The sequence below is a fragment of the Paracoccus sp. MKU1 genome, assembly GCF_001447385.1.
GTDB lineage: Bacteria > Pseudomonadota > Alphaproteobacteria > Rhodobacterales > Rhodobacteraceae > Paracoccus.
The window spans coordinates 222207-276990 of the sequence record NZ_LLWQ01000193.1 but is presented as its reverse complement, the minus strand read 5'-3'; the positions used below and the strand labels follow the sequence as shown (position 1 = coordinate 276990).

Genomic DNA, 54784 nt, shown 5'->3' with positions numbered 1-54784 from the left:
ATTCGGATCTGGCGCGGCTGAACCGCACCGGGCGGCTGCGCGTTCCCGCCGGTGGCATGGTCGAGCTGCTGGCCCTGTCCGATCGGCTGCACCGTGCCACCGGCGGCGCCTTCGACCCGACCGTGCAGCCGCTGTGGCTGGCGCGGGCGCGGGGCGAGGACGAGGCCGCGGCCCGCGCCCTGACCGGCTGGGATGCGGTCGCCTGGTCGCGGGCCGAGGTCCGGCTGACCCGTCCCGGCATGGCGCTGACTTTCAACGGTCTCGCGCAGGGCTGGGCTGCCGACCAACTGGCCGCCGCCGCCGCGCGCCACGACCTGGCCGAGTTGCTGATCGATGCGGGCGAGATCCGGGTCTTGGGGCGGCGGGACTGGCCCGTGGGCTTGGCCGATGCCGCGGGGCGCGAGCATCGCCGCATCCGGCTGGCCGACCGGGCGCTGGCGACTTCCTCGCCCGGCGGCACGCTGATCGGCCCGCGCAGCCTGCCGCATATCCTGGCGCCGGGCGGCGGGGCGCCGCTCTGGGACACGGTCTCGGTCAGCGCGGACAGCGCGGCGCTGGCGGACGGGCTTTCGACCGCACTTTGCCTGATGCCGCCCAAGACCGCCTGCGCCGCGCTGGCACGCCTGCCGGGCTGCCGGATCGAGCTGGCGATCGCCGCGCAGGACGCGGAGTTCCCGGACAAAATGCCCCGCTTTTGCTTCGCTTGACTTTCATCAATGAGCGACTCGCGCTTGCCGGACAGTGAGGTCTTATCGGAAATAACAGATAGGGGACCCGCGTCATGAGCGACATCATGACCAAGAACATGGCCCGGAACGTCTTCTACGGCGGGTCCATATTCTTCATTCTGATCTTTGGCGCGTTGACCGTGCACAGCCATATCTACGCCCGCACCAAGGCCGTGGACGAAAGCCAGCTCACCCCCTCGGTCGTCGAGGGCAAGCATATCTGGGAACGCAACGCCTGCATCGACTGCCACACGCTTCTGGGCGAGGGTGCCTATTTCGCCCCCGAGCTTGGCAATGTCATGAAGCGCTGGGGCGTGCAGGACGATCCCGAAACCGCCGTCGAGACGCTAAAGGGCTGGATGGAATCCATGCCCACCGGCATCGAGGGCCGCCGCCAGATGCCCCGCTTCGAACTGACGGACGAGGAGTTCCGGGCGCTGAGCGACTTCCTGCTGTGGACGGGCACGATCAACACCCAGAACTGGCCGCCGAACGACGCGGGCTGAGGGGGAAACACAGATGAGATACCATTCGCAACGCATCGCCTATGCCTATTTCCTGGTGGCCATGGTGCTTTTCGCCGTGCAGGTCACGCTCGGCCTGATCATGGGCTGGATCTATGTCAGCCCGAACTTCCTGTCCGAGCTCTTGCCCTTCAACATCGCCCGGATGCTGCACACCAACAGCCTGGTCGTCTGGCTGCTTTTGGGCTTTTTCGGCGCCACCTATTACATCCTGCCCGAGGAGGCCGAGCGCGAGATCCATTCGCCGCTGCTGGCCTGGATCCAGCTGGGCATCTTCGTGCTCGGCACGGCGGGCGTGGTCGTGACCTATCTGTTCGACCTGTTCCACGGCCATTGGCTTTTGGGCAAGGAGGGGCGCGAGTTCCTGGAACAGCCGAAATGGGTCAAGGTCGGCATCGCCGTCGCCGCGGTGATCTTCATGTACAACGTCAGCATGACCGCGCTGAAGGGCCGGCGCACGGCGGTCACCAACGTGCTGCTGATGGGCCTGTGGGGCTTGGTGCTGCTGTGGCTGTTCGCCTTCTACAACCCGGCGAACCTGGTGCTGGACAAGCAATACTGGTGGTGGGTGATCCACCTGTGGGTCGAGGGCGTGTGGGAGCTGATCATGGCCGCCATCCTCGCCTTCCTGATGCTCAAGCTGACCGGCGTGGACCGCGAGGTGGTCGAGAAATGGCTCTACGTCATCGTCGCCACGGCGCTGTTCTCGGGCATCCTGGGCACCGGCCACCATTACTACTGGATCGGCCTGCCGGCTTACTGGCAGTGGATCGGCTCGATCTTCTCGAGCTTCGAGATCGTGCCCTTCTTCGCCATGATGTCATTCGCCTTCGTCATGGTCTGGAAGGGCCGGCGCGACCATCCGAACAAGGCCGCGCTGGTCTGGAGCCTGGGCTGCACCGTGCTGGCCTTCTTCGGCGCCGGGGTCTGGGGCTTCCTGCACACGCTGCACGGGGTGAACTACTACACCCACGGCACGCAGATCACCGCCGCGCATGGCCACCTGGCCTTCTATGGCGCCTATGTCTGCCTGGTGCTGGCGCTGGTGACCTATTGCATGCCGCTGATGAAGAACCGCGATCCCTACAACCAGGTGCTGAACATGGCCTCGTTCTGGCTGATGTCCTCGGGCATGGTGTTCATGACGGTGACGCTGACCTTTGCCGGAACGGTGCAGACGCATCTGCAACGCGTCGAGGGTGGGTTCTTCATGGACGTGCAGGACGGGCTGGCGCTGTTCTACTGGATGCGCTTCGGCTCGGGCGTCGCCGTGGTTCTGGGCGCGCTGCTGTTCATCTATGCCGTGCTGTTCCCGCGCCGCGAAGTGGTGACGGCCGGCCCGGTGCAGGCCCACAAGGACGGCCATCTGGAGGCTGCGGAGTAAGCCATGAACGCGCATGTGAAAACCGAACGGAACGGGGCGGCCGACGCCCCCTTCTATCTGCCGCAGGGCGACGAGGTCGCGGTCTTCGAGGCCGCCGCTGCGAACGACCTGCCGGTGCTGCTGAAAGGCCCGACCGGCTGCGGCAAGACCCGCTTCGTCGCCCATATGGCGGCGCGGCTGGGCCGGCCGCTTTATACCGTGGCCTGCCATGACGACCTGTCGGCCGCCGACCTGATCGGGCGCTACCTGCTCAAGGGCGGCGAGACGGTCTGGACCGACGGTCCGCTGACCCGCGCCGTGCGCGAGGGCGCGATCTGCTATCTCGACGAGGTGGTCGAGGCGCGCAAGGACGTGACCGTGGTGCTGCACCCGCTGACCGACGACCGCCGCATCCTGCCCATCGACCGCACCGGCGAGGAGATCGAGGCGGCGCCGGGCTTCATGCTGGTGGCCTCCTACAACCCCGGCTACCAAAACATCCTCAAGACGCTGAAGCCTTCGACGCGGCAGCGTTTCGTGGCCATGGAGTTCGACTTTCCCGAACCCAGGCGCGAGGCCGAGATCGTGGCCCGCGAAAGCGGCCTCGACCACGATCGGACCCTGGGGCTGGTGCGGTTGGCGGGCAAGATCCGCGGCCTCAAGGGCCAGGATCTGGAGGAGGGCGTCTCGACCCGGCTGGTGGTCTATGCCGCCAGCCTGGTCGCGCGCGGCATGAGCCTGGACCGCGCCGTCGAGGCGGCGATGATCGAGCCCCTGACCGACGATGCCGAGGTCAAGCGTGGGCTGCGCGACCTGGTCGCGGCGATCTTCGGCTGAAAGGGGGCGCGGCATGGGTCTGGACCTGGAACCCTGGGAACCCGAGGAAACCGTCGGCAAGCTCTGGCACGTCTGGGCCAGCGGCTTCGGCGCACCGCAGGAGTTCGAGGATCAGGCGGTGGCGCTTTCCGAAGTCTCGGGGCGGCTCGCGGTGCTGTTCCGGGGACTGGGCGGCGGCGCGGCGGTCGAGATCCGGCCCGCCGCCGTCCAGGCGTCGCAGCATCGCATCGGCTGGCTGCGCCGGCTGGGCACGGTGGCCGAGACGGTGCCGCATGCCAGTTTCGATGGCGAGATCCTGCGCCTGCCGGAGCGGCTGTCGGTGCTGCCCTCGCGCCAGGCGAACGGCGCGCTTTTCCTGTGGCTCGCGGCTTGTGCGGCGCATGGCAGTATGGCGCCCGCGCAGGACGACCCGCTGCGCCGCGACCTGGCAAGGCTAGGTGCGGCGCAGCGGGCCGTCGAGGCCACGTTGCAGGATGCGCCGGGCCTGACCGGGCTTTACGACGACCTTGCCGAACTGGTGTTGTCGCTGCGCCCCACGGCCGCGCTGCCGCCGGCCGAGGCGGCGGTCGAGGCGCTGGTCTGCCATTTTCTTGGCGATCCGGCGCCCTTGCCGCCGCTGGCTCGCGACTGGCTGGCGGTGCTGGACGATCCGCAGGCGCAGGCGCCGCGCGGCTATCGCCCGATGCGGCCGGTGCCGCTCTGGCCCGATCTGGCCGCGCCCGGCACGACGCTGGCCGCCGCCCCGGGCGACGCACCCGACGGCATCGCCGCCGATCCGGCCAGCGCGCGCATGTTCCGTGCCCGCCGCCGGCAGAGCGACCAGCCGCAGCGCCGCGACAGCCTGATCCTGCACAAGTTCGAGGCTCTGCTGAGCTGGGCCGATCTGATGAATCTCAACCGGCATGTCGATGATGACGATCAGGACGACGCGAAGAAGGCGGCCGAGGACCAGGAAGAACTGGGCCTTGGCCAGGTGTCGAAGGCACCGGCGACCCGCCTGCGGCTGCATCTCGATCTTGCGCCCGAGGACGCGGATCTTGAGGCTGTCGCCGGCATCCGCACCTATCCCGAATGGGACGCGCGGCGCGGCCGCTACCTTGCCGGCCATGTGCGCGTGCTGGAAAACCGCGCGCCCGAGCATGACGAGGCGCTGACCCCGGACCCCCGCGCGCAAGCCCGCATCCGCGCCGTGCGCCGCCAGTTCGAGGCGCTGCGGCCCGGGCGCGTTACCACCACCGGCCACCGCGACGGGGATGAGCTGGATGCCGAGCTGACCGTCCGCGCCGCCGCCGACCTGCGCGCCACCGGCCAGGGCAGCGACCGCATCTGGCGCCAGTCCCGGCCCTTGGCGCGCAACCTTGCGGTGTCGATCCTGCTCGACGTGTCGCGCTCGACCGAAAGCGCGGTGACGGGGCGGGCGGTGATCGAGATCGAGCGCGAGGCGCTGGCGGCGCTGGCCTGGGGGCTGGATGCCTGCGGCGACCGTTTCGCGATCAATGCCTTTTCCTCGCTCAAGCGCGACCGGGTGTTCCTGAGCGCCTGCAAGGATTTCGACGAACCGATGGGCGCGGCGGTCGAGCGGCGCATCGCCGGGCTGCGGCCGCGTTTCTATACACGGCTGGGCGCCGGCATCCGCCATGCCTCGGCCGGGCTGGCGCAGCAGGCCAGCAGCCGGCGGCTTTTGCTGGTCATCACCGACGGCAAGCCCAACGATCTCGACCATTACGAGGGCCGCCACGGCATCGAGGACAGCGCCATGGCAGTGCGCGAGGCGCGGCGTGCCGGCCATGCCGTGCATGGCATCACCGTGGACCGCGATGCGAAAAGCTGGTTTCCCCGCATCTTCGGCCAGGGCGGCTTTTCGCTGATCCCGCATCCCGACCGGCTGCTGGCGGCGCTGCCGGTGATCTATCGGCAACTGGTGGCGTGATGCGGGTCCAGGATCTGCCGGGCGAGCCGATCATGTGGGTGCTCATCGCCTCCGAACTGCTGGTCTTTGCCGCCGGCATCACCGCCATGGCCGGGGTGCGGCTGACCGACCCGGCGGGATTTGCCGCGGCGCAGGCGCAGCTGCATGGCTGGATGGCGGCGCTGAACACCGCGATCCTGGTCACCTCGGGCCTTTTCGCCGCCCTGGCCGAGCGTGCCTGCCATCGCGGCGACCGGCGCCGGGCACGCCTCGGGCTGGCGCTGGCGGCGCTGGGGGGTGCGGCCTTCCTGGCGGTGAAGGTGGTGGAATATGCCGGCGACCTGCGCGCGGGCCTGGGCATGGAGAGCCACCCGTTCTTCACCTTCTACTACCTGCTGACCGGCTTTCACGCCGCGCATGTGCTGTTCGGCATCGGCGTGCTGGCGCTGGTGGCGATCCGGCTGCGCGCCGAGGAGGTGCAGGCCGGCGCCGCCTTCTGGCACATGGTCGATCTGGTCTGGGTGCTGATCCTGCCGCCGGTCTATCTGCTGGGGTAGGGGATGGAACTGACACGCATCTGGCTGATCCTGTTGGCCCTGACCGCCGCCACCACGGCGCTGGCCTTTGCCTCGGGGCCGGTCGCGGCGGCGGCGCTGCTGGGGCTGGCGCTGCTGAAGGCCCGCGCCATCCTGGCCGGCTTTCTGCATCTCGACCGGGCCGCGGGTTGGCGCGCCGCCTTCACCGTGCCGCTGGCGATCTGGCTGGCGCTGATCTGGGGGCTGCATCTCGTCTGAGGCGCGGGGCCCGGACCGTCAATCCATGGCCATCATGCGCAATTCGGCAATGTCGGCGATGATGGCCTTGTCGGCCTCGATCTCGACCCCGTGCTGGCGCAGCCGGGCGAAGGCGCGCGACAGGCTTTCCGGCTGCATGCCCAGATGGCCGGCGATCAGCCGCTTGTTATAGGGCAGCCGCACCTCGGTCGGGCCGGCCTCGGCATCGGAAAGGTCGGCCAGGAACTGCGCCACGCGCTGCACCCCGGTATGGGCCTTGAGCCTTTCGATCTGGTCCACCAGCCCTTGCAAATGCACGAAGGTCGAGGCCAGCAGACCGATGGCGAATTCCTGGTTCTCCAGCAGGAATTGCCGCAGCCGCGCGCCGTCGATCTGCAACAGCGTGCAATCCGAGATCGCCTCGGCCGAGACCGGATAGGGCGTGCCGCGCAGCGCCATCGCCTCGGCAAAGCTGCGGTTGCGGCCCAGGATCGCCACCACCGCCTCGGTCCCGTTCGGCGTCAGTCGCGACAGCTTGATGAAGCCGTTCAGCACGATGAACACCGCCCGCGCCGGATCGCCTTGCAGGAAGATGGTCTCGCCCTCGCGATAGCTGCGCCGCTGGGCGTCCTTCAGCAGCTTGTCGCGCATCTCGGGAGTCAGCCCGTTCAGCAGAACGGATTTCTTCACTGCCTCGGGCAGGGGGGCATTCATCGGAGCCTCGTCCATGGTTTCGCGCCGGTCCGAGTTTTGCACGCCCGGCCGGCGAGGGAAAGACCGCGCATTCCACTCGGCATTTCCCGGCGTTCAGGGCGACAGCCAGTGTTCGCGCAGGCTGAAATCCTCGGCCAGCAGCACCAGATCGGCCGGACGGCCGGGGGCCAGCGCGCCATATCGGTCCTGCAAGCCCAGCAGCGCCGCCGGGATGGCCGAGGCCATGCGCAGCGCGCGTTCGGGCGCGATGCCGACCTGATGGACCAGCACGGCGATGGCCTGCGGCAGCGTCAGGTCGGCCCCGGCCAGCGTGCCGTCGGCCAGGGTCAGCCGCCCGTCGCGGCGCAGCACCTTGCGGCCGCCCAGCTCCATCTCGGTCCGGTCGGTGCCGGCGAAGGCCATGCAGTCGCTGACCAGGAAGATGCCCTCGGGCCGCGCCCCCAGCGCCAGCCGCATCACCGCCGGATGCACGTGGATGCCGTCGGCGATCAGCCCGGCCCCGGCCTCGCCGGCCAGCACCGCGCCCGCCAGCCCCGGCGCGCGGTTGCCGATCTGGCTCATGGCGTTGAACAGATGCGTCGCGCAGCGGGCACCGGCGGCAAAGGCGGCCTGCGCCTCGTCATGGCTGCAATCGCTATGGCCCAGGCTGACCACCGCCCCGGCCCCGGCCAGCGCCGCGATCTGCTGCGGGCTTGCCGCCTCGGGCGCCAGCGTCACCATCAGCGCCGGCAGCCGGCGCGCGGCGTCGCAAAGCCGGGCCAGATCCTCGTCGCCCATCGGCCGGATCAGCGCCGGATCATGGGCGCCCTTGCGGCGCGGGTCGAGATGCGGCCCCTCCAGATGCAGGCCCAGGAAGCCCGGCACCCCTGCCTCGGCCGCGGCGATCCCCAGCGCGATGACATGGGCGGTGGCCTCGGGCGTGTCGGTGATCAGCGTCGGCAGCACCCCGGCGGTGCCAAGCGCCCGATGCGCGGCGCAGATGCGGTGCAGCCCCCCCAGATCGGTCGTGCCGTCCAGCATCAGCCCCCCGCCGCCGTTCACCTGCAAATCCAGGAAAGCCGGGGCGAGGATGCCCGACACCGCCCGCCGCCCCTCGGCCGGCGCCTCGGCCTCGGGCAGGATGGCGGCGATCTCGCCCGCCTCGATCACCAGCGCATGGCCGTCGAGGAAACGCGCGCCGTCGAAGATCCGCGCGCCGGTCAGGACCTCGCGCGCCATCACACCGTCTCCGTCACCTTGCGCAGATGCGGCGGCGTGTCGGGGTCGAAGCCGCGCCGCCGCGCCAGCCCCTCGATGAAGGCGTAGAAGCCGGCGATGGTCACCAGTGGCGCCACCAGCGGATGCAGGCCGGGGACCGAGGGCAGGGTGACGGCGCCGCCGACCTCGGTGCCGGTCACGAACACATCCGCGCCCTGGGCCGCCAGCCGCTCGGCCGTGGCCTTGAGCTGGGGCAGGGCGGCATCCTCGATCCCCAGCGCCAGCACCGGGAAGCCGGCCTGCACGATGGCGGCGGGGCCGTGCAGCACCTCGGCAGCCGAATAGGCCTCGGCATGGATGCCCGAGGTTTCCTTGAACTTCAGCGCCGATTCGCAGGCGATGGCGAAGCTGGGGCCGCGGCCAAGCACGAAGGCCGAGCTGGCCCGCGCCAGCCGCGCCGACAGCGGCGACCAGTCCAGCCCCACGGCCTGCCCGAACGCCTCGGGCAGGGCGGCGACGGCATCCTGCAGGGCGTGATCCTCGCGCCATTCCGCCAAGAGCGACAGGCCGGCCAGCACCGAGCAGACGAAGGTCTTGGTGGCGGCGACGCTTTTCTCCTCGCCCGCCTGCAAGGGCAGGCAATGGGCCGAGACCTGCGCCATCGGGCTGTCCTCGACATTGGTGATGGCGATCGACAGCGCGCCGCCCTGACCCGAGGCGCGCATCATCTCGACCCCGTCCGGGCTGCGGCCGGATTGCGAGATGCCGATGCAGGCCGCCTTGCCCAGCCGCAAGGGCCGGCGATAGATCGAGGCGATGGACGGCCCGACCGAAGCGACCGGCACCCCGGCCTCCAGCTCGATGGCGTATTTCAGATAGGTCGCGGCATGGTCCGACGACCCGCGCGCCACGGTGACCACCAGATCGGGGTCCTTGCGGCGCAGAGCTGCGGCGGCATCCGCGACCGCATCGCGCGAGCGTTCCAGGAAACGGGCCGCGGCTTCGGGGATCTCGGCCACTTCGCGCGCCATATGCGTCTGGCTCATCAGGGGTTCCTTTCGCCTTCCGGGGCAAGTTTCAGTTCCACGGCGAAGTCATAGGCATCGCCGCGATAGAGCGAGCGGGTGAACTCGACCACCTTGCCCGAGGGCAGGTAGGAGATGCGTTCGATGCGCAGCCCGGCCACGCCGGGGCTGACGCCCAGCAATTCCGCGTCCTTGGCGTTCAGGTTCGCGGCAGAGATGCGCTGCACCGCCCGCACCGGCCGCATGCCGCGCGCTTCCAGCACCGCGTAAAGCGAGGCATCGACGCCTTCGGGATCGGGCAGGATCGCCTGCGACAGCGAGGCGCGCTCGATGGCCAGCGGCACCCCGTCCGAGCTGCGCACCCGTTCCAGCCGCGCCACCTTCTCGCCGACGCCCAGCCCGAGCGCCATCACCTCCTCGGGCGCCGGGGCGTGCAGGCCGCGGGCGATCCAGCGGCTTTCGACGCTGCGGCCGCGCCGGGCCATGTCCTCGGTGAACGAGGTCAGCAGCGACAGCGCCTGTTCCAGCTTTTCGACCTTGGGCGCGACGAAGGTGCCCGAGCCGCGCCTTTGCACCAGCTGCCCCGAGCCGACCAGCTCCGCCACCCCCTTGCGTACGGTGACGCGCGACAGGCCAGTCATCGCCGCCAGCTCGCGTTCCGATGGCAGGCTGTCGCCCGGTTGCAGCCGCCCCGAGGCGATGGCCTCGGCGATCAGCCGGTGCAGTTGCAGGTAAAGCGGCCCGCCGCCGGTTTCCTCAAACGCTTCGGGGGTGAACAACTCGCCCATCACGCCTCCTGCCGGGCCAGATGCAGCGCCCCGTCGAGGCCCGAGCCCTTGGGCGCCTCGATGCGCCACAGCCCCTGCAAGCGGGCGGCGTAATGCGTGCCGAGCCCGCCCAGGAACACCACCGGCAGGTCGCGCTCGGCTTGCAGCCTGTCGATCATGGCGCGGATCTCGGCCACGGCGGCGGCAAAGATGCGCTCGCCCACCGGGTCGGTGCCGGCGACGATGCGCGGCGCGAATTGCGCGAATTCGGCCGGCCGGGCGCGGAAGCCGAAGGAGATCACCCCCTCGATCCCGCCCAGCTCGTCCAGCACCGCCTGGAGCAGCGGGGTCATCGGCGCGAAGCCGTCCTCGGCGCGCAGGGCCTCGGACAAGAGCGCCCGGCCCAGAACCGCGCCGCTGCCCTCGTCGCCCAGGACGAAGCCGCGCCCGCCATATTGCCGCATCTCGCCGCCGATCTGGACCGCGAAGACCGAGCCGGTGCCCATGGCGGCGACGATGCCGTCCCCGCCCCCCAGCGCGCCGGTGGCGGCGGTCACCGCGTCGGTGACGATGCGGGTGCGGCGAAAGGGCAGCATGGCCCGCAGGCTGCGGGCGGCGGCGGTGACATTGGCCCCGGCCAGGCCCAGCACCGCGGTCAGCTCGTCCAGATGGCCCTGTCCGGCGTCCTGAAGCGCGGCACGGGCGGCGGCGAGGATATTGGCGCAGGCCCCCTCGGTCTCGACCGAGATATTGGCCGGCCCGGCCGCGCCCTGGCCGATGATCCGGCCCGAGCCGTCCGCGATGGCCGCGCGGCAGCCGGTCCCCCCTCCGTCTATGCCCAGGAAATATGACATGGCGACTCCTTTGAGGTGACGATACCAAAACAATACCAAAAGGAAAGGGGTATTTTAATAATCCCGATAAAAGGCCGTTTTGTGCGGATTTTCAAGAAGGGCCTTTACAAGTGGTATTGTTTTGGCATTATCTGCGGAACAGGGGGAATCACATGACCGCATCCGGCACCGAGGCAAGGCATCCGGCATCCGCAGGACTTCACGCGCGTTCCGGCGGCGACGTCCTGCGCATCCTGCTTGAGGCGCAAATGGTGGCGCTTGGGGCGTTGGAGCCCGCTCTGCCGGCCCTGGAGCGCGCGGCCGAGGCTGCCAGCGCCGCGCTGCGCTCCGGCGGCAAGCTCGGCTATGCCGGCGCCGGTTCCTCGGGGCTGATGGCGCTGGCGGATTGCCTGGAGCTCGCCGGCACCTTCGGTATCGCGCCCGAACGCACGCCGATGATGTTCGCCGGCGGGGCAGAGGCGCTTTTGCATCTGAAGGGCAGCGTCGAGGACGATCCGGCGCTGGCCCTGGCCGATCTGGACCGCGCCGGGCTTGGGGCGGGGGATGTGCTCCTGTGCCTCTCGGCCTCGGGGCGGACGCCCTATGCGCTGGCGATCTGCGCGGCGGCGCAGGAGCGGGGCGTGACCGTGGCCGGCCTCGCCAATGTGGCGGGCTCGGCCCTGCTGGAACGCGCCGACATCCCGGTGCTGATCGAGACCGGGGCCGAGGTCGTCTCGGGATCGACCCGCATGGGGGCGGCCACGGCGCAGAAGGTGGCGCTGAACATGCTTTCGGTGCTGGTCGCGATCCGGCTGGGCCATGTCCATGACGGCTACATGGTCAACCTGGTGGCCGACAACATCAAGCTGGTGGACCGCGCCGCCCGCATCGTGGCCGCCGTGGCGGGCGTGACCCGCGACGAGGCCGAGGCGGCGCTGTCGCGCAGCGGCGGCGCGGTCAAGCCCGCCATCCTGGTCGCGCGCGGCATGGCGCCCGACGCGGCCGGGGCGCGGCTGGCCGAAACCGGGGGCCTGCTGGCCCCGCTGATCTGATTGCAACCAGAGGGTCCGCGAGAGACCCGATGCCGAAGGGAGAAGACCATGACCAAGACCATCCGCCTGGCGCTGCTGGCCAGCACCCTGCTGGGCAGCGCCGCCTGGGCCCAGGACGTCACGCTGACCATCGAGAGCTGGCGCAACGACGACCTCGCCATCTGGCAGGAAAAGATCATCCCGGCCTTCGAGGCGGCCAATCCCGGCATCAAGATCAATTTCGCGCCCTCGGCGCCGCCGGAATACAACGCGGTGCTGAATTCCAAGCTCGATGCGGGCTCGGCCGGCGACCTGATTACCTGCCGGCCCTTCGACGCCTCGCTGGAGCTGTTCAAGAAGGGCAAGCTGGCCGATCTGAGCGACCTGGCGGCGATGGCGAATTTCTCGGACGTGGCGAAATCGGCCTGGCAGACCGATGACGGCACCCAGACCTTCTGCGTGCCGATGGCCTCGGTCATCCACGGCTTCATCTACAACAAGACCGCCTTCGAGGAACTGGGCCTGACCCCGCCCAAGACCGAGGCGGAGTTCTTCGCGCTGCTCGACAAGATCAAGGAAGACGGCACCTATATCCCGATGGCCATGGGCACGGCCGACCAGTGGGAAGCGGCGACCATGGGCTACCAGAACATCGGCCCGACCTACTGGAAAGGCGAGGAGGGCCGCAAGGCGCTGATCGAGGGCACGCAGAAGCTGACGGATGAGCCTTGGGTCGCGCCCTTCCGCCAGCTGGCGAAGTGGAAGGACTATCTGGGCGACGGCTTCGAGGCGCAGACCTATCCCGACAGCCAGAACCTGTTCACGCTGGGCCGCGCCGCGATCTATCCGGCCGGGTCCTGGGAGATCGGCGTCTTCGGCCCGCAGATCGGCGGCGCCTTCGAGATGGGCGCCTTCCCGCCCCCGGTCCCGGCCGAGGGCGACACCTGCTATATCAGCGACCATACCGACATCGCCCTGGGCATGAACGCCGCGACCAAGCACCCGGAAGAGGCGCGGAAATTCCTGGAATGGGTCGGCTCGTCGGAATTCGCCTCGCTTTATGCGAATGCGCTGCCCGGCTTCTTCTCGCTGAACTCGGCCCCGGTCGAGATGGAGGACCCGCTGGCCAAGGAATTCGTCGGCTGGCGCGAGACCTGTGAGCCCACCATCCGCTCGACCTACCAGATCCTGTCGCGCGGCACGCCGAACCTGGAGAACGAGACCTGGACCGCCTCGGCCAATGTCATCACCGGCGCCGAGACGCCCGAGGCCGCGGCCGAGCGGCTGCAACAGGGTCTGGCCTCGTGGTACGCGCCGCAGCAACAGTGACGGCTTGCCGGGGCTGACGGCCCGGCGCGAATACTGACCGGGCCTGGCGGCCCGGCGATGGCGGGGGGCTTTCCGCCCCCCGCACCCCCCGAGGGTATTTTTCAACGGAGAAGGAGGGCGTCATGGCGCAGCGGAAAGCGTTTCGCTGGCATATCGCGGTGTTTCTTGCGCCCGCGGTGCTGGTCTATACCGCCATCATGATCGTTCCGCTGTTCGGGACGCTGAACCTATCGCTGTTCAATACCGGCGAGGGCGGGCGGGTCTTTGTGGGTCTGCGGAACTTCGCCACGCTGTTCGGCGATCCGCGCTGGTCGGCGAGCTTCTGGAACGCGCTTGGCAACAACGCCTGGTTCTTCCTGGTCCACATGCTGGTGCAGAACCCGGTCGGCGTGGCGCTGGCGGCGCTGCTGAGCTCGCCGCGGCTGCGGGGGGCGGCGTTTTATCGCACCGCGATCTTCATCCCGACCATCCTGTCTTTCGTCATCGTCGGCTTCGTCTGGAAGCTGATCCTGTCGCCGATCTGGGGCATCGCGCCCGGCATGCTGGACGCCGTCGGGCTGAAAAGCCTGTTCGCGCCCTGGCTGGGCCGCGAGGGCACGGCGCTGACCACGCTGGCGCTGATCTCGGTCTGGCAATTCGTCGGCATCCCGATGATGCTGATCTATGCCGCGCTGCTGTCGATCCCCGACGAGGTGATCGAGGCGGCCGAGATGGACGGCGTCACCGGCTGGTCGCAGTTCTGGAAGATCAAGCTGCCGCTGATCCTGCCCTCGATCGGCATCATCTCGATCCTGACCTTCGTCGGCAATTTCAACGCCTTCGACCTGATCTATGTCACGCAAGGGGCCTTAGCAGGGCCGAATTTCTCGACCGATATCCTGGGGACGTTCCTTTACCGCACCTTCTTCGGTTTCCAGTTGCAGATCGGCGATCCGCATATGGGCGCGACCATCGCCACCGCCATGTTCGGTATCATCCTGCTGGGCGTCAGCTTCTATCTGTTCGCCATCCAGCGCCGGCTGCGCCGCTATCAGTTCTGAGGGGAGACCATGAGCCAAGCCCGCCATTCCACCGCCCGCAGCCTGGCCGCCCATGCCGTGCTGATCCTTTACACGGTGATCGCGCTGTTCCCGGTCTTCGTCGTGGTCATCAACAGCTTCAAGAACCGCCGCGCGATCTTCGCCGATCCGCTGGCCGTGCCGACGCCGGAAAGCTTCGATCTGGTCGGCTATCGCACGGTGCTGGCGCAGGGGGATTTCGTCCTCTACTTCCAGAACTCGCTGATCGTGACCGTGGCCAGCCTGTTCTTCGTGCTGCTGTTCGGCGCGATGGCGGCATTCGCCCTGTCGGAATACCGCTTTCGCGGCAACATGCTGATGGGGCTGTATCTGGCGCTGGGGATCATGATCCCGATCCGGCTGGGCACCGTCGCCATATTGCAGATGATGGTGGCCTCGGGGCTGGTCAACACGCTGACGGCGCTGGTGCTGGTCTATACCGCCCAAGGGTTGCCGCTGGCGGTGTTCATCCTGTCGGAGTTCATGCGCGGCGTCTCGGACGACCTGAAGAATGCCGGCCGCATCGACGGGCTGTCGGAATACACCATCTTCTTCCGGCTGGTGCTGCCGCTGGTGCGTCCGGCCATGGCCACCGTCGCCGTCTTCACCATGATCCCGATCTGGAACGACCTGTGGTTCCCGCTGATCCTGGCGCCGAGCGAGGCGACCAAGACCGTGACCCTGGGCAGCCAAGTCTTCATCGGCCAGTTCGTCACCAACTGGAACGCGGTGCTGGCGGCGCTGAGCCTCGCCATCCTGCCGGTGCTGGTGCTTTACCTGATCTTCTCGCGCCAGCTGATCCGCGGCATCACCGCCGGCGCCGTCAAATGATCCGTCTTGCAGCAAGGAGACCCTGATGGGAGCCCTGACCCTGACCCAAGTCACCAAGTCCTTCGGCGCCACCGAGGTCATCAAGGGCGTGGACCTGAATGTCGAGAATGGCGAGTTCTGCGTCTTCGTCGGCCCCTCGGGCTGCGGCAAGTCCACGCTTCTGCGCATGATCGCCGGGCTGGAGGACGTGACCTCGGGCGACGTCGCCATCGACGGCGTGCGCGTCAACGACCTGGCCCCCGCCAAGCGCGAGATCGCCATGGTTTTCCAGAGCTATGCGCTCTATCCGCACCTGACCGTGCGCGACAATATGGGGTTGGCGCTGAAACAGGCCGGCACGCCCCGGGCGCAGATCGCCCAGGCGGCCGATAAGGCGGCGGAAATGCTGGCGCTGGCGCCTCTGATGGAGCGGCGCCCGGCCGAGCTGTCGGGCGGCCAGCGCCAGCGCGTCGCCATCGGTCGCGCCATCGTGCGGCGGCCCAAGCTGTTCCTGTTCGACGAGCCGCTGTCGAATCTCGACGCCGCGCTGCGCGTGCAGACCCGGATCGAGATCGCCCGGCTGCATCGCGAACTGGGCGCGACGATGATCTATGTCACCCATGACCAGGTCGAGGCGATGACGCTGGCCGACAAGATCGTCGTGCTGCGCGGTGGCGTGGTCGAGCAGGTGGGCCGGCCGATGGACCTGTATAACGACCCCGACAACACCTTCGTCGCCGGCTTCATCGGCAGCCCGCAGATGAATTTCCTTGATGCCGGCAAGCTGGGCCTGCGCTCGGCCAGGCTGGGCGTCCGTCCCGAGCATCTGGTGCCCGGCGGCGGCCAGGTCAGCGGCCGCGTCAGCCATGTCGAGAAGCTGGGCGGCGAGACGCTGGTCTATCTCGCCTCGGACGACCACGGGCTCTTGACCGTGCGGCTGTTCGGCGAACAGGACTATGCCGTGGACGAGGTGGTGGGCCTGGGCTTCGAGCCGAACCGCGCCTTTCATTTCGACGCCGAGGGCCGGCGGCTGCGCTAGATCACCACCACGCCGGAATGCTTGGCCTTGTGCTCGGGCTCGACATGGATGGTGATGAGCGCGCCGGGCAGCTTGCGCTTCAGCGCCTGTTCGATGCGGTCGCAGATGTCGTGGGCGGCATCGACCGTGGTCTGGCCGTCCACCACCAGGTGGAAGTCGATGAAGGTGCGCGGCCCGGCATGGCGGGTGCGCAGGTCATGCGCCTCGATGGCGCCGGTGGCGGCGTCCGAGATGGTGGCGCGGATATCGGCCAGCGTGTCCTCGGACACCGCCTCGTCCATCAGCCCCGACAGCGAACTGGCCATGACCTTCCAGCCCGACCACAGGATGTTCAGTGCCACCAGCGCTGCCAGCGCCGGGTCCAGCACCGCCCAGCCGGTGACGACCGCCAGCGCCACCCCGGCCACCACGCCGACCGAGGAGATCACGTCGGACAAGAGATGCCGCCCGTCGGCGACCAGCGCCGGCGATCTCAGCCGCCGGCCGCGGCTGATCAGCACCCAGCACCACAGCGCGTTGAGTATGCTGGCCGCGCCGTTGACCAGCAGCCCCTCGACCGGCGCGTCCAGCATGCGCGGGTTCTGGAAACCGTGCCAGGCCTCGCGCAGGATCAGCAGCGCGGCGACGATGATCATCACCCCCTCCAGCACGGCGCTGAAGAATTCCGCCTTGTGATGGCCATAGGGGTGGCTGCGGTCGGCGGGCTTGGCGGCGACCCGGATGGCGATCAGCGCGGCGACGGCGGTGGCGACGTTCACCGTGCTTTCCAGCGCATCCGAAAGCAGCGCGACCGAGCCGGTCAGCCACCAGGCAAGCGTCTTGAGCGCCAGGACGATCAGGCCGACAAGGATGCTGCCGAAGGCTAGTCTTTCGGTGGCGGACATGGGCGCTTTCCTTTCCGATTCCGTCACAGGGGCGCCTTTTAGCCCCTTCATCCGGCAAGGCCCAGAGCCTAGGATCGGAGGCACTCGTGCAGGAGGGGTTTTCAGGTCCCCCGATCCGAGTCCCGCGTTTACGCATGACTTCGCCCCCGGCAATGCCGCGCTTGCCGCCGAGGCAGGGCGCCTGCTGGCGGCGGCGCCGGCCAGGCTTGAACGGATCGGCTTTTACGGCGCCGAGAGTTGTCCCGGCCATGCGCGGCAGCTTTGTCGGGCATGGCCGAAGGCCGGCGCGACAAGACGCCTTGCGAAGGCGGGCACTGTCGTGCCGGCGTCCGCTCGTCCCCGTGGGGCCGCTGCGGGGACTGTCCACCCTGTGCCGCGCACGACTTCCGGCGCGATCCGGGCTGCAAGGGCCATCCGCCCGGTACCGCCCGCCGCAGCAACGATCTTCCCTTCGCCAGAAAGGGAACGGGGGCCCGAAGGCCCCCGATCCGCTTTATTCCGCCGGCACCGCCGCCAGATCCTCGACGGGGGCGATGGGATGCTTCAGATGCGGCAGCATCTCCCTGGGGCAGACTTGCAGGAAGTTGGCCTTTTCGTCCTCCCAGTTTTGCAGGATCTCCTCGGCCCGGCGCGAGCGGGTTTCCTCATGGTGCCGCTGGATCAGCGCGTGGAGCTGTTCCTCCCAATGCGCCTGGGTCACCGGGCACAGGACCAGCGTCTCGGCGTTGATATAGTCGCGCGCCAGGCCCTCGCGGTCGTAGAGATAGGCCATGCCCCCGGTCATGCCGGCGCCGAAATTGGCACCGATCCGGCCCAGGATGACGGCGACGCCGCCGGTCATGTATTCGCAGCCGTTCGAGCCGCAGCCTTCGATCACCACCTTGGCGCCGGAGTTCCTGACCGCGAACCGTTCGCCCGCGCGGCCGGCGGCGAACAGGTAGCCATCGGTCGCGCCGTAAAGCACGGTATTGCCGATGATGGTGTTCTCGGCCGCGTTCAGCGGGCTGCCCATCGGCGGCCGCACGACGATGGTGCCGCCCGACAGCCCCTTGCCGACATAGTCGTTGGCATCGCCCGAGACCTCGATCTTCAGCCCCGGCGCGGCAAAGGCGCCCAGCGACTGGCCGGCGCTGCCGGTCAGCCGCACGGTCAGGTGGTCGGGTTGCAGCTTGTTGCGCATGCCGAAGGTCTGCACGATCATCGACGAGGTGCGCGTGCCCACCGTCCGCTGCGTGTTCCTGACCGCATAGGAAAGCTGCATCTTCTCGCCATCCGAGAAGAAGCGGCCGGCATCGCGGATGATCTCGGCATCCAGCGTGTCGGGCACGGCGTTGCGCGGCTTGGAGCGGTCGTAGACGATCTTCTCCGAGCCATCGACGGTGATGAGCAGCGGGTTCAGGTCCAGGTCGTCCAGCGACTTGTCGCCCCGGCTGACCTGGGTCAGCAGGTCGGCGCGGCCGATGATCTCGTCCAGCGAACGCGCGCCGATGCTGGCCAGGATCTCGCGCACCTCGGTGGCGTAGAAGGTGATCAGGTTCACCACCTTGTCGGCCGAGCCGTTGAACATCGCCCGCAGCTTTTCGTCCTGGGTACAGACGCCCACCGGGCAGGTGTTCGACTGGCACTGGCGCACCATGATGCAGCCCATGGCGATCAGCGCGGCGGTGCCGATGCCGTATTCCTCGGCCCCCATCATCGCCGCCATGACGATGTCGCGGCCGGTGCGCAATCCGCCGTCGGTGCGCAGCGTCACCCGGTCGCGCAGCCGGTTCATCGCCAGGACCTGATGCGCCTCGGTCAGGCCCATCTCCCAGGGCAGGCCGGCGAACTTGATCGAGGTCGCCGGGCTCGCGCCAGTGCCGCCATTGTGCCCCGAGATCAGGATCACGTCGGCCTTGGCCTTGGCCACGCCCGCCGCGATGGTGCCGACCCCGGACGAGGCCACCAGCTTCACGGTGATCTTGGCGCGCGGGTTGATCTGCTTGAGGTCATAGATCAGCTGCGCCAGATCCTCGATCGAATAGATGTCGTGATGCGGCGGCGGCGAGATCAGCGTCACGCCCTTGGTCGAATGCCGCAGCCGGGCGATCAGGTCGGTGACCTTCATGCCGGGCAGCTGGCCGCCCTCGCCGGGTTTCGCACCCTGGGCGACCTTGATCTCCAACTCCTCGCAGGCGTTCAGGTATTCCGCGGTGACGCCGAAGCGGCCCGAGGCGACCTGCTTGATCTTGGCGCAGGGGTTGTCGCCATTGGGCAGCGGATGGCTGTGCGCCGGGTCCTCGCCGCCCTCGCCGGAATCGGACTTGGCGCCGATCCGGTTCATGGCGATGTTCAGCGTCATATGCGCCTCGGGCGACAGCGCCCCCAGCGACATGCCCGGCGTCACGAAGCGCTTGCGGATCGAGGTGATCGATTCCACCTCCTCCAGCGGCACCGGCTTGCCCAGCGGCTTGATGTCCAGCAGGTCGCGGATATGGATCGGCGGGTTCGCCCGCATGGTGGCGGTGAACTGCTTCCACACATCATAGGACGCCTTTTCGCAGGCCAGCTGCAACAGCCGCATGGTATTGGCTTCCCAGGCGTGCTTCTCGCCCGAGCGGCGCGCCTTGTAGAAGCCGCCCACCGGCAGCAGATCGACCAGCGGCGCGCGGAAGCCCTTGGCATGGGCTTCCTCCAGCTTGGCTTGCAGCCCGTGCAGGCCGATGCCCGAGATGCGCGACTGCATGCCGGGGAAATATTCCGCCACCATGGCGCGGGAAAGGCCCACCGCCTCGAAATTCAGCCCGCCGCGATAGGAGGACAGGACCGAGATCCCCATCTTGGCCATGATCTTCAGCAGGCCCGCGTCTATGGCCTCGCGATAGCGGGTCATGATATCGATCAGGTTGCCGTCCAGCAGGCCGCGCTCGATCCGCTCGGCCAGGGTGTCCTGTGCCAGATAGGGATTCACCGTGGTCGCGCCGCAGCCGATCAGCACCGCGAAATCATGCGGGTCCACGCATTCCGAGGCCCGGACGTTCAGCGAGCAGAAGGTCCGCAGCCCCTTGCGGGTCAGCCAGCTATGCACGGCGCTGGTCGCCAGGATCATCGGCACGCCGACGCGGCTGGCCGAGATGCCCTCGTCGGTCAGGATGATATGGCCGTTGCCGGAACGCACGGCATCCTCGGCCTCGGCGCGGATGCGCGCCAGCGCCTCGCCCAGGGCGTCCGGGCCGCCATCGACCGGGAAGGTGCAGTCGATCTGCGTCGCCTGCTCGCGGAACATGCGGGTCAGCTCCTCGAATTCGCCATTGGCGAGGAAGGGGCTCTCCAGCATGGTGATCTCGGCATGGGTCGAGCTTTCCTCAAGCACGTTCTTGAGGTTGCCGAAGCGGGTGCGCAGGCTCATCACCCGGCTTTCGCGCAAGCTGTCGATAGGCGGGTTCGTTACCTGGCTGAAGTTCTGCCGGAAGTAATGCGACAGCGGCCGGAACTGGCGCGACAGCACCGCCGGCGGCGTGTCGTCGCCCATCGAGGCCAGCGCCTCCTTGGCGTCCTCGGCCATCGGCACCAGCATCTGTTCGACCAGCTCGACCGTATAGCCGACGGCGATCTGGCGGCGGTGCAGGTCCTCGCCGGCATGCAGCGCGGTCTCGGGCAGCTTGGCCATCAGTTCCGAGGGCTGCACCACCTTTTCCACCCAGTCGCCGAAGGGCTGGCTGGCGGCCAGATGGTCCTTGATCTCGCGGTCGTGGTAAAGCTTGCCCTCGGCCATGTCGACGGCGATCATCTGGCCCGGCCCCAGCGCGCCCTTTTCGCGCACGGTGGTCTCGTTGATCGGGACCATGCCGGCCTCGGAGCCGGCGATCAGCAGGTTGTCGCCGGTCACGACATAGCGCAGCGGCCGCAGCCCGTTGCGGTCGAGCCCGCCGCAGACCCAGCGCCCGTCGGTCATCGCCAGCGCGGCGGGACCGTCCCAGGGCTCCATGATCGAGTTGCAATAGGCATACATGTCCGCCCAGGCCTTGGGCATGTCGGTGGTGGCCTTGGACCAGGCTTCCGGCACCAGGATGGTCTTGGTCATCGGCGCGTTGCGGCCAGAGCGCACCAGCACCTCGAACACCGCGTCCAGCGCCGCCGAGTCGGAGGAGCCGCCGGGGATGATCGGCTTGATATCCTCGGCCATCTCGCCGAAGGTCCGCGAGGCCATGCGGATCTCGTGGCTGCGCATCCAGTTCGAGTTGCCCTTGAGCGTGTTGATCTCGCCGTTATGGGCCAGCATGCGGAAGGGCTGCGCCAGCCACCATTGCGGGAAGGTGTTGGTGGAATAACGCTGGTGATAGATCGCGAAGGCGCTCTCGAAGCGTTCGTCCTTGAGGTCGGGATAGAATTCGGCCACCTGCTCGGCCAGCATCATGCCCTTGTAGATGATGCTGCGGCAGGACAGCGTGCAGATATACATGCCGGCGATCTGCGCCGCCACCGCCGCCTTCTCGATCCGGCGGCGGATGATGTAGAGCTCGCGCTCGAACTGCTCGTCGTCGATGTCCTTGTCGCAGCGGATCAGGATCTGCTCGATCTCGGGGCGGGTGGCATTGGCCTTTTCGCCCAGCACCGCGGTGTTCACCGGCACGTGGCGCCAACCATAGATGTAATGGCCCATGCGCAGCACTTCCGATTCCACGATGGTCCGGCAGCGTTCCTGCGCGGCGAAATCGGTGCGCGGCAGGAACACCTGGCCCACGGCGATCAGCTTGTCGTGGTCGGGCTCGTGCCCGGTGCGGCGCACCTGGTCGTAGAAGAAGGGTACCGGGATCTGCACATGGATGCCGGCGCCGTCGCCGGTCTTGCCGTCGGCGTCCACCGCGCCGCGATGCCAGATCGCCTTCAGCGCGTTGATGCCGCTTTCCACCACCTTGCGGCTGGACTTGCCGTCGATGCTGACCACCAGCCCGACGCCGCAGGACGAATGCTCGTCCTCGGCACGGTAGAGCGAATGTTCCGCCATCCAGTCGCGGCGGGCCTGTTCCTGCTGTTCCCAGCTCATCTGTTCACAGTCCTTCACGTCCGTGCCTCCTTCACAAGCTGCCACAGGATGCCGGCGCCTTCGCCGCCCACCATCTGTAGGTCGCAATCATATTCCGGCGTGGTCGAGCCGAAGCCGGGCTGCCCCGGGAACGAGAACGTCACCGGACTGTCGTTGGTCTGCTGCGCGGCGCCGGTCCAGTCCTCGGAGGTCTCGGCGCCGCCATAGAACCGCCCTTGCGCGCGGCTGATGAATTGCTGGCCCCGGCGCTGGATCAGCACCTGGCCGGTTTCGCCATAGGTGGTCAGTTCGAAGCGCGTGACCTCCAGCGTCACGCCGTCGATCTGCACCTTTTCGCCGGTCAGCTCGTCATGGCCGACATGGCGCAGCCGCTCGCCGCTGTTCGAGCGGGTCCAGAAATCGAAATCGTCCCGCCCGGTCGCCAGCAGGGTCGAGAACGAGGCATGGTCCTGCGCCTGATCCTCCAGCACGTCGGTCAGGCCGGTGCGCAGGTCGGTGCTTTCCATCCAGCGCGTCTCGCGGTCGATGCGCGACTGGAAGGTCGGGCCCTCGGGGGTGAAATAGGTCACCCACTGGTCGCCCGGCGCATCCGCGCCGCAGCGGTAATGCTGCGAGACGCTGCAACCGCGGTTCTGCACCGTCACCTCAAGCTTGCAGCCCGAGGGCGGGGTGAAATTCGCCGCCGCGGCGGGCAGCGCCGGAAGGGACAGCAAGGCTGCCATTCCTGCCGCCAGCGCCACGCCGCGCGCTGCGGGATTGATGCTTGGTCGAGATGCCATGGCCTTCCCCCCTATTCGGCGGCGACCCGGGCAGCGCCGGACAGATAGCCGGCGATGCTGTCGGCGGCCTCGCGGCCGTCGCGGATCGCCCAGACCACCAGCGAGGCGCCGCGCACGATGTCGCCCACGGCAAAGACGCCGGGCAGGCTGGTCTGATGCGTCTGGTAATCGGCCTTGATCGTGCCCCAGCGCGTCACCTCCAGCCCATCGACGCCCCAGAGGCGCGGCAGTTCCTCGGGCTCGAAACCCAGCGCCTTGATGACCAGCTCTGCCGGCTCGTCGTAATCGGCGCCCTCGATCAGTTCCGGCGACTGCCGGCCCGAGACATCGGGCTGGCCCAGGCGCATCTTCTGTACCCGCACGGCGCTGATGGTCGGGATGTCCCCGGTATCGTCCACATCGCGTTCCTGCGCGACCATCGCTTCGCCGGTGACATGGCCGGTAAAGGCGCCGGGGGCGGAGAGCCAGACGAATTCGACGCCTTCCTCCTCGGCATTCTGCACCTCGCGCTGGCTGCCTGGCATGTTGGCGCGGTCGCGGCGATACAGGCACTTCACCGATTGCGCGCCCTGGCGGATGGCGGTGCGCACGCAGTCCATGGCGGTGTCGCCGCCGCCGATGACCACGACGCGCTTGCCCCTGGCGTTCAGTTCGCCATCCTCGTAATCGGGGATCTCGTCGCCCAGATCGACCCGGTTCGAGGCGGTCAGGTAGTCCAGCGCCCGCACCACGCCCTTGGCGGCGGCATTGTCGATGTCCAGGTCGCGGGTCTTGTAGACGCCGGTGGCGATCAGCACCGCGTCATGCTTGCCGCGAATGGCGTCGAAGCTGATATCCTCGCCGACATTGACGTTCAGCACGAAATCCACGCCGCCCTCGACAAGCTGCCGGGTGCGGCGCTCGACCACGTCCTTTTCCAGCTTGAAGCCGGGGATGCCGTAGATCAGCAGCCCGCCGGCGCGGTCGTGGCGGTCATAGACCGTGACCTGGAAGCCCATGCGGCGCAGCCGGTCGGCGGCGGCAAGCCCGCCCGGCCCGGCGCCGATGATGCCGATGGATTCGGGGCGTTCCTGCGCGGGGGCGGCGGGGGTGACCCAGCCTTCCTCCCATGCGGTGTCGGTGATGTATTTCTCGATGGCGCCGATGGTGACGGTGCCGTGGCCGGATTGCTCGATGACGCAATTGCCCTCGCACAGCCGGTCCTGCGGGCAGATGCGGCCGCAGATCTCGGGGAAGGTGTTGGTCTCCTGGCTGCGCAGATAGGCTTCCTGGGTGCGGCCCTCGGCGGTCAGGCGCAACCAGTCGGGGATGTTGTTGTGCAGCGGGCAATGGCTCTGGCAATAGGGCACGCCGCATTGGCTGCACCGGCTGGCCTGTTCCTTGGCCTTGGCTTCGGCGAACTCGCGATAGATCTCGTGGAAATCTTCCGAGCGGGATGCCGCGTCACGTTTCTCGGGCATCTCGCGCCCGATGGTGACGAATTTGAGCATCTTCTGCGTGGCCATGGCTGCGCGTCCTTCGATGACGAGGGTGTTCACAGCCTGATAAGTCAGGCCGTCATCAAAGAAAAGTCAGCTATGTTGACCTAATTAACGATTTTCCGGTCTCCCCCGGATTTTTCATGCTGCAAATGCGAAAAAAAAGGTCAGCATTGTTTACCAACCTGCCTGCAAAGCCAGCAGAACCACGGCCCCGACCACGATTCGCCACCAGGCGAAGAAGCCGTAGCCATAGGTCGAGACATAGTTCAGCAGCCCGCGCACCACGACCACGGCCGCCAGGAAGGCGCAAACGAAGCCGATCACGATGTTCCCGGCCGCGGCCGCGTCCAGGATGTCGCGGTTCTTGTAGAGGTCATAGACGAAAGCGCCCAGCATCGTCGGCATGGACAGGAAGAAGCTGAATTCCGCGGCAGAACGCTTGTCCGCGCCCAGAAGCAGGGCACCGACGATGGTCGCGCCCGAGCGCGAGACGCCGGGAATCATCGCCAGGCACTGGATGAAGCCGATCTTCAGCGCCATGGGCAGCGGGAAATCCTCGGCCGAGAAATGGCGCGGCCGGTTCGCCATCCGGTCCACGAACAGCAGCACCACGCCGCCGACGATCAGCATGGTGGCGATCAGGGCCGGTGTCTCGAACAGCACTTCCTTGATGATGCGATGCGCCAGCACGCCGATCACCACCGCGGGCAGGAAGGCCAGCAGCACCGCCAGGATAAAGCGCCGCGCGCGCGGGTCATGCGGCGCGCTGGTGAAGATCCGCCACAGCCGCCCGGAATAGACGCCCAGGATGGCCATGATCGCGCCCAGCTGGATCAGCACCTCGAAGGCGCGCCCGGGCGAATCGAAGCCCAGGAAATGCCCCGCCAGAAGCACGTGGCCGGTCGAGGACACGGGAATGAACTCGGTCAGCCCCTCCAGCAGACCAAGGGCGACGGCAACGAGGGTATTGTGCTCCATCAGCTGTTGCGCAGGTTCTTCGCCGAGGCGGTGATCGCCTCGTATTGCCCCGCGGGACGGAAGCGCCACAGATAGCCCTCGATGACGGCGGAGGCGGCGGCCGGTTCGATGCCCAGGTCGGCGAAGGTCTTGACCTGGCCCGAGACCCGGTTCGGCCGGCGCAGCAGCCGCGCCTGATCCCGGGTCATGATGCGGTTGGTCAGCAGCCCGCCGGTGAGGGTCTGCACGATGTCCAGCGCCGATCCCATCACCCGCGCCAGCCAATGCGGCAGGCCGATGATGGCGCGGCGGCGGCCGGTGGCGGTCAGCACCTGCTGCGCCACCTCGCGCATGGTCAGCACGTCCGGCCCGCCCAGTTCGTAGATGCCCGGCTCGGCTTGGCCCGAGGCGGCCATGGCGGCGGCGCGGGCCACATCCTCGACATAGACCGGCTGCATCTGCGTCTTCGCGCCCGGAACCAGCAGGATCGGCCCCAGCCGCGTCATCGAGGCGATGCGGTTGTAGAAGTGGTCGTCCGGGCCGAACATGACCGAGGGCCGCAGGATCACCGCATCGGGGCGCTGCGCCAGAACCGCGGCCTCGCCCCGGCCTTTGGAGGCGGCATAGCGGCTGTCCGAATCCGGGTCCGCGCCGATGGCCGAGACATGCACGAACTGCTTTACCCCGGTCTCGGCGGCGATGCGGGCGATGCGGCCCGCGGCTTCCTCGTGGATGGCGTCGAAGGTGTTCTTGCCCTCGCGCACCATGATGCCGACGCAGTTGATGACCGCATCCGCATCTGCCATGCAGGCGGTCACCGACAGGTCGTCGCGGACGTTGCAGGGCACCGGCTCGACTTGGCCGGGCGCGCCATAGGTGCGCACCACCCCGGCCTCGTTCGGGCGGCGGACGGCGACGCGGATGCGCCAGCCCTGGGCGGCCATGATCCGGGCGATCTGCCGGCCGAGGAATCCAGACCCGCCATAGATGGTGACAAGCTTGGCTGCGGACATGCGGCGCTCCCTTCATGCGTGCTTGTCCGTTCAATACCCAAGGCTTCGGCCAGCGGCAAGCCGTGGCCGCCGGCCTGCGACGATCACGCCGCGCCACACCGCGCATCGGGCGTTCCGGCGCCGCAGCGTAAAGGTCCGAGGAACCGCCGATCATACCGACAAGGGCCTTCGGGTTGTGCCTTCAGCAGCCGCGGCCGGGCGCAGGCCCGCGGTTCCCCGCTCATTCCCGTGCCGATCGCGATGGCGTGGCCTGCGCGGGGCTCGGCATCGCCCGCGGGAAATCCGCTTATCGGAGCCTTGATGACCGATAGCCCCTGTAGAGGTTCCCGCTCCGGCCCACTTTCCCGCAGTCCCCGGACCGGAACGGTATTGTCCGCCTTGCTGGCCATCGCTCCGGTCGGCGGTCCTGCCGCGCCGGGAAATACGGGCCGGAACGAGGGTGGAAACGGCGGCGCGAAAAGGGGGCGGAAAAAGATTCGAGGCGGCGTGAAGATTTTTGCCGATCCCCCGTTGACACCCCTCGCGGCTGGGCTTAATCACCCGGCTCACGCGACCTGCCCAGGTGGCGGAATTGGTAGACGCGCACGGTTCAGGTCCGTGTGCCGCAAGGCGTGGAGGTTCGAGTCCTCTCCTGGGCACCATGAACAAAAGCCGCGCAAGCCCTTGGGTTTGCGCGGCTTTTGCTTTGACCGGCAACGCCCGGTCAGGCAGGTCTTGCTGCCGGTGGCGCGGTCGCGTGAGTATTTGGGAAACGGTGAAAGCATGCGCTCGAGCCGGGATATGGCCCTGGCCTTGCCGGCCGGGACGGATCCGCCATTCGGTTGCCATGAAGAAGGGAAGGGAGCAGGATGATACCGCGTTTCGGATCGCCGCCGGGGCGGCGGGCCTATCGCCTGCGCCGGGGCGCCTATGCCTTGCTGATCCGCGACGGCGCGGTGCTGCTGACCTTTCAGCAGGCGCCCGAGCCCGAGTTCCAGCTGCCCGGCGGCGGCATCGACCCCGGCGAATCGCCGCTGGCCGCCCTGCATCGCGAGGTACGCGAGGAGACGGGCTGGAGCATTGGCAATCCGCGCCGTTTCGGTGCCTATCGGCGGTTCTGCTATATGCCGGATTACGGGTTCTGGGCCGAAAAGCTCTGCACCGTCTGGCTGGCGCGTCCGGTGGCGCGGCTGGGCGCCCCCGCCGAGCCGGGGCATGAGGCGCATTGGGTGCCCTTGCCGCAGGTCGCGCGGTTGCTGCCCGATCCGGGCTTGCGCGCTTTCGTGCGGGCGGCGCTGCGCAGAATCTGAGTCGGGCCTCAGCCCCATGGACGGTCGCCGGCCCCCTGCCGCTCGATCAGCACGGCCGAGATGTCGTCGCTGCGCCGCCCGGCGGCATAATGCGCCGCAGACCAGCAGATCGATTCCAGCAGCGCATCGCCGCGCAGCGTGGCGTTGGTGCGCAGGATGGCGTGCAGCCCGTCTTCGCCCAGCGGCTCACCGCGGGCATTCTCGCTTTCCGTCAGCCCGTCCGAGCTGATGAACAGCCGGTCGCCGGGGGCAAGCACCAGCTGCACCTCGTCATAATCGGCATGGGGAAAGACCCCCACGGGCAGGCCGCCCCGCCCGATCCGCTCGATACGGCCGTCGGCGCGTTGCAGCACCGGATGAGGATGGCCCGCCTGCACCAGCCGCAGCTTTCCGGTCAGGAAATCCAGGTCGGCATAGACCATGGTGAAATAGGATTCGGTACGCAATTCCTCGATCATCAGCCTGTTCAGGTGGCTGAGGATCTCGGCCGGCGGACGGGCGTCGTAGAGGCCCAGCTCGGTGATGCGCAGCGCGATGTTCTGATCGGTCGCCCCCGAAAGCAGCGCCGCCAGCCGGGCGCTGAGCAGGGCGGCTGCCACGCCATGCCCCGCCACGTCCAGCGCGAACAACCCGACCCGGCGGGCATTGATCGGAAAGAACCCGACCAGGCCGCCGCCGATATGGCCGGCCGGGCGCATCAGCAGAGACAGGTCGAAATCGCCGTAGCGGCCATGGCGTTCGCGCACCAACCCCTGCTGGAGGCGCTGCGCCTCGCGCAGGTCGCGCTCGATCGCCGCCTGGGTCTCGCGCAGCTGGGTCAGCGTGGCGTTGAGCTGGGCATTGGCGTTGCGCAGGCTTTCCTCCATGCGCAGGATGCGTTCGCTGGCCGAAAGCCGGGCCAGCAGCTCGGCCCCCGAGACCGGCTTGGTCAGGAATTCGTCGGCGCCGGCCCGCAGTCCCGCGGCGATGTCCTTCTTGTCGTTGCGCGAGGTCAGCAGGATGAAGTAGCCATAGCGGTCCGACTGCATCTCGCGGAAGCGGCGGCAGAATTCCAGCCCGCTTTGCCCCGGCATCATCCAGTCCGAGATCACGATGTCGGGCCGCCGTTCCAGGCAGATGCGCATCGCCTCCTCGCCGCTGGCCGCCTCGACCACATGATAGCCGGCGCGGATCAGCTGCACCGCCAGCGTCCGCCTTTGCGCCCGGCTGTCATCGACAAGCAGGACCAGCCGCCAGCTATGGGGGATGGAATTTACGGCCTGGCTGTCGAGGATCATCATGCGCAAGGGTCTAGACCACCGGCCCTGAAGGTTCCGTTAATCCAGACAATTTTCGCGATTAACACGTTATGGATGAAATTTCTGCTATGAACGAGGCATGATTCTTCCGAGGGTTGTCCATGCTGGATTGGAACCGTATCAACGAACTGCGCGGAGAAGTCGGCGATGACGAATTCCAGCTGATCCTGGAGCTGTTTCTGGACGAGGTCGAAGGCGTCATCATGCGCCTGTCGCGCTGCGATGCGCTGCGGCTGGAAACAGACCTGCATTTCCTGAAAGGCTGCGCCTGGAACCTGGGCTTTGCCGAGTTCGGCACGCTCTGCGATACGGGCGAACGCAAGGCTGCCGGCGGCCGGCCGGCCGAGGTTGATCTGGAATCCCTGCTGGCCAGCTACTCCGCCTCGAAACAGGCATTGATGCGCCAGCTGGATGCGGCATTGCATCCCGACCGGCGGGCGCGCCGTGCCTAGCGGGTCAGATCAGGAACTCGGCCAGCACCGGGTCGCGGGTGATGTCGCGATAGCCGATACCCGCCACCTCCAGCCTTTCGCACAGCCGTTCCAGATTTTCCGGGGCGGTGGTCTCAATGCCGATCAGGACCGAACCGAAATTGCGCGCCGATTTCTTCAGATATTCGAACCGCGCGATATCGTCCTCGGGACCGAGCAGCGACAGGAAATCGCGCAGGGCGCCCGGCCGCTGCGGCATGCGCAGGATGAAATAGCGCTTGAGGCCCGAGAATCGCTGGGCGCGTTCCTTGACCTCGGGCAGGCGCTCGAAGTCGAAATTGCCACCCGAGCAGATGCAGACCACGCGTTTGCCGGCCAGGTCGGGCATGTCGCACAGCACGTCCACCGCCAGCGCCCCGGCAGGTTCCAGCACGATGCCCTCGATGTTCAGCATCTCCAGCATGGTGGCGCAGATGCGGTCCTCGGGCGCGGTATGGACCCGGCCGGCGCCGAAACCGGCCAGCGCGCGAAAGGGCAGGTCGCCGATCCGAGCCACGGCGGCGCCGTCCACGAAATTGTCCACGGCGGGCAGGGTCACGGGGTGGCCCGCCAGCAGCGCCTCGCGCAGGCTGGCGCCGCCTTCCGGCTCGGCGAATTCGGCGCGCGTGCCGGGGGCCAGTTCGGCCAGCAGCCGGGTGACGCCGGCGGCCAGCCCGCCGCCGCCGACCGGCAGCACGACGATGTCCGGGGCCGCTCCGCCAAGCTGGTCCAGCAGCTCCAGCCCGACCGTGGCCTGCCCCTCGATGATGTCGGCATCGTCGAAGGGCGACAGGAAGGTCGCGCCGTGGGTGCGGGCGAAGTCCTGCGCCGCGGCCAGCGTCTGGTCGAAATAATCGCCGGTCAGCACGATCTCGATGGCGCCGTTGCCGAAGATGCGGGTCTTGTCGATCTTTTGCCTGGGCGTGGTGACCGGCATGAAGATCGTGCCTTTGGTCCCGAAATGCCGGCAGGCAAAGGCCATGCCTTGGGCATGGTTGCCGGCGCTGGCACAGACGAAATGCCCCTGCGATCCGGCGCCGATCTTGCGCATGGCGTTGAAGGCGCCGCGCAGCTTGTAGCTGCGCACCGGCGTCAGGTCTTCGCGTTTCAGCCAGATCTCGGCGCCGTATTTCGCCGAGAGGTGGTCGTTCTTCTGCAAGGGCGTCGGCTCGAAGAGGTCGCGCAGCGCGATCTCTGCCTGGCGGACAGAGGCGGCAAAGTTTTCCATGTCCCCGCCATGGCGCGAAATGCGTGGATTCGCAATACACCTCAGCCCGAATGACCGATAACGCCCGCGCGTCGGCAGGACAGTGCGACGATGCGCCGGTCTGGAAGGATATAGCCCAGCACCTGTTCGTCCCCGATAAAGGCGACCCGCGTGACGCCTTCCGGCCATCCGGCGGTGCTGCACCGGTGATCCGAATGGAAATCGGCCTCGACCGCGATGTGGGTCACCAGATTGCGCGCAAGGCGTTCCAGGTGCGCGACCGAGCCGACCGTCCAGCCGATCAGCAGCGCCGCGACAGCATAGGCGGCCACATCGCGCAGAAAGCGCCGACCACCGATCCAGCCGATGAATCCGGTGAGGAGTGCCCAGCTCACCAGAACCGTCAGGAAAGCCAGCCCGGCATAGCCGATCAGAGCAAGCGCCCCCAACAAGACGCCAAGGTAGCCTGCGACGGCCGAGGCGATGGGAAAGAGCGCGGGCGCGTCCCGAAAGATCTCGCTCAGAGTCTGCGCAGCGAAATATTGCCCGAACAGCACCAGGGGCAGCGAGATAAGCAATGTCGTTACCGCCACCCAGCTTGGCGGGACGTTCCAGATATCGGGAATGTGGATCAGCCAGAAAAACACCAACAGCAAGGGCAGCAAGGCCACCGTTCCGCCAATCGCCAGGCCCACCGGTCTGGGAAGCGGCAGCAACGCCATCGCCGCCACACCGAGCGCCGCCAACGACAGGAGCGCCAGCGACGCGGGCAGGCACGCCTGCCGCAAGCTGCGCATCCTTTGTTCCTGCCGGATCCACCAATCCCGAATGGCGCCTGCCCGATTGCGCATGTTTGCCTGCCCTGTTCGCTGCTTTGCGGTTGTTGACTGGGTCGGGGTTATTCACGCCGCTCCTCTTGTGACAACCGGCGAATGGTCCTATTCCCTGCCGGAATCTGCTTTTGGGGGCCAACCATGTCCGACGCGCCGAAGAAAGTCGTCCTTGCCTATTCGGGCGGGCTCGACACCTCGATCATCCTGAAATGGCTTCAGACCGAATACGGCTGCGAGGTCATCACCTTCACCGCCGATCTCGGCCAGGGCGAGGAACTGGAGCCGGCGCGCCAAAAGGCCGAGCTGCTGGGCATCAAGCCGGAAAACATCCATATCGTCGACGTGCGCGAGGAGTTCGTGCGCGATTTCGTCTTCCCGATGTTCCGTGCCAATGCGGTCTATGAGGGGCTCTATCTGCTGGGCACCTCGATCGCCCGCCCGCTGATCTCGAAGCATCTGGTCGAGATCGCACACCGGCACGGCGCCGATGCCGTCGCCCATGGCGCGACCGGCAAGGGCAACGACCAGGTGCGCTTCGAGCTGTCGGCCTATGCGCTCGACCCCTCGATCAAGGTGATCGCGCCCTGGCGGGAATGGGACCTGACCTCGCGCACCAAGCTGATCGAATTCGCCGAACAGAACCAGATCCCCATCGCCAAGGACAAGCGCGGCGAGGCGCCGTTCTCGGTCGATGCCAACCTGCTGCACACCAGCAGCGAGGGCAAGGCGCTGGAGAACCCGGCCGAGGAAGCGCCCGAATACGTCTATCAGCGCACCGTCAGCCCCGAGGACGCGCCCGACCAGCCCGAATACATCGAGATCGGCTTCGAGCGCGGCGACGCGGTGTCGATCAATGGCGAGGTGCTGTCGCCCGCCACCATCCTGACCCGGCTGAACGAATACGGCCGCAAGCACGGCATCGGCCGGCTCGACTTCGTGGAAAATCGTTTCGTCGGCATGAAGTCGCGCGGCATCTACGAGACCCCCGGCGGCACCATCCTGCTGGAAGCGCATCGCGGCATCGAGCAGATCACGCTGGACAGCGGCGCCGGCCACCTCAAGGATTCGATCATGCCGCGCTATGCCGAGCTGATCTATAACGGCTTCTGGTATTCGCCCGAGCGCGAGATGCTGCAAGCCCTGATCGACAAGAGCCAGGAGCATGTGACCGGCACCGTGCGGCTGAAGCTCTATAAGGGCAGCGCCCATACGGTCGGCCGCTGGTCGGACCATTCGCTCTACAGCGAAAAGCACGTCACCTTCGAGGACGATGCCGGCGCCTATGACCAGAAGGACGCGGCGGGCTTCATCCGCCTGAACGCGCTGCGGCTGAAGCTGGTCGCGAACCGCAACGCCCGGTTCAAGTAACCGCACCGGCATTGGCATTCCAAAGGCCGCGGACAGGTTCCGTGGCCTTTTTGCTGGCTAAGCCGCCCGATGACCCGCCGCCTTGGCCGGCTTCTTCGTTCCCTAAATACTCCCGCCGCAGGCGCCCCGCGCCTCTCATTCACCGTTTCCCAAATACTCCCGCCGCGGCGAAGCCGGGGGAACCGCGGGTGCCATGGCGCGTTTGCCCGCAGGCAACGCTTCAAGGAGGAACCGGACATGACCATGGCCAAGAACACCGTCTGTCTCTGGTATGACGGCGAGGCCGAGGCGGCCGCCCGTTTCTATGCCGAGACCTTTCCCGACAGCGCCGTGACCGCGGTGCGCCACGCGCCCAGCGACTTCCCCTCGGGCAAGGCGGGCGATGTGCTGCTGGTCGAGTTCACCGTCGCGGGCATCCCCTGCCTCGGCCTGAACGGCGGCCCGACCTTCCGGCACAACGAGGCGTTCTCGTTCCAGATCGCCACCGACGACCAGGAGGAAACCGACCGCTATTGGGACGCGATCGTCGGCAATGGCGGCCAGGAAAGCGCCTGCGGCTGGTGCAAGGACAGGTGGGGCGTCTCGTGGCAGATCACGCCGCGGGTGCTGACCGACGCGCTGGCCGCCGGCGGCGACGAGGCGAAGCGCGCCTTCGAGGCGATGATGGAGATGACCCGGATCGACGTCGCGGCCATCGAGGCGGCGCGGCGCGGCTGAGACGCGCTTCCCTTCGCGCGCCGCCTGCGCCAAGATGCCGCCATGACCCAGAGCCCCGCCGACCGCCCCGCCCATATCGCCATCGTCACCGTCTCGGACCGTGCCGCCAGCGGCGCATACGAGGACAGGGGCGGGCCGGGGGCCGAGGACTGGCTGCGCGCCACCGTCACCTCGCCCATGGACATCACCCGCCGCATCATCCCCGACGGGCGCGAGATCGTCGCGGACTGCCTGCGCGATCTGGCCGACGAACAGGGCGCCGACCTGATCCTGATCACCGGCGGCACCGGCCCGGCGCCGCGCGACCAGACGCCCGAGGCCATGGCCGATGTCATCGACAAGGAACTGCCCGGCTTCGGCGAGGAAATGCGCCGCGCCAGCCTGCGCGAGGTGCCGACCGCCATCCTGTCGCGCCAGACCGCGGGCATCCGCGGCGCGACGCTGATGATCACCCTCCCCGGCAAGCCCTCGGCCATCGCCACCTGCCTCGATGCCGTTTTCGCGGCGGTGCCCTATTGCCTCGACCTGATCGGGGCGGCCTATGTGGAAACCGACCCGGCCCGCATCAAGGCGTTTCGGCCGAAGACATAGCTGCGGGCCGGACCAGCAGATCGGCGGGCAGCGATTCGCGCTGCACCAGCTCGGCATTGCCGAGGTCGTTCTCCAGATGCGCCATGACCTCGGCGGGCGAGCGGCCCAGCCCTTGCCAGCGTGCGGTCAGGCGGCGGCGCAACTCCGCCATCGGCACGTCCAGCATCACCGACAGGTCCCAGAGCCCGGCCAGCTTGCGCCAGGGCGCCCGGTCCAGCAGCAGGTAATTGCCCTCGACCACCACCAGCCTTGTGTTCGCCGCGACCCGGCCGGCGCCGGCGATGGCCAGGTCCCGCGCGCGGTCGAAGACCGGATGGATCACCTCGCCCCCCGCCTTCAGCCGCTGCACCAGCGCCACGAAGCCCGCCGCGTCGAAGGTCTGGGGCGCGCCCTTGCAGCCGCGCAGCCCATCCGCTTCCAGCAGCCGGTTGTCCAGGTGGAACCCGTCCATCGGCACCAGGACCGCATCCGAGAGCCCTGCCACCAGCCGCGCGGCCAGGGTGGATTTCCCCGATCCCGGCGCCCCCACGATGGCGACGATTCTCCGCCCGGGCCCAAGCCGCGCAATCCGATCCAGTATTTCTTCCATGCAAAAATATCCCGGGGGGAGTCCGAAGGACGGGGGGCAGAGCCCCCCGCAGCCGTGCCGCTCAAGCCGCCGTCGCCACCTCGTCCGGCACCTTGGCGCCGGTCATGAAGGCCACCGCGTCCGACATCGAATAGTCGTCCGGCCGGATCACGCAGAGCCGCCGGCCCAGCCGGTGGATATGGATGCGGTCCGCCACCTCGAAGACATGCGGCATGTTGTGCGAGATCAGGATGATCGGGATGCCGCGCGAGCGCACGTCGCGGATCAGCTCCAGCACGCGGCGGCTTTCCTTGACGCCGAGCGCCGCCGTCGGCTCGTCCAGGATCACCACCTTCGAGCCGAAGGCGGCTGCCCGCGCCACCGCCACGCCCTGGCGCTGGCCGCCCGACAGCGTTTCGACCGCCTGGTTGATGTTCTGGATGGTCATCAGCCCCAGCTCGGTCAGCTTCTCGCGGGCGAATTTCTCCATCGCCGGGCGATCGAGCTTGCGGAACCACTGGCCCATGATGCCGGGCTTGCGCAATTCGCGGCCCATGAACATGTTGTCGGCGATGGAGAGGGCAGGCGACATGGCCAGCGTCTGGTAGACGCATTCGATGCCGTAGCCGCGCGCATCCAGCGGGCTGGCGAATTTCACCGGCTGGCCCTCCAGCGTGATCTCGCCCTCGTCGGGCTGGATCGCGCCCGACAGCGCCTTGATGAGCGAAGACTTGCCCGCGCCATTGTCGCCGATGACGGCCAGGATCTCGCCCGGCATCAAGTCGAAGTCGCAATGGTCCAGCGCCGTCACCTTGCCATAGCGCTTGACCAGGCCACGGGCCTTCAGAAGCGGTTCCTGTGTCATGCCGATGCCTTTCTGATCCATTGATCCACCGCCACGGCGAGGATGATGAGCAGGCCAATGAGGAAGAAGGTCCATTGCGGGTCGGTGCCGACCATCTTCAGCCCCATTTCGAACACGCCGACGATCAGCGCGCCGAAGAACATGCCGACGATCGAGCCGCGGCCGCCGAACAGGCTGATGCCCCCGATCACCACCGCGGTGATGGACTGGATATTGCCCAGCTGCCCGGTCGAGGCTGAGGGCGAGACCGAGCCGAAGCGCCCGATCATCACCCAGCCGGCGATGGCGCAGAACAGGCCCGCCAGCGCATAGACCTGGATCAGCACCCGCTTGGTGCGCACCCCGGCCAGCTCCGCCGCCTCCGGGTCGTCGCCCACGGCATAGACATGCCGGCCCCAGGCGGTATGGCGCAGCACATAGGCCAGGAGCGCGACCAGCGCCACCATCAGGAAGACGGCGTAGAGGATCTTCACCCCGCCGGGCTGGATGGAATAGCCCCAGAATTGCAGCGCCGGCGCCTCGGCGGCGATGGCCGAGGAGCGGATGGTCTCGTTGGCGGAATAGATGTAATTCGCCGCCAGGATGATCTGCCAGGTGCCCAGCGTCACGATGAAGGGCGGCAGCTTGATGCGCGCCACCAGCCAGCCGTTGGCAAAGCCCATGGCCGTGCCCGCCGCCAGCCCCAGCGCGATGGCTAGCGGCGCCGGGATGCCGTAGCGGAAGGTGAACTGCCCCATCAGCACCGAGGAGAACACCGCAATGGCGCCGACCGAAAGGTCGATCCCGGCGGTCAGCACCACCAGCGACTGCGCGCAGCCCAGGATGCCGACGATGGCGATCTGTTGCAGGATGGTGGACAGGGTCACCGCCTTGAAGAAGTTCGGCGACAGCAGGCCGAAGACGATGATCGCCGCGACCAGAACGATCATCGGCACCGCCGAGGGCGTCATGTGCAGCCAGTGCTGCAGGCGCTTCAGGGCGGTTTTCTGTTCCTGGAACTCGGCAACCTTGTCCGAGGCGCCTTGCAGGCCCTCCTCGTAGCCGGCGGCCGTCTTGGTGTCGGATGACATGGACGGTCTCCCCCCTTTGCAAGGCGCCGCTTCGGACGCCGCTGCCTGTGGTCAGGGCGAGGCATCCCCCGCCCTGCGGTTCAGTCGAGGCTCAGCCCCAGCAAAGCTCGGTGCCGCGGGTCGAATCGATGGATTCGACGCCCTCGGCCGGCTTGTCGGTGACCAGCTGCACGCCGGTATCGACGAAATCCTTGCCCTCGGTCGGCGCGGGCTTGGTGCCGTCCTTGGCGAAGGCGGCGATGGCCTCGATGCCTTGCGACGCCATGTCCAGCGGATATTGCTGCGAGGTGGCGCCGATCACGCCCTCCGCGACGTTCTGCACGCCAGGGCAGCCGCCATCGACCGAAACGATCAGCACGTCGTTCTCGCGCCCGACGGCCTTCAGCGCCTCATAGGCGCCGGCGGCGGCGGGTTCGTTGATGGTATAGACCAGGTTGATGTCGGGATCCTTGGCCAGCAGGCTCTCCATGGCCTTCAGCCCGCCTTCCTCATTGCCCGAGGTGACCTCGTGGCCGACGATGCGCGGATCGGTCTCGTCGCCCCATTTCTCGGGGTCGCCCAGTTCGATGCCGAAGCCCTGCAGGAAGCCCTGGTCGCGCAGCACGTCGACCGAGGGTTGCGAGATCGCCAGGTCCAGCAGCGCGATCTTGGCCTCGGCCGCCGCGTCGCCCATGGTGGCCCTGGCCCATTGGCCGATCAGCTCGCCGGCCTTGAAATTGTCGGTGGCGAAGGTCGCGTCTGCCGCGTCGATCGGGTCCAGCGGCGTGTCCAGCGCGATGACCAGCAGCCCGGCATCCCGCGCCGCCTGGACGGAATCGACGATGGCCTTGGTGTCCGAGGCGGTGATCAGGATGCCCTTGGCGCCGTCGGCGATGCAGGCCTCGATGGCCGAGACCTGGCTTTCATGGTCGCCGTCGATGCGGCCGGCATAGGATTTCAGCTCGATCCCCAGCTCGGCCGCCTTGGCCTGCGCGCCTTCCTTCATCTTCACGAAGAAGGGGTTGGTGTCGGTCTTGGTGATCAGACAGGCGCTGTCCGCCTGCGCCATGCCGGCAACCAGTGTCAGGGCCGTGCCCGCCAGCGCCGCGCGCAGCAGTGTCGTCTTGGTCATGATGTCCTTCCTCCTCTGGGCGGGTCTGACCGCCGCCTCCTTGCAAAAGGCTGCCGAAGAAAGAGGGGCTTGTCAATAAATCAATTTTGTTGATTTATATGGGAAGGGGAGGAAGCGACCATGCCGAACACCATTCCGGCGGCGACGCCGCAGGGGGTCCGCAGCCAGAACGAGCGGCAGATCCTGTGGCTGATTCGCCGCAACGGACCGATGCCGCGGGCGGCGCTGGCCCAGGCCACGGGCCTGTCGGCGCAGGCCGTCACCAACATCACGCGCGAGCTGATCGCGGCCGGCCTGCTGGATGCGGGGGGCGAGCGCCGGCGCGGCAAGGTCGGCCAGCCGCTGCTGCCGCTGGCCTTGGCCCCGGACGGGGCGCTGTTCCTGGGCCTCAAGGTCGGGCGCCGGGTGGCCGAGCTGGTGCTGGTCGATTTCGCCGGCCAGATCCGGCAGATCCGGTTGCTGCCCCATGCCTATCCGCAGCCCGACGCGATCCGCGACTTTGCCGTCGACGGCGTGGCCGAGATCCTCGCGGATCTGACCGGGGCGCAGCGGGCGCGGCTGGCGGGCATGGGCATCGCCAGCCCCTTTTACCTGTGGGACTGGGCCGAGGAGATGGCGCCTTGGCGCGGCCGCGACCTGCGCGCGGAACTGGCCGAGGCGCTGGACCTGCCGGTCTGGCTGGAGAATGACGGCTCCTGCGCCTGCGGGGCCGAGATGATGTTCGGCACGGATGAGCTGCCCGAGGATTTCCTGTATTTCTACGTCGCGCATTTCGCCGGCGGCGGCGTGGTGCTGGACGGGCGGCTGCGGCTGGGGCCGTCGCGCAATGCCGGGGCGATGGGCTCCTATCCGGTGCCGGGCGGCCGGCAGGTGCTGGACGTGGCCTCGATCTCGGTGCTGGAAACGGCGCTGGGGGGCGACCTGCCGCTGGACGACGCGGACTGGGCCGTGCCGCCGGCCATCACCCGGCAATGGCTGGACGAATCGGCGCAGGTGCTGTCCCATGCGGCGCTGGGGGCGGTCGCGGTGCTGGACCTGCCGCTGGTGGTGATCGACGGTGCCATGCCGGCCGCGCTGCGGGCGGCGCTGGTCCAGGCGACGACCGACAGGCTGGCCGCGATGCGCCACCACGGCGTGACCTTGCCCGAGGTGCGCGCCGGAACCCTGGGCCGCCGGGCCCGCACGCTGGGGGCGGCCGCGCTGCCGCTGGGGGCGGGCTTCCTGCCGGGCGGCAGCTTCTCGGCCCCGCGGCCGGGCCGGAACGGGCATGAAACCCGAGGCGCGCGCCCCGCGTTCCCGGGATGACAGGTGAAGAAAGGAAGCCGCGGCGATGGCCGACGATCCATACAAGGCGCTGGGACTGAACAAGAATGCCAGCCAGGACGACATCAAGAGGGCCTATCGCCGGATCGCCAAGACCGACCACCCGGACCTGAATCCCGACCCCGCCGCGCATGAGCGCTTCAAGGCCGCCTCGACCGCCTATGACTTGCTGAAGGACCCCGAGCAGCGCGCCCGCTTCGACCGTGGCGAGATCGACGCCCAGGGGCAGGAGCGGCCGCAGCGGCATTACTATCGCGAATATGCCGAATCGGGCGACAATCCCTATCGCCAGCACCACGGTTTCGACGATCTGTCGGACGTGTTCTCGGACCTGTTCGGGCGCGGCGGCGGCGGCCGGCGCGGCGGAGCGAGGAGTTTCGACATGCGCGGCCCCGACCAGCGCTTCACGCTGGAGATCGACTTCATGACCGCGGCGCGCGGCGGTTCGACCCGGATCACCATGCCCGACGGCAGTGTGCTGGAGGTGAGGATCCCCGAGGGCGCGCATGACGGCCAGGTGATCCGCCTGCGCGGCAAGGGCGGCCCCGGCATGGGCAATGGCGAGCCGGGCGATGCGCTGCTGACCCTGATCGTGGCCGAGGATCCCGACTGGAGGCGCGATGGCAGCGATGTCGAGACCACATTGCCCATCACCATCGACGAGGCCGTGCTGGGCGGCAGGGTCGAGGCGCAGACCATCGACGGCCCGGTGATGCTGACCGTCCCGCGCGGCGCCAGCTCCGGCCAGAAGCTGCGGCTGAAGGGCCGGGGCATCAAGGGCGCGGACGGGCGGCGCGGCGACCAGCATGTCGTCTTGAAGATCGTCATGCCGCCCAGGGTCGATGACGAATTGGCGCGCTTCATGGAGGACTGGCGTCAGAACCATGCCTATGATCCGAGGAGGGGAAAATGACCCAGCCCCATTACACCCTGACCGAAACGCTGGAGGCGGTCGGCGACCTGACGCCCGACCAGCTGGAACGCTATATCCGTGCCGGCGTCGTCGTGCCGGTGCAATCCGAACAGGGGCCGCTGTTCCGCGAGATCGACCTGGCGCGGCTGAACCTGGTCGTCGATCTGGCCGAGGGCTATCACCTCGACGAGGAGGCGCTGGCCCTGGTGCTGTCGCTGGTCGACCAGCTGCACGGGCTGCGCGGCGACATGCGGGCGATCCTGGATGCCGTGGCGCGCGAGCCGGTCGAGACGCGGGTGCGGCTCAAGGCCGCGATTCGCGAGGTGCGGGTGGTGACGCGCTAATCCGCCTCGCGGCGAAAGGGCCGGGCGCGGGCGGGCAGTTCGGCCATGATGGCCAGCCGCTCGGCCTCGGTCATGCGGCCCCAGCGGGTGATCTCGTCGATGCTGCGCAGGCAGCCGGTGCACAGCCGGCTTGCCGGGTCGATCTTGCAGATGTCGATGCAGGGGGTCGACGGCTTCATCCGCCGGCCCCCAGAAAGCGCAGCCGGTCCAGCGCGCCTTGCAGGATATAGCCGGCCGCGACCTGGTCGATCACCTCGGCGCGGCGCTTGCGCGAGGTATCGCCCTCCAGCAGCGCCCGTTCGGCGGCCACGGTCGAAAGCCGCTCGTCCCAGAAGGTGATCGGCAGCGGCGTCAGTCGCTCCAGATTGCGGGCAAAGGCGCGGGTCGATTGCGCGCGCGGCCCCTCGCTGCCGTCCATGTTGCGCGGCAGGCCCAGCACCAGCCCGACCAGCGCCCGGTCCTGCACGATTTGCAGCAGCGCCTGCGCATCGGCGGTGAACTTCGTGCGCCGGATCACCGTCAGCGGCGAGGCGACGCTGCGCAGCCCGTCGCTGACCGCGACGCCGATGGTCTTGGTGCCCAGGTCCAGACCGGCCACGGCGCCGGTGCGGGGCAGGACCTCGGCGAAGGCTTCGACGTTCTCGCAGATCATTCCAGCCCGGCCTGTCTTGCCGCCGCCTCGATCACCTCCAGCCCCGCGGGGTCGCCGGCGAACAGCTTGCGCGCCTCGCCCAGGATATCGGCGGCATGGTCCTTTTGCCCGATCACCGGCAGGGATGAGATCAGCCGCGCCCATTCCTCGGGCGTCCCGCCCTGGGTGGCAAGCCGGGTCTCCAGCCCCTTGACCATGCCCTCGACCATCTGCTGGCGCTCCTTGGCGGTCATCCCCTCGGCCGCGGCCATGGCATCGGCATCGGGGCCGGGCATGGCGGGCAGGCTGGGCATGCCCGACGTGCCGGCGGCGGCGGGTTCGGGCGGGGTATAGTCCGGATGGCCGGCGAACCAGGCCAGGTCCTGGATCGAGCCGCGGATCGGCGCGATCCAGGGCGCATCCTCCGGCCCCTCGGCCAGCAGCCGGGCCCAGATCGGAAAGGCTTGGTCGGGACGGCCGTTTTGCAGGTGCAGCAGCCCGGCCATGAAACGGGCCTGCGGATTGCGGGCATCGCGTGCCAGCGCCTGGGCCACGGCTTCCTCGCCGTCGCGGGTGATGATGCCGCCGGCCGCCTCGATGGTCAGGCTGGCCAGCCGCGCCAGATCCCCGGCGCCGGCCTTGTCGCCGCGCAGCGCGACCAGCCGGCGCTGCGCGTCCTTGGCCGCGACCAGATTGCCCAGCCTTTCCTCGTGCTCGGCCAGCAGCTCCAGCCCGCGCGGGTCGTTGGGGTTCTTCTGCACCGCCTCGCGCAGCCGCTCGATCAGGGCGACATATTCCGCATCGGGCTCGGGGCGGGCGGGCCTGGGGGTCTGCGCCTCGGCCTCGGCCTGGCTGGGGCGGCTGTCGTAAAGCGCCTGCGCCTGGGCGATGCGTTGCGCAATGGGCGTGTCGGGCCGGTCTGGCTGGCCGATGCGCTGATACAGCAGGAAGGCCGTGCCCAGCAGCACGGCCAGGACCGCCAGCGCCGCCCAGCCGCCGGCGCTGCGCCGGGTGCTGCCGGCGCGTTCCAGCGCGCGGTCGGCGGCCAGAACCTTGCGCCCGATCTCGACCCGCAGCCGTTCGGCATCCGCCGCATCGATCAGGCCGCGTTCCAGATCGCGTTCCACCTCGCGCAGCTGATCGCGATAGATTCGCAGGTCATAGGCGGCGGTGGGTTCGGCCCCCTCGCCCTGCCGGCGCAGAAGCGGCGCGGCGATGGCCGCCGCCACCACCGCCGCCAGCGCGGCGCAGATGATCCAGAACATCGGCTTCCTCTCTTTGGCTGGCCCGGTGATAGCGGTTTTCGGCCGGGCGAGAAAGTCAAAGCCCTGCGACAAATCGCGAGGCGGACCGCGGGACATCTGCGCCGACCCCTGACGCAATTCGACAATCGCCCCGTCGCAACGCGGCTTGCCCGAAAACCGCCCTCGCTTCACTCTGCACGGGTCGAGTCGCAAGAGGTCCCGCCATGCCCGCATCTGCAAGTTCCAGCACCGGCCGCTATTCGGTCTTCGCCATCGCGAAAGAGGCGATGCGGCTGCATACCGGCTGGAAACGCGCCTGGGCCAGTCCCGAGCCGAAGAAGAAATACCAGGTCGTCATCGTCGGCGCCGGCGGCCATGGCCTCGCCACCGCCTATTACCTGGGCAAGAACTACGGCATCACCGATGTCGCGGTGATCGAGAAGGGCTGGCTGGGCGGCGGCAATACCGGCCGCAACACCACCATCATCCGCTCCAATTATTTGCAGGACCCCTCGGCGGCGATCTATGACAAGGCGCTGAAACTCTACGAGAACCTGTCGCAGGATCTGAACTACAACATCATGTTCAGCCCGCGCGGCCTTCTGATGCTGGCCCAGACCGAGCATGAGGTGCGCGGCTACAAGCGCACGGTCTATGCCAACCAGTTGCAGGGCGTGGCGACCGAATGGGTCAGCCCCAAGCGCATCAAGGACATGCTGCCGATCATCAATATCGACGGGCCGCGCTATCCGGTCCTCGGCGGGCTGTATCAGGAACGCGGCGGCACCGCCCGGCACGACGCCGTGGCCTGGGGCTATGCCCGCGCCTGCTCGGCCATGGGCATGCACATCATCCAGAACTGCGAAGTGACCGGCATCGAGACCGCGAACGGCCAGGTCCGCGCGGTCAATACCGGCAAGGGCCGCATCGAATGCGACAAGCTGGCGCTGATCGCCGCCGGCCACAGCTCGGTCCTGGCCGAGATGGCCGGCTTCCGCCTGCCCATCGAATCGCTGGCGCTCCAGGCGCTGGTTTCCGAGCCGATCAAGCCCTGCTGCGACATCGTCATCATGGCCAACACCGTCCACGGCTACCTGTCGCAATCCGACAAGGGCGAGATGGTGATCGGCGGCGGCACCGACGGTTTCAACAACTACACCCAGCGCGGCTCCTGGCACCATGTCGAGGAGACCGTGCGGGCGCTGATCGAGACCTTCCCGATGCTGTCGCGGCTCAAGATGCTGCGGCAATGGGGCGGCATCGTGGACATGACCGGCGACCGCTCGCCGATCCTGTCCGCCACGCCGGTCGGCAACATCTTCGTCAACTGCGGCTGGGGCACCGGCGGCTTCAAGGCCATTCCCGGCTCGGGCTGGGCCATGGCGGAACTGGTCGCCAAGGGCCAGCCCGGCCCGCTGGCCGCCGATTTCGGCCTGAACCGGTTCGTCGAGGGCCGCTTCATCGACGAAAGCGTCGCCGCGGGGGTGGCGCATTGATGGGCGGCGCGGGCATGATCCTGCCGGCAACCCCGGGTTTTGGGCCGATTTTTGCCCATCCCGCCGCCGGCGCGAAAAATTCCCTGCAAGTTATGGGAAACTCTTTCTTGTTTGGTGAATTATTGAGTTACGTCACCATGACCAAGGAGTTTTCTTCATGGCCGAACAGAACAAGAGCAACCTCTGGCTCATCGTCGGCGTCGTCGTCGTCGTGCTGGTCGTCATCTATTGGTTCGTGTCTTCCGGCACCGAGCCGACAGCGACCGAACCGCCGGCCGCGCCGGCCGTCTCGTCCGAACCCGCGCCGGCTGATGACGGCGCTGTCTCGGTCGAACCCCCGGCAGACGCTGCTCCGGCTGATCCCGCTGCTCCCGCCCCGGCCGAGCCTGCCACTCCGGCTCCGGCCGAGCCTGCGGCGCCGGCCAACTAAGGCGCTTGTCCCGGCGCCTTCGGGCGCCCCTTCTCCCGAGGGCCGGGGGGCGATCCGCCCCTCGGTTCCTTGTCGTGCCATGCCGGGCCGCCTGTCCTGGCGCCATTCCGGCCCGGCGCAGTCGCGTCTGAGCGCGCTGCCCCTCTGCCCTGCGCAAGCCGACCCCGCGATCCGCGCCAGCCGCCAGGCCCGCGCGCCGGTGCGGGGCATTCCCGGCCGCGGATTTCCCATCGATTCCCAGCTTTGCATCGACGTTGTGCGCGTCCGGCCGACCTCCTGGGCGCCGGCCTGCCTGCGCGACCTGCCGCCCAAGGAGTGATCCATGCTGACCCTGACCTGTCCCTATTGCGGCATTGCGGCCGAGGAAACCGAGTTGCAGCCCGGCGGTGAGGCGCATCTGAAGCGCTTTGGTCCCGGCTCGACGGATGAGGAATTCGAAGCCTATCTTTTCGCCCGCAAGAACCCCAAGGGCGTGCATTTCGAACGCTGGCGCCATGCCTATGGCTGCGGCAAGTGGTTCATGGCCGCGCGCGACACCGCCACGCTTCAGGTCTTTGGCACCTACAGCGCCCAGACCCCGCATCCGACGCCCGAGATCGTCGCCGCCATCCGGGCGCATCGCCCCGACTGGCAGCCCGACTGGACCGAAGCCCCTGCCGACACCCCCGCCGAAAGCCTGAACGCATGACCGAGACCGGACCCTTCCGCCTGCCGCGCGGCGGCCGCCTGATCGACCGCGCCTATCAACTGCCCTTCCGCTTCGACGGCCGCCAGATGCGCGGGGTCGCGGGCGACACGCTCGCCTCGGCCCTGCTGGCGAACGGCCAGCTGATGATGGGCCGCAGCTTCAAGTATCACCGCCCGCGCGGCCCGATCGCCTCCGGCGCCGAAGAGCCGAACGCGCTGCTCGGTCTTGGCCAGGGAGGCCGGTTCGAGCCGAACCAGCGCGCCACCACCACGCCGCTGGTCGGCGGCATGGCCACCACCAGCCAGAACTGCTGGCCCAGCCTGAACGCCGATATCGGTGCGATCAACAACTGGATGTATCGCTTCTTCCCGGCGGGCTTCTATTACAAGACCTTCATGCATCCGCGCCCGTTCTGGAAGCATGTGTTCGAGCCGATCATCCGCCGCTCGGCCGGCCTGGGCAAGGCCCCGACCGAGGCCGACCCGGACAAGTACGAGCAGGCCTATGCCCATGTGGACGTGGTGGTGGTCGGCGGCGGCATTGCCGGCCTGACCGCGGCCCGAGACGCGGGACGCGACGGCAAGTCGGTCTGGCTGGTCGAGCAGACGCCGCATCTCGGCGGCCGCACCCCCACCGACCATGCCGACGGCCAGGCCCGCGTCGATGCGCTGCTCGCCGAGCTGCGGGGCATGGCGAACGTCACCCTGCGCCGCTCGACCCAGGCGACCGGGCTTTACGACCACGGCTATCTGCTGGTGCGGGAATCGCTGGCCGATCACGACCCGAACGCGGGCATCCCGCGCCAGCGCCTGTGGCGCATCCGCGCGGGCCATGTGATCGTCGCCACCGGCGCGCTGGAGCGACCGCTGAGCTTTGCCGGCAATGACGTGCCGGGCGTGATCCTGGCCTCGGCCGTGCGCGATTATATCGACCTTTACGGCGTGGCGCCGGGGCGCCGGATCGTCGTGGTCACCAATAACGACGACGCCTATCGCACCGCGCTGGCGGCGCTGGATGCGGGGCTGGAGGTGCCGGTGGTGATCGACGCCCGCAGCACGGCCGAGGGTGCGCTGCCCGCGGCGGTGCGCGCCCGCGGCGTGCGCGTCCTGACCGGCAGCGCCGTCGCCGGCATCAAGGGCGGCCATGGCGTCGAGGCGGTCAAGATCTGCGCCCATTCCGGCTCGGGTCAGGTCACCGAGACCGTCGATGCCGATTGCGTCGCCATGTCCGGCGGCTGGTCGCCGGTCGTCCACCTGTGGAGCCATTGCGGCGGCAAGCTGAACTGGTCCGACGCGCAGTCGATGTTCGCCCCCGACCCGAACCGTCCGCCGACCGGCGCCGACGGCAAGGCGATGGCCAGCTGCGTGGGTGCGGCGGCGGGCGACCTGCTGGCGGCCGAACTGACCGGGGCGCAGGCCGAGGCGGCGACCATGCCGGTCTGGGTCATGCCGGCCCACGCCACGCGCAAGATGAAGTTCAAGATGTGGCTCGACTTCCAGAACGACGTGAAGGTCTCGGATGTCGAACTGGCCGCGCAGGAAGGCTATCACAGCGTCGAGCATACCAAGCGTTATACGACCCTCGGCATGGCGACCGACCAGGGCAAGGTCAGCAATATCAACGGCCTCGCCGTGCTGTCCAATGCGCTGAACCAGTCGATCCCGGCCACGGGCACCACGACCTTCCGCCCGCCCTATACGCCGCTGACCCTTGGCACCATCGCCGGCGAGGCGCGGGGCGAGATCTTCCAGCCGCTGCGCAAGACGCCCATGCATGGCTGGCACGAAAGCCACGGCGCCTTCTTCGAGCCGGTCGGCCATTGGCGCCGCCCCTATTGCTACCCGAAGGGCGGCGAAAGCCATGGCGACGCGGTGGCGCGCGAGATCCGGGCGGTGCGGGCCAGCGTCGGCACGCTCGACGCCTCGACGCTGGGCAAGATCATCGTCAAGGGTCCGGATGCGGGCAAGTTCCTCGACATGATGTATACCGGCATGATGTCCACCCTGCCGGTCGGCAAGTGCCGCTATGGCCTGATCTGCAACGAGAACGGCTTCCTCAGCGACGACGGCGTCGCCGCGCGGCTCAGCGAGGACACCTGGCTCGTCCATACCACCACCGGCGGCGCCGACCGCATGCACGGCCATTTCGAGGACTGGCTGCAATGCGAATGGTGGGATTGGAAGGTCTATACCGCCAACGTCACCGAGCAATGGGCGCAGGTCGCCGTGGTCGGCCCCAAGGCCCGCGTGCTCTTGGAGCGGCTGGGCGGCAAGATCGACCTGTCGCCCGAGGCGCTGCCCTTCATGGGCTGGATCGAGGGCGAGATCGCCGGCATCCCCGCCCGCGTCTATCGCATCAGCTTCTCGGGCGAGCTTTCCTTCGAGGTGGCGGTGCCCGCGAACCGGGGCCTGGAGCTTTGGGAAAAGCTGCATGAGGCCGGCCGTGACCTGAACGTCACCCCCTACGGCACCGAGGCCATGCATGTCATGCGCGCCGAAAAGGGCTTCATCATGATCGGCGACGAGACCGACGGCACGGTGATCCCGCAGGATCTGGGCATGAGCTGGGCGATCAGCAAGAAGAAGGCCGACTATATCGGCAAGCGCGCGCAGGAACGCAGCTTCATGACCGATCCCGGGCGCTGGAAGCTGGTCGGCCTGGAAAGCCTGGACGGGCGGGTTCTGCCCGATGGCGTCTATGCCGTCGATCAGGGCGTGAACGCCAACGGCCAGCGCAAGACGCAGGGCCGCGTGACCTCGACCTACATGTCGCCGACACTGAACAAGCCCATCGCCATGGGTCTGGTGCGACACGGGCCCGACCGCATGGGCGAGGTGCTGGAATTCCCCGTCGCGGGTCAGGAAAGCTACAAGGCGCGGATCGTCGATCCGGTCTTCTATGACAAGGAAGGGAGCCGGGCGAATGGCTGAGGCACTGGCGAAGATCTCTCAGGTGCAGGACTGGGGCATGATCCAGATCCGCGCCGACCTGACGCGCGCGGGCGATGCCATCGCCGGGGCGGCCGGGGTTGCGCTGCCCGGACAGGGCCGCATCACCACCGATGGCAGCCGGTCCCTCGGCTGGATGTCGCCGGACGAGTTGCTGCTGGTGCTGCCGCGGGCCGAGACGGCCGAGGCGCTGGCCGCGTTGCAGGACGCACTGTCCACCGAGCACGCGCTGGCGCTGGATGTCAGCGACATGCGCGCGGTGTTCCGCATCCAGGGCGCCAAGGCGCTGGACGTGCTGATGAAGCTCTGCCCGGCCGATCTGGCGGCGATGCCCGAGGACGGGCTGCGCCGCACCCGCGCGGCCCAGGTCGCCTGCGGCATCTGGCGCGAGCCGGGCGGCTATGTGCTGATCGGCTTCCGCTCGGTCACCGACTATCTGCGCGGCATCCTGACCGGCGCCGCGGCGCCGGGCACGCAGCTTAGCCCGCGCTAGGGCCTGCTCTGGGGCTTGTGGCGGCGGCAGGGCGGCGTATGGATGGAGGGTGAAAGCCATCCGGTTGATTCCATGCGCCCCGCCCTGCTCCTGCCCGCCCTTCTGCTTGCCGGCCTCACGGTGCCGGCTCCCGCCGTCCGGGCGCAGGACCGGGGGCAAGAGCCGCCGGTGGTGATGATGTGCCAGATCATCGACGAAAGCGGCACCGGCTGGGTGCCCGAATTCATCATGATGACGCGCCAGACCGCCGGCCCGCGCCAGGGCCGGATCGAGGTTTTCGACCCGATCCTGCAACGGCTTGTCGGCCAGCCGATCGAGGCGCGCATGACCGCCGACGACCGCACGAGCCGCAGCTATGGCTGGGCGCTGGCCGGGGTGCGCAATGCCTCGGGGCAGCGGACCGAGCGGCTGGACTATCGGCTGACGGTGCAAAAATCCGATGGCAGCGCCCGGGTGACGGCGACGGCGCTTGGCTATGACAATGTGATGACCGGAACCGGGGTCTGCGGCTCTCCCGGCGGCGGATAGGGCAGGAACCCGCGCCGCATTGAAGGCGTTTAGCGGCCGACAGGGCTTTTCCCCGACTGGCTCCTGTGCCAGAACACAATCCGAAACCGTTGGAAAGGAAATCGAAAATGGCCTTTACGCTTCCCGATCTTCCCTATGCTCACGACGCGCTGGCCGCTGGCGGCATGTCCAAGGAGACGCTGGAATACCACCACGACAAGCACCACAAGGCCTATGTCGACAAGCTGAACGAGCTGGTGGCCGGCACCGAATGGGAAGGCAAGAGCCTTGAGGACATCGTCAAGGGCACCTACCAGTCGGGCGCCGTGGCGCAGAACGGCATCTTCAACAACGCCAGCCAGCACTGGAACCACGCCCAGTTCTGGGAAATGATGGGCCCGAACCCCGGCGCCATCCCGGGCGAGCTGGAAAAGGCCCTGACCGAAGCCTTCGGTTCGGTGGACGAGTTCAAGAAGAAATTCGCCGAGGCCGGCGTTGGCCAGTTCGGCTCGGGCTGGGCCTGGCTGGTCAAGGACAAGGACGGCAGCCTGAAGGTCACCAAGACCGAGAACGGCGTGAACCCGCTCTGCTTCGGCCAGACCGCGCTCTTGGGCTGCGACGTGTGGGAGCACAGCTATTACATCGACTTCCGCAACGCGCGGCCGAAATATCTGGAAAACTTCCTGAACAACCTGGTGAACTGGGAAAACGTGGCCTCGCGCCTCTGATTTCCCTGCCGCTTTCGCATCAAGGCCCGCCCCGACCGGCGGGCCTTTTCCATGGCATGCGCGCGCCCCGTGGCGGAATGGGGGTGCGGTCGGCCGCATCCGGCGCTAGGCTTGCCCGACCGCAAGGATGAAGAGATGAAACCGCTGCTGCCCGCCCTTTGCCTGGGCCTGATTCCCCTTGCCGCGCCGGCGCAGGATGCGGCGCTGGCCGTCCATGACGGCTATGCCCGCGCCGCAAATCCACGCTCCGGCGCCGCCTTCATGGTGATCGAGAATCGCGGGGCCGAGGCCTGCACGCTTTCCGCCGTCGCCTCGGATGCGGCCGAGCGGGTCGAATTGCACACGCATCGCGACGAGGGGGGCGTGATGCGGATGGTCAAGGCCGATCCGATCCTGATCCCCGCCGGGGCCCGGCATGAACTGGCGCGCGGCGGCGATCATGTGATGCTGATGGGGTTGAAGCGCCCGCTCAAGGATGGCGACGAACTGGCGCTGACGCTGGATTTCGGCCCCTGCGGCAAGGTCGAGGCCAGCCTGCCGGTGGACAGCAAGCGCATTCCCGGCCACGCCGCAGGGCATTAGCGCCGGGCTTCGGCCTTTTCGATCAGCGCCTCGACCTTGGGGCCCAACGATTGCACGATCAGCCCGACGCCCTCGGCCGAGGCATGCAGCCCGTCGGGTTGCAGCATGGTCTTGTAGCCCTCGCCCGGCAGGTCGAAAAGCGGCTGGTACAGGTTCTCCATCAGCAGCGCATCATGCTGCGCGGCCATGCGCGGCCAGACCTCGGCCCAGTCGCGGCGCAGCGGGTCGTCGTGATCGGGCGAGGCGATGCCGACCAGCAACAGCGGCCGGCCAGCCTTGCCGGCCTGGCCGAGGATCGAGTCCAGGTTGTCCTCGACCATGGCCGGGGAAAAGCCCATCAGCAGGTCGTTGCCGCCCAGCTCGACGATCACCGCATCGGGCTTGTGGCGGGCCAGCGAATAGCCAATCCGCACCCGCCCGCCCGCCGTGGTGTCGCCCGACAGCCCGCCGTTCAGCACCAGCACGTCATGGCCGCGCGCCCGCAGCCAGTTCTGCAATTGCGGCACCAGCCCGTCCTTGCGCGGCAGGCCGTAGCCTTCGGTCAGGCTGTCGCCGAAGGCGAGGATGCGCAGCGGCGTCGCTGCCGCCATCGGTGCGGCCGCAAGGGCCAGGATCAGGACAAGGGTTCTCAGCATCATGCGGCACGCCTCAATCGCAACGCGTTACTGACCACGAAGACCGAGGAGAGTGCCATCGCCCCGGCCCCCAGCATGGGTGACAATTGCGGCCCGCCGAAGGGCGCCAGCACCCCCATGGCCACGGGAATCAGGGCGACATTGTAACCGAAGGCCCAGAACAGATTCTGCCGGATATTGCGCATGACGCTGCGTGACAGGCGGATGGCGCGGGCGACACCCATCGGATCGCCGCCGACCAGCACCACCTCGGCCGATTCGATGGCCACGTCCGTGCCGGTGCCGATGGCGATGCCGGTCTCGGCCGCCGCCAGCGCCGGGGCGTCGTTGATGCCGTCGCCGACAAAGACCGTGCCCGGCCCCATCTCGCGGATGGCGGCCAGCTTGCCCTCGGGCAGCACGCCCGCCGTCACCGTGTCGATGCCCAGCTTGCGTCCCACCGCCTCGGCCGTGGCCTGCACGTCGCCCGAGATCATGGCGGTTTGCAGGCCAAGCGCGTGCAGCTGGGCGATGGTCTCGGCCGCCTCGGGGCGGATCGGATCGGCCAGCGCCATGGCGGCGGCGTGCCGGCCGTCCACCGCCAGATGCACCGGGGTCGCGCCATTCGCCGCCCAGCCCTCGGCCGCGGCGATCAGGGCGGGGGCGGGGGGGATGCCCGCCTCGGTCAGCGCGGCGGCGTTGCCGATCAGCAGCGCGCGCCCCTCGACCCGCGCCGAAAGTCCGCGCCCCGCCGTGGCCTGAACCGCCTCGGCCGGGGGCAGGTCCAGCCCCTTGTCGCGGGCGGCACCGACGATGGCGGCGGCCAGCGGGTGTTCCGAGCGCGCCTCGGCCGCGCCGGCTAGGCGCAGGGCGTCAAGCGGCGCGATGTCCTCGGCCTCGATGGCGGTCAGGGCGGGGGCTCCTTGCGTCAGCGTGCCGGTCTTGTCGAAGCCGACGATCCGCGCCTCGGCCAGCCTTTGCAGCGCGTCGCCGCGCCGGAACAGCACGCCCAGCTCGGCCCCGCGCCCGGTGCCGACCATGATCGAGACCGGCACCGCCAGCCCCATGGCACAGGGGCAGGCGATGATGAGGACCGAAATCGCCGCGACCAGCGCCTGTCCCAGCGAGCCGGCAAAGATCATCCACAGCACGAAGCTCAGCAGCGCCAGCCCGATCACCACCGGCACGAAGACCGCGGTGATGCGGTCCACCAGCGCCTGCACCGGCAGCTTGGTGGCCTGCGCGTCCTCGACCATGCGGATGATGCGGGCCAGCACCGTGTCACCGCCGGTCGCGGTCACGCGATAGGCCAGCGCCGCATTGCCGTTCACCGTGCCGCCGGTGACCGGATCGCCGGGGTTCTTGGCGACCGGCACCGGCTCGCCCGTCAGCATGGATTCGTCCACGGCGCCGCTGCCCTCCGTCAGCACGCCGTCCACGGCCACCCGCTCGCCGGGGCGCAGGTGCACGATGTCGCCGGGGCGCAGCTCGGCCACCGCGACCTCCACGACCCGGCCGTTGCGCGCGACATGGGCGGTGTCGGGGGCAAGCTCGATCAGCCGGCGGATGGCGTCGCCGGCCCGGCCCTTGGCGCGGGCCTCCAGCCAGCGGCCCAGCAGGATCAGGGTGACGATGACGGCGGCGGCCTCGAAATAGACATGCACCGAATCCGCCGGCAGCACGCCCGGCGCAAAGGTCGCCACGGTCGAGTAAAGCCAAGCCGCCGAGGCGCCAAGCGCGACAAGGCTGTTCATCTCGGGCGCGCGGCGCAAGAGCGCGGGAAAGCCGATGCGGAAGAACATCCGCCCCGGCCCGGCCAGGACGGCGGTGGTCAGCAGGAACTCCAGCACCCAGAGCGTGCGCTGGCCAAGCGCCATGTGCAGCCAGTGATGGAAGGCCGGGAAGGCGTGGCCGCCCATCTCGGCCACGAAGACCGGCAGGGTCAGGGCGAGGGCGACCAGGAAATTGCGCTTCAGCGCGGCCGCGTCGCCGCCATGGTCGTGCATGTGGTGGCCGGCCTCGGCCTGCACCTGCGCCGGATAGCCCTTGGCGGTCACGGTATCGGCCAGCGCCTGCGGCGCGACGGCGGGCGAATGCTGGATGGTGGCGCTGCCGGTGGCCAGGTTGACCTGCGCCGAACTCACGCCCGGCAGCGCGGCCAGGGCCTTTTCGACGCGGCCCATGCAGGAGGCGCAGCTCATGCCCTCGATGCTCAGGCGGGTCTCAAGCGGGGCGGCGGGGTAGCCGGCATGTGCCAGCGCCTCGACGGCGCGGGGCAGGGCCTCGGGGGTTTCGATGTGGAAATGCGCCCTGCCGGTGGCCAGGTTGACCTGCGGGTTCGCGATGCCCGGCACGGCGGCCAGGGCCTTTTCGACGCGCCCCACGCAAGAGGCGCAGCTCATGCCGGTGACGGTCAGCTCGGCATCGATCTGGTGATGTTTCATCGGTTTGTCCTGTCAGAATGGCGGGAAGGGCGCGATTCAGACAGGATGCGGCGGGGCCTGCGGATGCTGGGGCAGGTGGTGCAGGACCTGGTGGCGGGGCGGTCCCTCGCCGGCATCGGGCCGCCAGCGCAGCGCATGGCCGTTTCCGGCCAGCATGGGGCGGGCCAGATGCGGACGGGCCGCGACATGGCAGCGACAGCCGCGCCCACCCCGGCCCCGGCACAGATGCGGGGCGCGCGCGGATGCGCGGCGCGGCGGGCGGAAAGCGGGGGCACAGGTCGCGCAGGTCATGGCGGGCGGTCCTTTCCCGATGCAAGCTAGGCACGTTTCCTCCGCGTTTCAACCGCGTCACGGCGCTTTGAGTTGATCCCGGGCGTCCAAGCGGTTAGGCGCATGATCAAGAAACGCAAGGATTCAGGACGGACAGATGAACCGCAGACAGATGCTGATGGCCGCCTTGCCGCTGGTGGCCGCGCCCTCGCTGGCTTTGGCACAGGCCCAGCCCGCGGCGCTGACCACCCAGGCCGAGCCCCGGCGCGATCCCTATGCCCCGACCGAGGTCTCGATCCGCAACGATTTCGAGGTCGGCAGCATCGTCGTGGTCTCGAAGGACTTCTTCCTTTACCATGTCGTGGCGCCGGGCCGGGCGGTCCGCTATGGCGTCGCCGTCGGCAAGGACGAGCTGGTCTGGAAGGGCCGCGCCACCGTCGGGCGCAAGACCGAATGGCCCAGCTGGACCCCCACGCCGGCGATGATCAAGCGCAATCCCGGGCAATATGCCCGCTGGGCGGACGGCATGCCGGGCGGCCCGACCAACCCGCTGGGCGCGCGGGCGCTGTATCTTTACGACGCCAAGGGCAACGATACCTCGATCCGCATCCACGGCACCACCGAGCCGAACTCGATCGGCCGCGCGGTTTCGAACGGCTGCATCCGCATGCGCAACGAGGCGGTGATGGATCTGTTCGAGCAGGTGCCGATCGGGACGCCGGTCTACGTCTATTAAGTGGATATCCGCCTGACATCGCTTTCGGATCCGGCGCTTGCCGGGTTCGACACCGTCATCGACACGCGCTCGCCCGCGGAATATGCCGAGGACCATTTGCCGGGCGCGATCAACCTGCCGGTGCTTTCCGACGAGGAGCGTGCGCAGGTCGGCACGATCTACAAGCAGGTTTCTCCGTTCGACGCCCGCAAGCTGGGCGGCGCCATGGTCGCCGCCAATGCCGCGCGCCATATCGCCGGGCCGCTGTCCGGCTTCGGCGGCGGCTGGCGGCCGCTGGTCTATTGCTGGCGCGGCGGCCAGCGCTCGGGCGCCTTCGCCACCATCCTGTCGCAAATCGGCTGGCGCGTCGGGCGCCTCGAGGGCGGCTACAAGGCCTGGCGGGCGCTGGTGGTCGAGCGCGTCGCCGCCGCCGTCGCCGCGCCGGTGTTGGTGCTGGACGGCAATACCGGCAGCGCCAAGACCAAGATCCTGCACCGTCTTGCCGCGCGCGGCCACCAGGTCATCGACCTGGAGGGGCTGGCGAACCATCGCGGCAGCCTGTTCGGGGCCTTGCCGGGCGGCCAGCCCAGCCAGAAGCGATTCGAAAGCCGGCTCGCCATGGCGCTGGAGGCACTGGACCCCGCCCGGCCGCTGCTGGTCGAGGCGGAAAGCTCGCGCATCGGCGAGTTGAACCTGCCGCGCGGCATCTGGCAGGCGATCATTGCCGCGCCGCGCATCCGTCTCGCGGTGCCGGTCGCGGCCCGCGCCGCCTATACCGCCCATGCCTATGCCGAGGCCTGCGCCGATCCCGAAGCCGTGGCGCGGATCGTGAACCTGCTGCGTCCGGCGCACCCGGCCGAGCGGATCGCGGATTGGCTGCGCATGGTCGATGCCGCCGACTGGAACGGGTTGGCCGAGGGGCTGATGCGCGACCATTACGATCCGCGCTA

Annotated in this window: 54 protein-coding genes and 1 tRNA gene (2 of these 55 only partly in view); 31 read left to right on the top strand and 24 right to left on the bottom strand. The window is 68.4% G+C overall.

Going from position 1 to position 54784, the window contains the following annotated elements; genetic code table 11:
- The 7 genes from AQY21_RS17505 to AQY21_RS17475 all read left to right on the top strand — a co-directional run.
- Positions 1-707, top strand: partial view of an FAD:protein FMN transferase gene (locus tag AQY21_RS17505; protein ID WP_058098888.1) — the 3' portion only. The gene continues 208 nt to the left of window position 1, outside the view; only the last 707 of its 915 coding nucleotides appear in the window; the start codon falls outside the window, past its left edge; it ends in the stop codon at positions 705-707.
- A 74-nt stretch (positions 708-781) separates the two neighbouring features.
- The gene (locus AQY21_RS17500) at positions 782-1234 is read left to right on the top strand and encodes a cytochrome c (protein ID WP_058098887.1); all 453 of its coding nucleotides are present in this window, start codon (positions 782-784) and stop codon (positions 1232-1234) included.
- A gap of 13 nt (positions 1235-1247) precedes the next feature.
- Entirely contained in the window at positions 1248-2636 is a 1389-nt protein-coding gene (locus AQY21_RS17495; RefSeq protein ID WP_058098886.1) for a cbb3-type cytochrome c oxidase subunit I, read from the top strand.
- A gap of 3 nt (positions 2637-2639) precedes the next feature.
- Complete coding sequence (locus AQY21_RS17490) at positions 2640-3452, top strand: CbbQ/NirQ/NorQ/GpvN family protein (RefSeq protein ID WP_058098885.1); 813 nt, start codon at positions 2640-2642, stop codon at positions 3450-3452.
- 13 nt (positions 3453-3465) lie between these two features.
- Positions 3466-5382: a nitric oxide reductase activation protein NorD gene (locus tag AQY21_RS17485; protein WP_058098884.1), complete on the top strand. Its 1917-nt coding sequence runs from the start codon at positions 3466-3468 to the stop codon at positions 5380-5382.
- A complete protein-coding gene (locus AQY21_RS17480) occupies positions 5382-5918 on the top strand; it encodes a cytochrome c oxidase subunit 3 (RefSeq protein ID WP_058098883.1) in 537 nt (178 codons plus the stop codon). The genes AQY21_RS17485 and AQY21_RS17480 overlap by 1 nt, the downstream gene beginning before the upstream one ends.
- Positions 5919-5921: 3 nt before the next feature.
- Positions 5922-6155 (top strand): cytochrome C oxidase subunit IV family protein, encoded by a 234-nt coding sequence (locus AQY21_RS17475; RefSeq protein ID WP_058098882.1) that lies wholly within the window; start codon positions 5922-5924, stop codon positions 6153-6155.
- Positions 6156-6173: 18 nt separating this feature from the next.
- Here AQY21_RS17475 and AQY21_RS17470 read toward each other — a convergent pair whose 3' ends face one another.
- The 5 genes from AQY21_RS17470 to AQY21_RS17450 form a co-directional block, all read right to left on the bottom strand.
- Positions 6174-6863 carry a Crp/Fnr family transcriptional regulator gene (locus AQY21_RS17470; RefSeq protein ID WP_238986815.1) on the bottom strand — a complete coding sequence of 230 codons (690 nt, stop codon included), beginning with the start codon at positions 6861-6863 and terminating at the stop codon, positions 6174-6176.
- Between the two features lie 78 nt (positions 6864-6941).
- Complete coding sequence (gene nagA, locus AQY21_RS17465) at positions 6942-8066, bottom strand: N-acetylglucosamine-6-phosphate deacetylase (protein WP_058098881.1); 1125 nt, start codon at positions 8064-8066, stop codon at positions 6942-6944.
- Positions 8066-9091, bottom strand: a complete 1026-nt coding sequence (locus AQY21_RS17460; protein ID WP_058098880.1) for an SIS domain-containing protein — start codon at positions 9089-9091, stop codon at positions 8066-8068. Before AQY21_RS17460 ends, nagA begins: the two co-directional genes overlap by 1 nt.
- Positions 9091-9858 carry a GntR family transcriptional regulator gene (locus AQY21_RS17455; RefSeq protein WP_058098879.1) on the bottom strand — a complete coding sequence of 256 codons (768 nt, stop codon included), beginning with the start codon at positions 9856-9858 and terminating at the stop codon, positions 9091-9093. Before AQY21_RS17455 ends, AQY21_RS17460 begins: the two co-directional genes overlap by 1 nt.
- Entirely contained in the window at positions 9858-10691 is an 834-nt protein-coding gene (locus AQY21_RS17450) for a BadF/BadG/BcrA/BcrD ATPase family protein (RefSeq protein ID WP_058098878.1), read from the bottom strand. The genes AQY21_RS17455 and AQY21_RS17450 overlap by 1 nt, the downstream gene beginning before the upstream one ends.
- Before the next feature lie 152 nt (positions 10692-10843).
- On the opposite strand from AQY21_RS17450, the gene AQY21_RS17445 reads away from it, so the two are divergent.
- From AQY21_RS17445 to AQY21_RS17425, 5 genes are all read left to right on the top strand, one after another.
- Positions 10844-11722: an N-acetylmuramic acid 6-phosphate etherase gene (locus AQY21_RS17445; protein ID WP_058098877.1), complete on the top strand. Its 879-nt coding sequence runs from the start codon at positions 10844-10846 to the stop codon at positions 11720-11722.
- Positions 11723-11770: 48 nt separating this feature from the next.
- Positions 11771-13030 carry an ABC transporter substrate-binding protein gene (locus AQY21_RS17440; protein WP_058098876.1) on the top strand — a complete coding sequence of 420 codons (1260 nt, stop codon included), beginning with the start codon at positions 11771-11773 and terminating at the stop codon, positions 13028-13030.
- Positions 13031-13152: 122 nt separating this feature from the next.
- A complete protein-coding gene (locus AQY21_RS17435) occupies positions 13153-14070 on the top strand; it encodes a carbohydrate ABC transporter permease (protein ID WP_058098875.1) in 918 nt (305 codons plus the stop codon).
- A 9-nt stretch (positions 14071-14079) separates the two neighbouring features.
- Positions 14080-14919: a carbohydrate ABC transporter permease gene (locus AQY21_RS17430; RefSeq protein ID WP_058098874.1), complete on the top strand. Its 840-nt coding sequence runs from the start codon at positions 14080-14082 to the stop codon at positions 14917-14919.
- Positions 14920-14944: 25 nt separating this feature from the next.
- Positions 14945-15937 carry an ABC transporter ATP-binding protein gene (locus AQY21_RS17425; protein WP_058098873.1) on the top strand — a complete coding sequence of 331 codons (993 nt, stop codon included), beginning with the start codon at positions 14945-14947 and terminating at the stop codon, positions 15935-15937.
- Here AQY21_RS17425 and AQY21_RS17420 read toward each other — a convergent pair.
- The 6 genes from AQY21_RS17420 to AQY21_RS17395 form a co-directional block, all read right to left on the bottom strand.
- Complete coding sequence (locus AQY21_RS17420) at positions 15934-16821, bottom strand: cation diffusion facilitator family transporter (protein ID WP_058098872.1); 888 nt, start codon at positions 16819-16821, stop codon at positions 15934-15936. The genes AQY21_RS17425 and AQY21_RS17420 overlap by 4 nt on opposite strands.
- A 493-nt stretch (positions 16822-17314) precedes the next feature.
- A complete protein-coding gene (gltB, locus tag AQY21_RS17415; protein WP_058098871.1) occupies positions 17315-21847 on the bottom strand; it encodes a glutamate synthase large subunit in 4533 nt (1510 codons plus the stop codon).
- 14 nt (positions 21848-21861) lie between these two features.
- Positions 21862-22626, bottom strand: a complete 765-nt coding sequence (locus tag AQY21_RS17410) for a hypothetical protein (RefSeq protein WP_058098870.1) — start codon at positions 22624-22626, stop codon at positions 21862-21864.
- An 11-nt stretch (positions 22627-22637) separates the two neighbouring features.
- The gene (locus AQY21_RS17405; protein ID WP_058098869.1) at positions 22638-24131 is read right to left on the bottom strand and encodes an NAD(P)-dependent oxidoreductase; all 1494 of its coding nucleotides are present in this window, start codon (positions 24129-24131) and stop codon (positions 22638-22640) included.
- A 150-nt stretch (positions 24132-24281) separates the two neighbouring features.
- A complete protein-coding gene (locus AQY21_RS17400) occupies positions 24282-25085 on the bottom strand; it encodes an undecaprenyl-diphosphate phosphatase (protein ID WP_058098868.1) in 804 nt (267 codons plus the stop codon).
- Positions 25085-26077, bottom strand: a complete 993-nt coding sequence (locus AQY21_RS17395; RefSeq protein ID WP_058098867.1) for a complex I NDUFA9 subunit family protein — start codon at positions 26075-26077, stop codon at positions 25085-25087. The genes AQY21_RS17400 and AQY21_RS17395 overlap by 1 nt, the downstream gene beginning before the upstream one ends.
- A gap of 556 nt (positions 26078-26633) precedes the next feature.
- Here AQY21_RS17395 and AQY21_RS17390 point away from each other — a divergent pair.
- Both AQY21_RS17390 and AQY21_RS17385 read left to right on the top strand, forming a co-directional pair.
- Positions 26634-26718 (top strand) — tRNA-Leu (locus AQY21_RS17390).
- A gap of 207 nt (positions 26719-26925) precedes the next feature.
- A complete protein-coding gene (locus AQY21_RS17385) occupies positions 26926-27366 on the top strand; it encodes an NUDIX domain-containing protein (RefSeq protein ID WP_058098866.1) in 441 nt (146 codons plus the stop codon).
- Positions 27367-27374: 8 nt separating this feature from the next.
- Here AQY21_RS17385 and AQY21_RS17380 read toward each other — a convergent pair whose 3' ends face one another.
- A complete protein-coding gene (locus tag AQY21_RS17380; protein ID WP_058098865.1) occupies positions 27375-28646 on the bottom strand; it encodes a PP2C family protein-serine/threonine phosphatase in 1272 nt (423 codons plus the stop codon).
- A gap of 119 nt (positions 28647-28765) precedes the next feature.
- Here AQY21_RS17380 and AQY21_RS17375 point away from each other — a divergent pair, with 119 nt between their 5' ends.
- Positions 28766-29116: a histidine kinase gene (locus AQY21_RS17375; RefSeq protein WP_058098864.1), complete on the top strand. Its 351-nt coding sequence runs from the start codon at positions 28766-28768 to the stop codon at positions 29114-29116.
- Between the two features lie 4 nt (positions 29117-29120).
- Here the strand turns inward: AQY21_RS17375 and ilvA are convergent, their stop codons facing one another.
- Positions 29121-30362, bottom strand: a complete 1242-nt coding sequence (ilvA, locus tag AQY21_RS17370; protein ID WP_058098863.1) for a threonine ammonia-lyase IlvA — start codon at positions 30360-30362, stop codon at positions 29121-29123.
- A gap of 41 nt (positions 30363-30403) precedes the next feature.
- The gene (locus AQY21_RS17365) at positions 30404-31138 is read right to left on the bottom strand and encodes a hypothetical protein (RefSeq protein WP_058098862.1); all 735 of its coding nucleotides are present in this window, start codon (positions 31136-31138) and stop codon (positions 30404-30406) included.
- Between the two features lie 177 nt (positions 31139-31315).
- Here AQY21_RS17365 and AQY21_RS17360 point away from each other — a divergent pair, with 177 nt between their 5' ends.
- From AQY21_RS17360 to mog, 3 genes are all read left to right on the top strand, one after another.
- Positions 31316-32542, top strand: a complete 1227-nt coding sequence (locus AQY21_RS17360) for an argininosuccinate synthase (RefSeq protein WP_058098861.1) — start codon at positions 31316-31318, stop codon at positions 32540-32542.
- Positions 32543-32779: 237 nt separating this feature from the next.
- Positions 32780-33259: a VOC family protein gene (locus tag AQY21_RS17355; protein ID WP_203416547.1), complete on the top strand. Its 480-nt coding sequence runs from the start codon at positions 32780-32782 to the stop codon at positions 33257-33259.
- Positions 33260-33301: 42 nt separating this feature from the next.
- A complete protein-coding gene (gene mog / locus AQY21_RS17350) occupies positions 33302-33850 on the top strand; it encodes a molybdopterin adenylyltransferase (RefSeq protein ID WP_058098860.1) in 549 nt (182 codons plus the stop codon).
- On the opposite strand, the gene AQY21_RS17345 is transcribed toward mog, so the two are convergent.
- From AQY21_RS17345 to AQY21_RS17330, 4 genes are all read right to left on the bottom strand, one after another.
- Complete coding sequence (locus tag AQY21_RS17345) at positions 33825-34439, bottom strand: AAA family ATPase (RefSeq protein ID WP_058098859.1); 615 nt, start codon at positions 34437-34439, stop codon at positions 33825-33827. The two genes, mog and AQY21_RS17345, sit on opposite strands and share 26 nt — an antisense overlap.
- A 61-nt stretch (positions 34440-34500) precedes the next feature.
- Positions 34501-35283: an ATP-binding cassette domain-containing protein gene (locus tag AQY21_RS17340; RefSeq protein WP_058098858.1), complete on the bottom strand. Its 783-nt coding sequence runs from the start codon at positions 35281-35283 to the stop codon at positions 34501-34503.
- On the bottom strand, positions 35280-36353 hold the full coding sequence (locus AQY21_RS17335; RefSeq protein ID WP_058098857.1) for an ABC transporter permease: 1074 nt from the start codon (positions 36351-36353) through the stop codon (positions 35280-35282). Before AQY21_RS17335 ends, AQY21_RS17340 begins: the two co-directional genes overlap by 4 nt.
- 91 nt (positions 36354-36444) lie before the next feature.
- Positions 36445-37464 (bottom strand): sugar ABC transporter substrate-binding protein, encoded by a 1020-nt coding sequence (locus AQY21_RS17330; protein WP_058098856.1) that lies wholly within the window; start codon positions 37462-37464, stop codon positions 36445-36447.
- Positions 37465-37584: 120 nt separating this feature from the next.
- Between AQY21_RS17330 and AQY21_RS17325 the strand changes: the two genes are divergently transcribed.
- The 3 genes from AQY21_RS17325 to AQY21_RS17315 are packed head-to-tail and all read left to right on the top strand — an operon-like array spanning position 37585 to position 40044.
- A complete protein-coding gene (locus AQY21_RS17325; protein WP_058098855.1) occupies positions 37585-38769 on the top strand; it encodes an ROK family transcriptional regulator in 1185 nt (394 codons plus the stop codon).
- A 25-nt stretch (positions 38770-38794) separates the two neighbouring features.
- Positions 38795-39700, top strand: a complete 906-nt coding sequence (locus AQY21_RS17320) for a DnaJ C-terminal domain-containing protein (RefSeq protein ID WP_058098854.1) — start codon at positions 38795-38797, stop codon at positions 39698-39700.
- Positions 39697-40044 (top strand): hypothetical protein, encoded by a 348-nt coding sequence (locus AQY21_RS17315; protein ID WP_058098853.1) that lies wholly within the window; start codon positions 39697-39699, stop codon positions 40042-40044. Before AQY21_RS17320 ends, AQY21_RS17315 begins: the two co-directional genes overlap by 4 nt.
- Here the strand turns inward: AQY21_RS17315 and AQY21_RS17310 are convergent.
- Genes AQY21_RS17310 through ccmI form a run of 3 tightly spaced genes read right to left on the bottom strand, consistent with a single transcriptional unit; the run spans position 40041 to position 41940 of the window.
- The gene (locus AQY21_RS17310) at positions 40041-40223 is read right to left on the bottom strand and encodes a DUF1289 domain-containing protein (protein WP_058098852.1); all 183 of its coding nucleotides are present in this window, start codon (positions 40221-40223) and stop codon (positions 40041-40043) included. The two genes, AQY21_RS17315 and AQY21_RS17310, sit on opposite strands and share 4 nt — an antisense overlap.
- Positions 40220-40696: a Holliday junction resolvase RuvX gene (gene ruvX, locus AQY21_RS17305; RefSeq protein WP_058098851.1), complete on the bottom strand. Its 477-nt coding sequence runs from the start codon at positions 40694-40696 to the stop codon at positions 40220-40222. The genes AQY21_RS17310 and ruvX overlap by 4 nt, the downstream gene beginning before the upstream one ends.
- Entirely contained in the window at positions 40693-41940 is a 1248-nt protein-coding gene (ccmI, locus tag AQY21_RS17300) for a c-type cytochrome biogenesis protein CcmI (protein WP_058098850.1), read from the bottom strand. Before ccmI ends, ruvX begins: the two co-directional genes overlap by 4 nt.
- A 203-nt stretch (positions 41941-42143) precedes the next feature.
- Between ccmI and AQY21_RS17295 the strand changes: the two genes are divergently transcribed.
- From AQY21_RS17295 to AQY21_RS17255, 8 genes are all read left to right on the top strand, one after another.
- On the top strand, positions 42144-43415 hold the full coding sequence (locus tag AQY21_RS17295) for a sarcosine oxidase subunit beta family protein (protein ID WP_058098849.1): 1272 nt from the start codon (positions 42144-42146) through the stop codon (positions 43413-43415).
- Between the two features lie 157 nt (positions 43416-43572).
- Complete coding sequence (locus AQY21_RS17290) at positions 43573-43845, top strand: hypothetical protein (protein WP_058098848.1); 273 nt, start codon at positions 43573-43575, stop codon at positions 43843-43845.
- A 322-nt stretch (positions 43846-44167) separates the two neighbouring features.
- Complete coding sequence (locus AQY21_RS17280; RefSeq protein ID WP_058098846.1) at positions 44168-44533, top strand: sarcosine oxidase subunit delta; 366 nt, start codon at positions 44168-44170, stop codon at positions 44531-44533.
- A complete protein-coding gene (locus AQY21_RS17275) occupies positions 44530-47463 on the top strand; it encodes a sarcosine oxidase subunit alpha family protein (protein ID WP_058098845.1) in 2934 nt (977 codons plus the stop codon). Before AQY21_RS17280 ends, AQY21_RS17275 begins: the two co-directional genes overlap by 4 nt.
- Positions 47456-47974: a sarcosine oxidase subunit gamma gene (locus AQY21_RS17270; RefSeq protein WP_058098844.1), complete on the top strand. Its 519-nt coding sequence runs from the start codon at positions 47456-47458 to the stop codon at positions 47972-47974. Before AQY21_RS17275 ends, AQY21_RS17270 begins: the two co-directional genes overlap by 8 nt.
- Before the next feature lie 72 nt (positions 47975-48046).
- Positions 48047-48502 carry a hypothetical protein gene (locus AQY21_RS17265; RefSeq protein ID WP_058098960.1) on the top strand — a complete coding sequence of 152 codons (456 nt, stop codon included), beginning with the start codon at positions 48047-48049 and terminating at the stop codon, positions 48500-48502.
- Between the two features lie 107 nt (positions 48503-48609).
- Entirely contained in the window at positions 48610-49209 is a 600-nt protein-coding gene (locus tag AQY21_RS17260) for a superoxide dismutase (protein WP_011746863.1), read from the top strand.
- A 135-nt stretch (positions 49210-49344) separates the two neighbouring features.
- Positions 49345-49791: a copper chaperone PCu(A)C gene (locus AQY21_RS17255; RefSeq protein WP_058098843.1), complete on the top strand. Its 447-nt coding sequence runs from the start codon at positions 49345-49347 to the stop codon at positions 49789-49791.
- On the opposite strand, the gene AQY21_RS17250 is transcribed toward AQY21_RS17255, so the two are convergent.
- Genes AQY21_RS17250 through AQY21_RS17240 form a run of 3 tightly spaced genes read right to left on the bottom strand, consistent with a single transcriptional unit; the run spans position 49788 to position 53140 of the window.
- On the bottom strand, positions 49788-50429 hold the full coding sequence (locus tag AQY21_RS17250; RefSeq protein ID WP_058098842.1) for an arylesterase: 642 nt from the start codon (positions 50427-50429) through the stop codon (positions 49788-49790). The genes AQY21_RS17255 and AQY21_RS17250 overlap by 4 nt on opposite strands.
- The gene (locus AQY21_RS17245; RefSeq protein WP_058098841.1) at positions 50426-52849 is read right to left on the bottom strand and encodes a heavy metal translocating P-type ATPase; all 2424 of its coding nucleotides are present in this window, start codon (positions 52847-52849) and stop codon (positions 50426-50428) included. The genes AQY21_RS17250 and AQY21_RS17245 overlap by 4 nt, the downstream gene beginning before the upstream one ends.
- A 36-nt stretch (positions 52850-52885) precedes the next feature.
- Positions 52886-53140, bottom strand: a complete 255-nt coding sequence (locus AQY21_RS17240) for a hypothetical protein (RefSeq protein WP_058098840.1) — start codon at positions 53138-53140, stop codon at positions 52886-52888.
- A gap of 136 nt (positions 53141-53276) precedes the next feature.
- On the opposite strand from AQY21_RS17240, the gene AQY21_RS17235 reads away from it, so the two are divergent.
- Positions 53277-53855: a L,D-transpeptidase gene (locus tag AQY21_RS17235; protein ID WP_058098839.1), complete on the top strand. Its 579-nt coding sequence runs from the start codon at positions 53277-53279 to the stop codon at positions 53853-53855.
- On the top strand, positions 53856-54784 hold the 5' portion of the coding sequence (gene mnmH, locus AQY21_RS17230) for a tRNA 2-selenouridine(34) synthase MnmH (RefSeq protein ID WP_058098838.1). 136 nt of this gene lie beyond the right edge of the window; the window shows 929 of its 1065 coding nt (coding positions 1-929); it begins with the start codon at positions 53856-53858; its stop codon lies off the right edge, out of view.

What these genes read in the sequence shown, in the direction of transcription:
- AQY21_RS17395 (WP_058098867.1), bottom strand. Translation starts at nt 26,077, where the DNA reads ATGTCCGCAGCCAAGCTTGTCACCATCTATGGCGGGTCTGGATTCCTC.
- AQY21_RS17435 (WP_058098875.1), top strand. Translation starts at nt 13,153, where the DNA reads ATGGCGCAGCGGAAAGCGTTTCGCTGGCATATCGCGGTGTTTCTTGCG.
- ccmI (WP_058098850.1), bottom strand. Translation starts at nt 41,940, where the DNA reads ATGTTCTGGATCATCTGCGCCGCGCTGGCGGCGGTGGTGGCGGCGGCC.
- nagA (WP_058098881.1), bottom strand. Translation starts at nt 8,066, where the DNA reads ATGGCGCGCGAGGTCCTGACCGGCGCGCGGATCTTCGACGGCGCGCGT.
- AQY21_RS17420 (WP_058098872.1), bottom strand. Translation starts at nt 16,821, where the DNA reads ATGTCCGCCACCGAAAGACTAGCCTTCGGCAGCATCCTTGTCGGCCTG.
- AQY21_RS17485 (WP_058098884.1), top strand. Translation starts at nt 3,466, where the DNA reads ATGGGTCTGGACCTGGAACCCTGGGAACCCGAGGAAACCGTCGGCAAG.
- AQY21_RS17495 (WP_058098886.1), top strand. Translation starts at nt 1,248, where the DNA reads ATGAGATACCATTCGCAACGCATCGCCTATGCCTATTTCCTGGTGGCC.
- AQY21_RS17235 (WP_058098839.1), top strand. Translation starts at nt 53,277, where the DNA reads ATGAACCGCAGACAGATGCTGATGGCCGCCTTGCCGCTGGTGGCCGCG.
- AQY21_RS17250 (WP_058098842.1), bottom strand. Translation starts at nt 50,429, where the DNA reads ATGATGCTGAGAACCCTTGTCCTGATCCTGGCCCTTGCGGCCGCACCG.
- AQY21_RS17355 (WP_203416547.1), top strand. Translation starts at nt 32,780, where the DNA reads ATGACCATGGCCAAGAACACCGTCTGTCTCTGGTATGACGGCGAGGCC.
- AQY21_RS17440 (WP_058098876.1), top strand. Translation starts at nt 11,771, where the DNA reads ATGACCAAGACCATCCGCCTGGCGCTGCTGGCCAGCACCCTGCTGGGC.
- AQY21_RS17380 (WP_058098865.1), bottom strand. Translation starts at nt 28,646, where the DNA reads ATGATGATCCTCGACAGCCAGGCCGTAAATTCCATCCCCCATAGCTGG.
- AQY21_RS17365 (WP_058098862.1), bottom strand. Translation starts at nt 31,138, where the DNA reads ATGCGCAGCTTGCGGCAGGCGTGCCTGCCCGCGTCGCTGGCGCTCCTG.
- AQY21_RS17425 (WP_058098873.1), top strand. Translation starts at nt 14,945, where the DNA reads ATGGGAGCCCTGACCCTGACCCAAGTCACCAAGTCCTTCGGCGCCACC.
- AQY21_RS17290 (WP_058098848.1), top strand. Translation starts at nt 43,573, where the DNA reads ATGGCCGAACAGAACAAGAGCAACCTCTGGCTCATCGTCGGCGTCGTC.
- AQY21_RS17455 (WP_058098879.1), bottom strand. Translation starts at nt 9,858, where the DNA reads ATGGGCGAGTTGTTCACCCCCGAAGCGTTTGAGGAAACCGGCGGCGGG.
- AQY21_RS17450 (WP_058098878.1), bottom strand. Translation starts at nt 10,691, where the DNA reads ATGTCATATTTCCTGGGCATAGACGGAGGGGGGACCGGCTGCCGCGCG.
- AQY21_RS17430 (WP_058098874.1), top strand. Translation starts at nt 14,080, where the DNA reads ATGAGCCAAGCCCGCCATTCCACCGCCCGCAGCCTGGCCGCCCATGCC.
- AQY21_RS17255 (WP_058098843.1), top strand. Translation starts at nt 49,345, where the DNA reads ATGAAACCGCTGCTGCCCGCCCTTTGCCTGGGCCTGATTCCCCTTGCC.
- AQY21_RS17240 (WP_058098840.1), bottom strand. Translation starts at nt 53,140, where the DNA reads ATGACCTGCGCGACCTGTGCCCCCGCTTTCCGCCCGCCGCGCCGCGCA.
- AQY21_RS17475 (WP_058098882.1), top strand. Translation starts at nt 5,922, where the DNA reads ATGGAACTGACACGCATCTGGCTGATCCTGTTGGCCCTGACCGCCGCC.
- AQY21_RS17360 (WP_058098861.1), top strand. Translation starts at nt 31,316, where the DNA reads ATGTCCGACGCGCCGAAGAAAGTCGTCCTTGCCTATTCGGGCGGGCTC.
- AQY21_RS17330 (WP_058098856.1), bottom strand. Translation starts at nt 37,464, where the DNA reads ATGACCAAGACGACACTGCTGCGCGCGGCGCTGGCGGGCACGGCCCTG.
- AQY21_RS17275 (WP_058098845.1), top strand. Translation starts at nt 44,530, where the DNA reads ATGACCGAGACCGGACCCTTCCGCCTGCCGCGCGGCGGCCGCCTGATC.
- AQY21_RS17295 (WP_058098849.1), top strand. Translation starts at nt 42,144, where the DNA reads ATGCCCGCATCTGCAAGTTCCAGCACCGGCCGCTATTCGGTCTTCGCC.
- AQY21_RS17340 (WP_058098858.1), bottom strand. Translation starts at nt 35,283, where the DNA reads ATGACACAGGAACCGCTTCTGAAGGCCCGTGGCCTGGTCAAGCGCTAT.
- AQY21_RS17245 (WP_058098841.1), bottom strand. Translation starts at nt 52,849, where the DNA reads ATGAAACATCACCAGATCGATGCCGAGCTGACCGTCACCGGCATGAGC.
- gltB (WP_058098871.1), bottom strand. Translation starts at nt 21,847, where the DNA reads ATGAGCTGGGAACAGCAGGAACAGGCCCGCCGCGACTGGATGGCGGAA.
- AQY21_RS17320 (WP_058098854.1), top strand. Translation starts at nt 38,795, where the DNA reads ATGGCCGACGATCCATACAAGGCGCTGGGACTGAACAAGAATGCCAGC.
- AQY21_RS17345 (WP_058098859.1), bottom strand. Translation starts at nt 34,439, where the DNA reads ATGGAAGAAATACTGGATCGGATTGCGCGGCTTGGGCCCGGGCGGAGA.
- ruvX (WP_058098851.1), bottom strand. Translation starts at nt 40,696, where the DNA reads ATGATCTGCGAGAACGTCGAAGCCTTCGCCGAGGTCCTGCCCCGCACC.
- AQY21_RS17480 (WP_058098883.1), top strand. Translation starts at nt 5,382, where the DNA reads ATGCGGGTCCAGGATCTGCCGGGCGAGCCGATCATGTGGGTGCTCATC.
- AQY21_RS17445 (WP_058098877.1), top strand. Translation starts at nt 10,844, where the DNA reads ATGACCGCATCCGGCACCGAGGCAAGGCATCCGGCATCCGCAGGACTT.
- AQY21_RS17410 (WP_058098870.1), bottom strand. Translation starts at nt 22,626, where the DNA reads ATGGCATCTCGACCAAGCATCAATCCCGCAGCGCGCGGCGTGGCGCTG.
- AQY21_RS17260 (WP_011746863.1), top strand. Translation starts at nt 48,610, where the DNA reads ATGGCCTTTACGCTTCCCGATCTTCCCTATGCTCACGACGCGCTGGCC.
- AQY21_RS17405 (WP_058098869.1), bottom strand. Translation starts at nt 24,131, where the DNA reads ATGGCCACGCAGAAGATGCTCAAATTCGTCACCATCGGGCGCGAGATG.
- AQY21_RS17490 (WP_058098885.1), top strand. Translation starts at nt 2,640, where the DNA reads ATGAACGCGCATGTGAAAACCGAACGGAACGGGGCGGCCGACGCCCCC.
- AQY21_RS17315 (WP_058098853.1), top strand. Translation starts at nt 39,697, where the DNA reads ATGACCCAGCCCCATTACACCCTGACCGAAACGCTGGAGGCGGTCGGC.
- AQY21_RS17375 (WP_058098864.1), top strand. Translation starts at nt 28,766, where the DNA reads ATGCTGGATTGGAACCGTATCAACGAACTGCGCGGAGAAGTCGGCGAT.
- ilvA (WP_058098863.1), bottom strand. Translation starts at nt 30,362, where the DNA reads ATGGAAAACTTTGCCGCCTCTGTCCGCCAGGCAGAGATCGCGCTGCGC.
- AQY21_RS17270 (WP_058098844.1), top strand. Translation starts at nt 47,456, where the DNA reads ATGGCTGAGGCACTGGCGAAGATCTCTCAGGTGCAGGACTGGGGCATG.
- AQY21_RS17335 (WP_058098857.1), bottom strand. Translation starts at nt 36,353, where the DNA reads ATGTCATCCGACACCAAGACGGCCGCCGGCTACGAGGAGGGCCTGCAA.
- AQY21_RS17470 (WP_238986815.1), bottom strand. Translation starts at nt 6,863, where the DNA reads ATGGACGAGGCTCCGATGAATGCCCCCCTGCCCGAGGCAGTGAAGAAA.
- AQY21_RS17460 (WP_058098880.1), bottom strand. Translation starts at nt 9,091, where the DNA reads ATGAGCCAGACGCATATGGCGCGCGAAGTGGCCGAGATCCCCGAAGCC.
- AQY21_RS17265 (WP_058098960.1), top strand. Translation starts at nt 48,047, where the DNA reads ATGCGCCCCGCCCTGCTCCTGCCCGCCCTTCTGCTTGCCGGCCTCACG.
- mog (WP_058098860.1), top strand. Translation starts at nt 33,302, where the DNA reads ATGACCCAGAGCCCCGCCGACCGCCCCGCCCATATCGCCATCGTCACC.
- AQY21_RS17500 (WP_058098887.1), top strand. Translation starts at nt 782, where the DNA reads ATGAGCGACATCATGACCAAGAACATGGCCCGGAACGTCTTCTACGGC.
- AQY21_RS17400 (WP_058098868.1), bottom strand. Translation starts at nt 25,085, where the DNA reads ATGGAGCACAATACCCTCGTTGCCGTCGCCCTTGGTCTGCTGGAGGGG.
- AQY21_RS17310 (WP_058098852.1), bottom strand. Translation starts at nt 40,223, where the DNA reads ATGAAGCCGTCGACCCCCTGCATCGACATCTGCAAGATCGACCCGGCA.
- AQY21_RS17325 (WP_058098855.1), top strand. Translation starts at nt 37,585, where the DNA reads ATGCCGAACACCATTCCGGCGGCGACGCCGCAGGGGGTCCGCAGCCAG.
- AQY21_RS17385 (WP_058098866.1), top strand. Translation starts at nt 26,926, where the DNA reads ATGATACCGCGTTTCGGATCGCCGCCGGGGCGGCGGGCCTATCGCCTG.
- AQY21_RS17280 (WP_058098846.1), top strand. Translation starts at nt 44,168, where the DNA reads ATGCTGACCCTGACCTGTCCCTATTGCGGCATTGCGGCCGAGGAAACC.